This is a genomic window from Nonomuraea turkmeniaca (assembly GCF_005889735.1).
In the GTDB taxonomy this organism is placed as follows: domain Bacteria; phylum Actinomycetota; class Actinomycetes; order Streptosporangiales; family Streptosporangiaceae; genus Nonomuraea; species Nonomuraea turkmeniaca.
Genome location: NZ_VCKY01000059.1, coordinates 1 through 46,568, shown reverse-complemented (window position 1 = coordinate 46,568; position 46,568 = coordinate 1). Strand labels below are relative to the sequence as shown.

The following is a 46,568-nucleotide window of genomic DNA, read 5'->3' as shown; positions in this document are numbered from 1 at the left end:
GGGTTGGAGGCCCGTTCCCACAGGGGGCGCAGCGGGCGGGGGTCGCGCTTGACGAGGCGGCACAGCGCGATCACCGCGGGCCAGGGCGGCACCGTCTGGCCGCTGAGGTAGCGCGACAGCGACGACGAGCTGAGGCCCGCGTCCCGCGCGAGGGCCCGCACGCCGCGCCCGGACAACTCCTGGACCAGGCGCAGCCGGCCGGCCAGTTCGTGCTGCGGATCGACCTTCGCCGCCCGCTGCTGCCCAACCACCGTTTTACCGCCTCCCTGTCCCGCCCCGGCGGAAACTTCCCGGGACGGGTCGCCGCTGTTCAAGGCTGTTTCAGCTGTCCCACGGTGTCCCACCGCCGTCGTCATGGTAAGCCCGCCCGGCTGTCATGGAGCCACGCCCCCGAGGGAACGGGGCGCCGACCCGGAAGAGGAGAAACTCCGATGCAGTCTCGTATGCAGAACCCCGCCGTCGTCCTGTCCGGCGCGATGCAGCCCATCCAGGACATCTTCAAGGCCGTGCACTCCGGTGGGGTGGACGGGCAGACGCTGGAGCTGGTGCACCTGCGGGTCAGCCAGATCAACGGCTGCAGCGCCTGCGTCGACGCGGGCGCCAAGACGGCCCGCAAGGCCGGAATCAGTGACGAGCGGCTGGCCACGGTCGCCGCCTGGCGGGAGACCCCGTACTTCACCGATGAGGAGCGGGCGGCGCTCGCGCTGGCCGAGGCGGCCACCCGGCTGGCCGACCGCGCCGACGCGGTGAGCGACGAGGTCTGGGACAGCGCCGCCACCTACTTCGACGAGAAGCAACTGGCCGCGATCGTCCTGATGATCGGCGTCACCAACATGTTCAACCGGCTCAACGCCACCACCCGGCAGATCGCCGGCGCCTGGGGGTGAGCGGTGCGCCGCCCCGGGCAGCGGGCTCCAACCCGCGGCCCGGGACGACCGCTCGCCTCATCGCCGCGCGATCTCTCCGCGAAGCCGGAACCGCCGCGGCCACCTCTTGCACGACTGTCGTCCCCACCAAGATCTGCAGACCAGGAGATTCCATCATGACCGCAACGCTGAAGGCCACGAAGAGCACCACCGCAGCCGACAGGAAGCTCGACGGGTTCACCGACGAAGAACGGGCCGCGATGAAGGAGCACGCCCAGGAGTTGAAGAGGGCCGCGCGTCGCGGTCCGCGCGCGGCCAAAGCCGACGGGGAGCGCGACGTGCTCGCGAAGATCGCCGAGATGGCGGAGGCGGAGCGCGTCCTCCCGAGCGGGTCCATGCCATCGTCAAGGCCAGTGCGCCGGCCCTGTCGCCGAAGCTCTGGTATGGGATGCCCGCCTACGCCAAGGACGGCAAGATCGTCTGCTTCTTCCAAAGCGCGCAGAAGTTCAAGTCGAGGTGCGCGACCCTCGGCTTCAACGACCCGGCGAACCTCGACGACGGCACCATGTGGCCGACCGCTTTCGCGCTGACGGAGTTGACCGCCGACGACGAGGCGAGGATCGGCGCACTCGTGAAGCAAGCGGCAAGCTGAGGACTCCACTTGCTTGTTGCTCACGTGATGCTCCCAGCCCACGGGGTTTCAGCGCGTCAGCAGGTCGCGCAGGGCCTTGATGACGGTGGCGGGGTCCTGCTCGGCCATGAAGTGACCGCTGTTGACGGTGAGGTGGCGCAGGTCGGGCGCCCAGGCGCGCCACAGCCCGGCGGCGTCGTAGCCGAGGGCGGCGCCCCAGTCCTGCTGGAGCACGGTGACCGGCATGGCCAGCTGGTTGCCGGCCGCGCGGTCGGCCTGGTCGTGGACGAGGTCGATGCCGGCCGAGGCGCGGTAGTCGGCCACGATGGAGGGCACCGCGGCCCGGCAGGCTTCCAGGTAGGCGGCTCGGACGTCGGCCGGGACAGCCTGCGGGTCCGCACCCCACTGGTCGAGGAAGTAGCCGAAGAACGCGTCGGCGCTGGCGGCGATCATCTGCTCGGGCAGGCCGGGTGGCTGGGCCATCAGGTACAGGTGGAAGCCGACGGCGGCGCCGGCACCGTGCAGCACGTCCCACATGTCAAGGGTCGGCAGCACGTCCAGAATGGCCAGGTGAGTGATGGCGGCGGGGTGGTCCAGGCCGGCACGTACGGCGACCAGGGCACCGCGATCGTGCCCGGCCAGCGCGAACCGGTCGAAGCCCAGCATCCCGGCCAGGGCGACGACGTCGGCGGCCATGGTGCGCTTGGAGTAAACGTCGGGGCCGGTCTCTGCGGGCTTGTCGCTGGCACCGTACCCGCGCAGGTCGGGCACGATGACGGTGTGGTCAGCCGCCAGGTCGGCGGCCACGTGTCGCCACATCAGATGCGTCTGGGGGAAGCCGTGCAGCAGCACGATCGGGCTGCCCGAGCCGCCGACGGCCACGTTCAGCCGCACGCCATCGACCACGGGGACGCTCTGGTAGTCGAAGCCGGGGATGGCCAGTGTCATGGTGGCGCTCTCTCTCGTCGGTGATGGTGACGTCTTCACCCTGCCTGGCTCCGATGAGCATCCGATGAGCACGCGCCGGCGCGAGCTCGGCAACGAGCCACTGCGCCTACTCCTCAGCCGCCTTCTGGTTCACGGTGCGCGGCAGCTTCGGCTGATGCCGGCTGAGGATGCGCTGACAGAACTAGGTAGGGGCTACTCAGGCGCTTTCCGGCCCACCGGCGGACCATCTCAGAAGAGACCTCTTTCGGGAGATGGTGTGAGATGTCAGATTTCGAGGTGTTCCGTGCGACCACAAGCCTGGACAGGCTCAAGGCACTGGGCAGGGACGAGAGCCCGTACACCATCGAGGTGCGCTTCCTCGACGGGCTGAGCCTGACGCAGCAGGCCGCGTTCAAGGCCGCGGCGCGCCGGTGGACCAGGGTGATCGTCGGGGACCAGCCTGCGGCGGAGGTCCCCTCCGGCCCCGGACTCCCCGACGGCGTCACCCCCGGCGAGGTGATCGACGACATCGTCATCGTCGCGGAGGGCGGCAAGATGGACGGTCCGGGCCATGTCCTCGGCGGGGCCCTGCCGCTCCGGTTCCGGCCGAACGGGCTGCCGTTCGTGGGCTGGATGCGCTTCGACAGCGAGGACCTCGACAGGCTGGAGGCCGACGGCAGGCTCCACGACGTCATCGCGCACGAGATGGGCCACGTCCTCGGCATCGGCAAGACGGTCTGGCGCAGGCTCGGGCTGCTCAGCGGCGAAGGCACCGACGAGCCGCTGTTCATGGGACAGCGGGCCGGCCAGGAGTACGGCGCGCTCCTCGGCTCGCTCGAAGCCCACCCCGTCCCGGTCGAGAACGTCGGCGGCCAGGGCAGCGTCGGCAGCCATTGGCGGGAGTCGGTCTTCGGTGACGAGCTGATGACCAGCAGGGTCGGCAACGCGACGGCCTGCCCGCTGAGCAGGCTCACCGCCGCCGCGCTCGCCGACCTCGGCTACGAGGTGGACATGGCGGCCGTCGAGCCGTACGTGCTGCCCACACCCCTGCTGCTGGCCCAGAACCGCGAGCAGCCCAGCGAGCTGGTGCTCCACTGCGACATGGAACCGCCGCGCCAGCTGTGAAGGATCGCGGAGTGGCCGCCCTCATGTCACCTTGATCTTTCCTTGTGGGTATCAAGGTGACGACTTGGGTCAAACTCGTACACCACTCCCGTGGACGCTGACCCTGCTGAAGGGATGGCCGTTGTTCGGATGGCCGGGCGGCGGGTAGGGGGCGGCCTTCGGAGAGGAGGCGTGGTGTCGTTGTTCCGGCAGGACCACGTTGTGGATGATCTGACGATCGCCGGTCACCGCAAGCGAGGGCCGGGGTCGGCGGTCGTCTGTGTGCACGGTGCCGGGGTGTCCAGCAGGGAGTTGCTGCCGTTCGTCGATGCGCTGGGGGAGCGGCATGACGTCTGGGCGATCGACCTTCCCGGGTTCGGGGCGAGTGACAAGCCGGACCGGCCACTGACCCTGTCGGCACTTGCCGACGTCGTGGCCGCCTGGGTGGACCAGGCCGGTTTGGAGCGGCCGTGCCTGCTCGGGGCCTCCTTCGGCTGCCAGGTGGTGGTCGACGTGGCCGTCCGTCATCCAGAGGCGGCCGCCGCCCTGGTGCTGGCCGGTCCGACAGTGGATCCACGTGGGCGCTCGCCGTGGCGGCTGGTCGGGCAGTGGTTGCGTAACGCGCGAGGGGAAAGCCCACGCATGACGCCGCTGAACATCGCCGACTACCGTGACGCCGGCCTGCGAGGCGTGCTGGCGGCCTTCGGGGAGTCGATACGCGACCGGATCGAGGACAAGCTGACGCACGTCAGCGTGCCCACCCTGGTGCTACGCGGCGGCAGGGACCGGATGGTGCCCCAGCCGTGGGCCGAGGAGGTGACCCGGCTGCTGCCGTACGGGCGGCTGGTGGTCATGGAGGGGCTGCCGCACATGACGCCGTACCGGGATCCCGGAGGCGTTGCCCGCTGTGTCGAGGACTTTCTGTCGGAGGTGGCGGTATGAAGCCGGGCAGGGTCGTCGCGTCGTTCGATTCGGCGACCGGCATGCTGCGCGCGCTCTCGCGTTTCCTGCATGGACGGGACGTGCCGCTCATCGGGCAAGGCCCGGCGACGGCGGAGCCGGTGGCCTCGGCCCTGCTCGGGGCGGCCAACATGCTTCCGCGGCGGCTGCAGGAGAGGGCGTATGCGGCGAGCGGTTGGGCGGAGGCCGTGCCGCCGCACAAGGTGGGCAGCATCCGCTCGGACGAGCTGGCGCGATGGGTCACCGGGCATTATCCGCGTCGGCGCGGCCAGGTGGCCTTCGTCGGCTCGGCCAACGGCGCCCTGATCCACCTGTGCGCGGCGCTGGCCGCGCCCTGGCTGCCGCAGACCTTGCTGATCCCGGTACGGCGGCGCGGCGTGCGCCCGGACGAACCACGCGAAGACCTGCGCCACACCCGGGCGGCAGGCCAGGCCCTGCTCTCCGCCAACCCCGACCTCGTCCTGCACCACATGCACGACGCCAACCAGGACCGGCTGATGATCGCGGGCATGACCTACTTCCGGGTCAAGTGGCGCCGCCTGCCCGCGGCCTACCGGCGTTATCTGGAGGAGAACCTGGCCCCTGGCGGGACTCTGGTGGTCGCCGACTGCGGTCTGCGCTGGCCGGTGACGGAGGTGGATACCCGCTACGTCTTCCAGCACGGGGCGCTCGGCGGCGCGACCCGGGACGAGTACCAGAACGGGGGCCCGCGCGTGGCGGACTACCTGCGCCGATACGGCTCCCCGCACCGCCGGTGGGACTACCCGCCGGTAGACGGGCAGAGGCCGGAGGCGGAGTGGGGCTTCGAACCCGGCCTGCTGCCCGACCTTCAGGAGCTGGCCGCGCGCAACGGCTGGCGTCTGGCACGCATGAGCTTCGCCGAACCGGAGCACCTCAGCCCGGTGATCGCCGACCTGTACCGGGAGTGGTACCAGCATCGTGGCCTGCCGGCCGATCGGCTGCTCGCCGAATGCTTCCTGCTCCTCGAACCGTGGTGGACGCTGCGCAGCGGATCAGTGCCGTACTGGATGGTCTTCAACTCCGAGCCGTCGCGCGCGAGCCTGACCGGATACCTCGACAGGGCGGACCCCTTCGAGGAGATCAGGCTGCTGCTGTTCTCCCACGGGGTGGAGTCCGTCGGACTGGCCACGATCGAGCGATGGCGAGAGGTGCTGGCCCGCGCGAGCAAGATAGGCGTCTTCACCGGCATCGACACCCGCGCCTACCCCCGCGACTTCGCCAGCCTCGCCCGCGCACACCGGGAACTCGCCCAGATCCGGGCCACGGTCCCGATGCCGTTGCCGATGGACTGGCCGACGGCGGAGAAGTACCTCGCCGACCGCGACGAACTCCAATGGGACACCGAAGCCAACGGCAACACCAGCGCCCGATGACGTACCTGCGGACCTGGCGCATGTCCAGCGGCCACAGGTGTCGCGTTGCCGCGCTCGGTGTCTGCGTTCAGAGACGAGGGTCAGGGGTGATCGACTTGCCGAGGGCGCTGCCTGCCAGCCACTCCTCCCACGACTTGGCCCACGGCGTCGGCCCGTTGCCGAACTGGAGCTTGCGCGACGTCCCCGTGACCTCGATGATGTCGCCCCGCTGCGTGAACCTGTAGAACCAGCGGGCGTTGGCCAGGCTGGCGTTCACGCACCCGTGGCTGACGTTGCGATTGCCCTGCGCGCTGGTCGACCAGGGTGCGGCGTGGAAGAACATGCCGCTGTAGGTCATCCTGACGTTCCACTTGGTGTGAGCGGAGTACTCGCCCGGCCTGCCGATGGTGGCCGAGTCCATGAAGAAATCCGCGGCCTTCTCCTGGGCGATCATGATGCCGGAATAGCTCTCGTCGCCCGGCTTCCCCAAGCTGACCGGGATGGTCTTGACGATCTCGCCGTTCTTCCGCACGACCGCTCGGTGGGTCGAGTTGCGGATCTTGGTGATGTGCTCAGGACCGACGGTGAAGGTCACACGGCGGTCCTTGGCGCCCCACAAGCTCCGTCCGACCCGCAGGCCGGCCAGGTGGGCGACCACCGTGACCTTCTCGCCGGTCGGCCAGTACTCGCGCGGCCGGTACTGGATCTCCCGGTCGCTGATCCAGCTCCAGGCGCCCTCGACCGGCTTGGACATGTGAACCGTCAGAGATCGCTCGACCGCGGCCCGGTCCTCCTGCTCGGTCACCGGCTGCGACAACAGGAGCTGGATCGGCATCCCGACACCGACCTTCTCACCGTCCAGCGGCGACATGCCGCTCTCCAGCACCCGCTTCGGCTTCAGCGTGGTGAACTCGGCCTGCTTCGTCACCTGCCTGCCGTCCGTGCTGGTGGCCTGCACGCTCACCGTGTACGCCGTCGACGGCTTGAACGGCCACGTCGGCCGCCACGTCCCGTCGACGCCCGCGCTCCCGCTGACCTCGCGTCCCTTGGCGTCGGCGACGGTCAGCTTGGTGACCTTGCCGTCGGTGACCTTGACGCTGATCCCGGTGTCCGGAGGGACCTTCTTCGAGCCGTCGGCAGGCGTGATCGACAGCTTGGCCATCGGGCCCTGCTCGTGCTGCCTCTTGGGCGGCGTGTTGGAGCCGCCCGAGGTGCATCCGGTGGTCAGGACCAGCACCACCGTGAACGTGCTGACGAGTATGGTCCCGCCATTTCGCATCGCCGATGCCTCCAGTCCCCCGAGAAATAGGCATATTTCAGGCTAGGTAGCCTCCTGATGATACGGAGAGCGTTATGCCCATAACTGACAGTAGTCATACTGACATGCCGCGACCAGTGAGGACTTGATGTGAGATCCGCCCTGAACGAGCACGTTGCCATGCTCGCGCCAGTCTTCTACGCTATTTCGTAATTATGGATTACCGTAGGAGAGTGACGATGAGCGAGGACAGACTCGCCGAACTCGAGCGCCGGATCGCCCGCCTGGAGAGTCGGGTCGACACCGTTGGCCCATCGCGACGCCCTCCGGAGTCGCCGTCCCTCACCGCGGCCGCCTCCCGCATGCTCCATCAGGCGAAGAAGGAGGACAAGCTCGGGACGGTGGGCTACGCCGGAGCCGCACGGTTGGCCGGCGGTGAGCGCCTCTGGGACAGGCAGCACGCTCTCGCCGAGTTGTTGTCGGCCGATTGGGCGCCGGTGGCCGACATCCTGGAGTCCCTTGGCAGCCTGCCGCGGCTGGCGCTGCTCGCCGAGCTCGTACGACGGGGCCGGTGCACCAGCGCCGACCTCCAAGAGTCCCTGGGCGGAGACGGCGAGCAGACCACCAGCGGCCAGCTCTATCACCACCTGCGCGCGCTGCAGAGCGCCAGGCTGATCACACAACGGCGGCGCGGCGAGTACGAGTTGGCGCCTCAGGCCATGATCCAGGTCCTCACCATCCTCGCTGCCGCGTTCGACCTGGCCAACGACCCCCCGCTCGGCCCACCCGGCGATCTCCCCAACCCGGAATGACCAAGCGGGCAACAAGGTGAAGGCGAGATCCGGGCGAAGATGAGGAGCACTTGCCCATCGGGCCGTGTTCCCACGGGGCGGGCATTCCCGGTGACGAGCGGGACATCCGGCGGCGGCCTCCGGACGTATCACGCATGGGGCCTGGGGACCGCGTCAGAGATGGAGCTGCGTGATGACCGTGGACGACCGCTTCGGGCAAGGTGTGGGAGAGGCACGTAAGAACCGGTTGCTGGGCACAGCCAGCGAGGTCGTGACCGATCCGGTCTCGGACTGGGCGACCGACTTCTCCCATGTCGATCCCGTCTGGGCCGCCGATCCCTATCCGATCCAGGACGAGCTGCGGCGGCGTTGCCCGATCGCGCACACCGAGCGGTTCGGCGGCGCGTGGTTGCCGACGCGGTATGAGGACGTGGCGGCCGTCGCGTACGACACCGAGCGTTTCTCGTCCCGGGCGATCATCGTCAGCAACAACAAACCGCCACTCGACCTGGCTCCGGCAGGCGACGCCCCGCCCATCACCTCCGACCCGCCGTTCCATCGCGACGCCCGGCAGCTGCTGCTGCCGATGTTCACCAAGTCGGCGGTGGCCGGACAGGAGGCGGCGACGCGGGCGTACTGCCACGAACTGATCGACGCGATGCGGGGGCGGGAAGTCGTGGACGCCGCTCGTGACTACGCCCAGCACATCCCGGTGCGGGTGATCGCCGACATGCTCGGCTTCCCGCCCGAGGACGGCCCGCGGTTCCGCGAGTTCGTCGAGAACGTCCTGGAGAGCATCAACCAGTCACCCGAGGAACGTCTCGGACGCCAGGACGAATTGGTGGCCTACCTCGTCGCGCAGATCCATGAGCACGTCGCCCGTCCGCGCGACGATCTGACGACGTACCTCGTCAACGCCGAACTCCACGGGCAGAAGCTGGACCCCATGCACGTGGTGGGCACGATGATGTTGCTCCTCATCGCGGGCATCGACACGACGTGGAGCGCCATCGGGGCGTCGTTGTGGCACCTGGCCAGGACCCCGGTCGACCGCGAGCGCCTGGTGGCCGAGCCGGGGCTGCTGCCGGCCGCGATAGAGGAGTTCCTGCGCGCCTACGCTCCGGTGACCATGGCTCGCCTGGTCAAGCAGGACATGCGCTGGAACGGCGTGGACATGAAGGCCGACGACTGGGTCCTGCTGTCCTTCCCGGCCGCCAACCGCGATCCGGCCCAGTTCGAGCGAGCGGACGAGGTGCTCATCGACCGTAAGGTGAACCGGCACGCCGCCTTCGGCCTCGGCATCCACCGCTGCGTGGGCTCCCACCTGGCCCGTATGGAGCTCCGGATCGCCCTGGAGGTCTGGCTGGAGCGCATCCCCGCCTTCACCCTGGCCGACCCGGAGGCGGTGACCTGGGCTGCCGGCCAGGTACGCGGCCCCCGTGCCCTCCCTCTCCGCGTCTAGTCCTGCCGGCAGGTCGGGGTCGACCTCGAGCATGCCCGGCGGGGTGGTGGCGCTCGTCGGGCTCGGAGCGGCCGCACTCCACCGCGGTGGAGTGCGGCCGGCGCCGTTCGGAGGCGAAGCCGAACAGCGACGAGAGCGCCGCCGGCGTCACCGACTCGGCGTCACTCAGGGTGGGCTATATGATCTTTTCATCTGATATTTGCCCGATTGTCTGAAAGGTCTCCATGACCCACCCCCTCAGTCGGCGGTCCGCCCTGCTGGGCGCCGCGGCCGTGGCCGGCGTCGCCCTGTGGGACAGACCGGCCGAGGCGGTCGGCACCGCCGCGTTCGACGCCGCGCGTGAGCGGTGGGTGAGCCTGCTGGCCGGCGGGTCGTACAACTCCGCCTACACCGACAAGACGCAAGCGGTCGAAGGTTCGGCCAACGCGGTGCTGCGCAAGCTGAAGCCTGCCCCCGATCGCCCGAGCTTATGGCCCGACCTGCCGCTCGAGGACCCCCGGACGGGCAACTTCAACCGCGCCTACAACCGCATGCGCACACTGGCGCTGGGCTGGGCCACGCCGGGCACCGCCATGTACCGGGACAGGCAGGTCGCCGAGACGGCGGTCAGGGCGCTGGACTTCCTGTACGAGCACGCCTATCACGAGGGGCTCGACCGGCGAGGGAGCAACTGGTTCTGGTGGGAGATCGGCGTCCCCCGCTCGCTGACCGACACCTGCGCCCTGCTGTACGACGGCCTGCCCAAGGACCGCCTCGAGCGCTGGCTGCGCCCACTGCGCCGCTGGTGCCCCGACCCGGAACGCCGCGTCAGCCACCCCGGCGTCGTCGAGACCGGCGCCAACCGGGCGGGCAAGGCCATGTCGGTGGCGATGCGCGGATTGCTCACCCACGACGCCCGCCTGATCAAGCGGGCCAGGGAAGCGGTCTCCGACCTGCTGCGGCCGACCGGGGGCCCAGGCGACGGCTTCTACCGTGACGGGTCGTTCATCCAGCACGACGTGTACCCCTACACCGGCAGCTACGGCGTGGACTACCTGGAGAGCGTGGCCAAGCTGATCGCCATGCTCGCGGAGTCGCCGTGGGAGATCACTGGAATCGGGAACGTCTACGACATCGTGGATCGCTCGTTCGTGCCGTTCATCTTCGACGGGCTGATGATGGACTGCGTACGCGGCCGGCAGATCTCGGTGCAGGGCCACCGTGACTACCACTCGGGGCAGAAGGCGGTCGAGGCCATCCTGTCCTTGCTGGAGGCGGCGCCCGAGCGCCATGCCCGGTGCTGGCGACCGCTGGTGAAGGGCTGGCTCACCCGCAACCAGGCCATCCCCTACGAGACGCTCGCACCGCTGGCGAGCATCGCGAGGGCCAGGGCCCTGCTGGAGGACCCGTCGGTGCCGGTCGGCCCGCGCACGACGGGCACGTACGTCTTCGCCGACATGGACCGGGTGGTGCACCGCCGTCCCACCTGGGCGTACGCCATCGCGATGAGCTCGGAGCGCATCGGCGCGGCCGAGGCCATGAACCGGGAGAACCTGCGCGGCTGGTACACCGGCGACGGCATGACCTACCTCTACACCGGCGACCTCACCCACTGGAACGATGACCTGTGGCCCACGATCGACCCGTACCGGCTGCCGGGCACGACGGTCGACACCCGCAGGCGCGCCGATTTCCCGCACGGCAAGCGTCGCCTGCCACCCACCCCGTGGGCGGGCGGCGTGGCACTCGACGGCGAGTACGGCGTGGCGGCCATGAAGCTCATCGCCGACGGCTCCTCGCTGCGGGCCAAGAAGACGTGGTTCCTCCTCGATGACGCGGTGATCGCCCTCGGCGCCGGGATCACCGCCTCCGATGGCCGCCGCATCGAGACCATCGTGGAGAACCGCAACACCCACGACGGGCATCCGCCGCTGACCCGGGGCGACGGCTGGGTCCACCTGTCCGGTGCGGCCGGTTACGCGCTGCTCGACGGCGCCGACGCGAAGGTGATCCGCAAGAAGCGCACCGGCCGCTGGCGGGACATCGACAAGGGCGCCACCACCGGAGGCGACAAGACCCCCGTCACCAGGCACTACACCACGATCCTCATCGACCACGGCGTCGATCCGCGCAAGGCGCGCTACGCCTATGCCGTGCTGCCCGACGCCTCCATCGCGCAGACCGCGGCTTACGGCGGGCGGGTCGAGATCCTCGCCAACTCCGGAGCGGTGCAGGCCATATCCCGCGACAACGTGGTCGCCGCCGTCTTCTGGCGCGCGGGGACCGTCGAGACCGCGGATGGACCGCTGGCCGCCGACGGCCCATGCACGCTGCTGGTCCGCCGCGACCACAAGCGGGTACGGCTCGCGGTCTCCGACCCGTCGAGGACCGCCGACGAGGTGAAGATCACGCTGCCCTGGCCGGTGAAATCGGTCAAGGAAAACGACCGCAGCGTGCGCAAGGCCAAGAGCGCGGTCAAGGTGGAAGTCGGTGGCAGCCGCGGGCACGCCCACACCGCGGTGGTGTGCGTCTGAAACCTCCGACGAACCAAGTACTACTAGGCAGGCGCGTCCTCGCCCGCCGTGCTCTCCCGGACGATCAGCCGGTGGGGCACCGTGATCTCGGCGGGCGCGGCGGCGGTGCCGTTGATGGCTTCGAGGAGCGTGTTCACCGCCCGGCGCGCGATCTCGCCCTTGTCCGGGGCGACCGTGGTCAGGCTGGGCGTGCTGTACTGGCCCTCCTCGATGTCGTCGATGCCGACTACGGCCACGTCGTCGGGGATGCGCCGCCCCGCTCTGGTCAGCGCCCGCATCGCGCCGAGAGCCAGCAGGTCGTTGTAGCAGAACACGGCGTCGGGCGGCTCGGGCAGTGCCAGCAGCGACTCCATGGCCTCGGCGCCGAGCCGCCGGTGGAAGTGCGGGGTGGACACGATCAGGCGTTCGTCCGCCTCCAGGCCTGCCCGCGCCAGCGCCTGCCGGTAGCCGGCCGTGCGCAGTTGCGCCGTCTCGCCGGTCGCGTACGGCTGGTCGCCGATGGCGGCCACCCGGCGGCGGCCGAGGCCGAGCAGGTGGGCGGTGGCGTCCCGGGCCGCCGCCACGTTGTCCATGGCCACGTGGTGGAAGCTGCCGTTGAAGATGTGCTCGCCGAGCAGCACGATCGGGACCCGGTTGCCCCGGGCCCGCAGCTCCTCGGCGGACACGGTCAGCGGGCTCAGCAGGAGCCCGTCGAACATGGTGGCCCGCGAGTCGCGGCCGAGTAGCTCGCGCTCGCGTTCGCCGTCGCCGTCGGTCTGGTCGATCATCACCACGTAGCCGTGCGCGCGCGCTGCGGTGATCACCTCCCGGGCCAGCTCGGCGAAGTACGGGACGTCCAGCTCGGGCACCACCAGAGCGATCATCCCGGTGCGTCCCTGTTTGAGGTTGCGCGCGATCAGGTTGGGGCGGTAGTCGAGCTCATCCAGCGCCGCCTGGACCCGGGCACGCAGCTCGTCGGAGACCGGCGCGTAGCCATTGACCACGTTGGACACCGTGCGGATCGACACGTTCGCCCGCTTGGCGACGTCGCGCAGGGTTGCACCGGCCATGCGTCTCCTATACCTCCGACTCCCGTTCCTGGGAAGATCCTATACCTGCTCTTGCATCGTTGCAGACGAATATGCATGATGTCTGCATCGTTGCAGAGCCCTCACGTGAATCGATGCCGAGGAGTCAGAGATGCCCGAACCCCCCCATGGACCGCCGTGGATTTCTCAAGGGAGCCCTGGGCCTCGGCGCGCTCGCCGCGACCGGCGGCGCGCTGGCCGGCTGCGCCCCCGGCACCCCCGGCGGGCCAGGCGCCCAGCCGAGCAAGCTCGCCAAGCCCGGACATGATCCGCCTGCTGCGTGGGGAGGAGACGCCACAGGCCGGCCTCGAACCGGCCGCCACCCTCAAGGTCCGGGAAAGCACCGCTCCACCCGCAGACCGTTGACCCGGTCTCCGTACGGTCTCACCGCACGAAGACCGGATCCAGCGAATCAGCGGGCCGTGGCCGCTACGAAGGTGAACGAACCGGACGGGACGGTGTACACGGCATAGTTCCCCTCCATCCGGAGGAACGTCGCTCGGTGCGGCGCTGCGACGAGGTGTCGTTCCTTCGCCGGCACCCAGACCTCGGCGGCGGTGTTCGAAGGCGCCTCGACCGTCAGCTTGAACCAGCCGTCGCCCTTGGTCCATGCGGAACGGGCGGTGCCCTGCGGCGTTTCGTAGCTGCCCCGCACCGAGGTGAGGCCGCCGACCGGCTTGGGCTGAATGACGAGGCGCCGGTAGGCGGTGGAGCCGCCGGCCTCGCGGATGCCCGCCAGCCCGGTGTGGAACCACTCCTCTATCTGGGCGAGGATCATGTGGTCTTCGAGGCCCCGCGGTTCCACTGCTCGCCGATCGTGGTCATGCCGCCCGGATTGGCGGTGGTGGACTGCATGAAGAACCCGTAACTCGGCTGGTCGTCGCCTTGCAAAAGGTCCCACAGGACGTCGTCCCTGCCGCCGTCGGCAAGGGCCCGGACCGTCGGGGCCATGCCGATGGTGCCGCCGCTGAAGTGCGGGCCCTCGCCGTTGGGGTGGTAGGCGTACACGAGCTCGACGAGCGCGTCGAGGACCGCCTGGCGTTCGTTGTCGGGGACGAGCCCGGCGTCGAGCGCCAGCGCCTGTGCCGTCTGGGTCGCGCCGGCGGTCCCGGCGTTGCCCGTGCTGGTGTAGCGGCGCAGTTCCTGGTTGTAGAAGTGGGCGTTGAACGCGTTCTTGATGTCACCGGCGAGCGCCTGGTAGCGGGCGGCGTCGTCGGCGTGACCCGTCAGTTCGGCCATCTTGGCCAGCTTCTTGATCATGATGTAGTAGCCCCAGGTGCCGGTGATCCGGCCCGAGGTCTGGTCGGCCGTGACCCAGTCGGCGAGGGCGGCGCGCCGGCCGCCACCGACGGCGGTCGCAAAACCCCTGGCAGCGGTCCGGACCGACGTCACGTCCAGGGCCCGGCGGGCATGGGGGCCCTCGCCGCGTTCGACCTGCCGGCCGGATGACATGCCGTACGGGTGGTGGGGCAGGAGGACCCTTTCGGGATGGCAAGGAGCAGCGGGGGCCCGATGCGGGATACGGGTGCGCAGTGTGAACGGATGGCCAGGGAGGCTCTTGGCCTGACCGATCTGCGGCCGGGCCAGCTGGCCGCGATGACGGCGCTGGCCGAGGGCCGGGACACGCTGGTGGTGATGCCGACCGGGAGCGGCAAGTCGGCGATCTACCAGGTGCCCGCCTTGCTCCTGCGGGGGCCGACTCTGGTGGTGTCCCCCCTGATCGCCTTGCAGCGCGACCAGGTCGAGGCACTGCGCAGCCGCGACGAGGACGCGGTGAGTCTGGACGCCGGAACTCGCGTGGGTAAGCGGACGGCGGCCTTCGAGTCGCTGCGGGCGGGCGAGGCGGAGTTCTTCTTCTGCGCGCCGGAACAACTTGCCCGCCCCGATGTCATGCACGAGTTGGCGGCCGCGGCCCCTTCGCTCATGGTGGTCGATGAGGCCCATTGCATCTCGTCGTGGGGACACGACTTCCGCCCCGACTACCTGCGGCTCGGATCGGTGGCCCAGGCGCTGGGCCGCCCGGTGATCGCCGCCCTGACGGCCACCGCGGCGCCTCCGGTGCGGGCGGAGATCGCCGAGCGGCTGGGCATGCGCGAGCACGTGGAGATCGTTCAGGGCTTCGACCGGCCCAACATCTCGCTCGAGGTGCGCCGGATGCTCGACGATCCCGCCCCCGAGATCGTCACAGCGGTCATCGCGGAACCGATGCCCGGCATCGTCTACACGGCCTCCCGCAGTCAGACCGGCCGCCTGAGCGAGCTGCTGACCGAGGCCGGCACACGCGCGGCGGCCTACCACGCCGGCCTGCGGCGGGTCCAGCGTGACGATGTGCACGGCCGGTTCATGGCCGGCGAACTGGATGTCGTGGTCGCCACCAACGCCTTCGGCATGGGGATCGACAAGCCGGACGTGCGTTTCGTCTTCCACGCCGAGATCCCAGGGTCACTGGACTCGTACTACCAGGAGATCGGCCGGGCGGGCAGGGACGGCGAGGCGGCCAAGGCGGTGCTGTTCTACCGGCCTGAGGACCTGGCCCTGCAGCGCTACTTCACTGGAGGCGTGCCCGACCCCGAGACGCTGACACGGGTCGCCGATGCGGTCGCGGCGTCCGGCCCCGGCAGTGACCGCAAGGGACTGCGGGAACGTACCGGACTGTCATCGCGCCGCCTGACGGCGCTGCTCGACCTGCTGGAACGGGTCGGTGCGGTACGCCTCGGCACGCGCCGCGTCGACCCCGTGCCCGGAGCGCCCGACCCGCAGGAGGCAGCCGGCCTCGCCCGCGGGCTGGCCGAGCGCCGCAGGGACATCGAACGCACCCGGCTGGAGATGATGCGCCGCTACGCCGAGACCGGCGACTGCCGCCGGCGTTTCCTGCTCGGCTACTTCGGCGAGGAACTCGCCGCCGCCTGCGGCAACTGCGACACCTGCCGCGCGGGAACCACCGACCGGCCGCAGGAGGGCGGTCCGTTCCCCGTGCACGCCCGCGTGGAACACCGGACCTGGGGCCCCGGTCAGGTCATCCAGCGAGGCGAGGACCGGCTGACGGTGCTCTTCGAGGAGGCCGGCTACCGCGAGCTCCACCTCGACGCCGTACTCGAACAGCACCTTCTGAGGGAAACCCCTGCCCCCTCCTGACCTGCTCGGGAGAGGCGTCTCCTCTCTGGTGCGGCCATGTCGCTCGCATTACCCCGATGAAGGCCAATCCGTCCTGCCGGCACGACTGAGTCCATCCTCCTGGGTAGGAGAAAGGATGATCCATCTACGGAGGAGGGTCTCTCATGGACAGTCCTCGTACTGCCGCCGGTCGCAGCCCCGTCCAGCTGGCAGCATTCGTCGTGGGAGCCGTGTTCGTGCTCGTCGGTGTGCTCGGGTTCATCCCCGGCGTCACGACCAATTACGACGAGATGGGATTCGCCGGCCACCAGTCCGGCGCGCTGCTGCTGAACGTGTTCCAGGTGTCGATCTTGCACAACATCGTCCACCTGCTGTTCGGGATCGCCGGCATTCTCTTGTCCAGGACGTGGTCGGGAGCCCGTGCCTTCCTCATCGGTGGTGGTGTCGTCTACCTGCTGCTGTGGATCTACGGCATGCTCGTCGCGCACGACAGCCCGGCCAACTTCGTCCCGCTCAACGCCGCCGACAACTGGCTGCATCTGGTCCTGGCCGTCGGTATGATCGCCCTCGGCCTGCTGCTGAGCCGTCGCCGAGCGACCACCACTCGCTAGGGGACTCGGGGCAAGATCATCACCAAGTGGTGCGGTGGCCAGGATGATCATGGCCTGCTGCGCGATGAGACGCAGGATCCTCCTGGATGAGCCGCCTCATGGGTTCGATCCGGTGCCCGCACCGCTCGGGCTCCCGTAGGGACAGGACCATCGCCGCAGCGATGCGGCAGTCCTCCGCTTCGGTGATCTTGCGGCTGCGCGCGCGTCTCTACCGGCGCATCCACGCGGCCGAGAGCGCCGACTCCGACGCCGACGGCGTCCCCGACCTCTACCAATCCTCCTAACAGGAAAGCCGAAGACCAAGCAGTCCACCAACCCTTAGATCAAGCTCAGCGAGCGCGCAAAAGCCATTGATCATAACGGGGGCCGGCAGGTAGCGTCCTTGCTTGGTGACGATCGTGCGTTCGAATTGTTGCCAGAGACTGCATGCCGATCAGGAGATACGTATGGTCAATCGAACGTTAGGTATATTAGCTGTCAGCCTCCTCGCCTCCCTTTTCGTGGCCGCGCCGACCGCGGCCGTCAGCGCCGCCGTGACGACCGACCCGCTGGCCTCCTCGCAGGCGGCCGCCGCTGAGATCGCGACGTTCTGGCTGGGGGACGGCGGCGCCAACCTGGCCGCCGCAACCCCGTACAGCGTCCAGACCGCCGTCAGCAAGATCGTCACCGGCAGCGGCGGCATCTCACCCGACACCCAGCCTGGCTCCATCCCGCCGTCGCTTCCTGCCACCACCGGGACGGCGAAGGCCGGCGCGCCCACCACCGCGGGCAAGGTGTTCTTCGCCGTCTACTCCGCGGCCAGCACGCATTGGAGCGGAGCGGTCCTGCCCGGATGACCGGGCAGCCCTGAGCCGGATCAGCCACCGCCAGGCCGCCCGGCCGGGCGGTGGCTGATCCGGCGATGAGAGCTTCTTCGCCTCGCTGGAGTGCGAGCTGATCGAGCGGCGAACCTTCCGCACCACCTCGCCTATGCTGCCGCATCGTCGCAGGTTGGTGGAACGGCCGGGAGGTCACGGGCGAGGTGACCGGCGGTCTCGCCGCTCTTCGAGTTCTTCCGCGCTCACCGGGATGAGCATCGGCTGTCCGGCCACACCGAACATCGTGACGACGAATTCGGTTTCGGCGTCTGGGAGGTTGTTGGCGTCCTGGTAGTGGATGAGGTCGCCGCCCGGTTCCCAGAACGTCTCTCCGGCCTTGACGACCCGCTCTGGTTCACCTTCCAGCTCAAAGAGCATCTCGCCTCTGATCAGGTATCCGAATGTGGGACCGGTGTGGCGGTGCGGTGGGTTGCCCTCGCTGCCGGGCGGCAGGGTGACCCGGATCGTCATCGCCTCGGCGTTGTCGGGCATCGGCGGCGGCGATGGCACCGACGAGATGAGTTCGATCTTCGGCGGCGGCGTGGTCGCGTTGGGGTTCTCGAGGTGATGCGGATGATCGGTGCTCATGGGTTTCCTCCTGTCCTTTGTGGTCGTTTCTGTTGTCAGCCAAGACAAGGTGGTGCGGTGGTCTGTAACGGCCGGTTCAGCCGGCGGATCAGGTCTGCCGGCCGGCCTACCTGGGCGCATCATCGACCTTGATCTTGTCTCCCGTGTCGGAAATGAAGATGACCAGGAGTTTCGCCGGTTTTGTTCGGCTGGTGTTTTCCGTGAGCACATGGTGGGCGCCCGGCGGCTCCACCCAGTTCTCGCCCCGGCGGTACGTACGCACTGGCTCGCCACTGAGCTGGCTGCGCACCGTGCCCTCGAGCACGTAGGCGTACACGAAAGCCTTGCCGTGCCGATGCGGCACCGCACGCGCAGCGGGCGGGAAGTCTGCGATCGCCGAGGTGAACGTCTTGCCCTTGACATTCGGCAGCGCCTGTTCCAACAGAGGCGATAGCGTCTCGGACGGTGGCGGCGAAACCGTGGCGGCAACCGGCACCTCGCCGGCAACTGGCACCATGCCGGTCGCGCGCTCTGCCGCGGGGGCGCAAGCGGCGGCCGCGGCCACCATAGTGGCGGCCAGAAAACCACCGGCCCACCGTGCTCGGATCATGACGACTCTCCTATCCTGCTTGGACCTTTGCGCCGCACGGGCGCCGCAAGGCGTCCCGGCTTCCGCCCCAAGGGCGCTGCTCCGGCTCGCCACACCACCGGACACGGCGGGAAGTGGCTCGCCTCGGCGCGGCGTCTCGGTCAGGCGGAGTGGAGTTGCTCGAGTACGCTGCCCAGACAGGTGGAATGCCTACCGGAGGCGGATTCAAGCCTTGGTGATGGTCTGCTCAGGCACAGGTCGACCCCCGCCCAAGCACCGAACCGCGACGAAGTGCGCGGGCCGGCTGACCTGCGGAGGGGTCGGCAGTTCGCGTGCCTGGACTGAACTCCGTGACCGAGCAGAGCGCGCCTTCGACCGCGTGGCGATCGTGAGCCGCTGCACCGTCGCCGGCAGCGGAGCCGGCCTGCAAGGCGGTCATTCGCCTTCCGTGACCCGGATGATCGTCTTGCCGAGGGTGCGCTGGGCGAACGCGGAGGGCGCCTCGGCGAGCGTCCGCACGGCCCCGACGTTCACGCGGAGCCGTCCGTCCCGCAGCCGCCGGGCCAGATCCGCGAGCCGGGCGCGATCGGGTTCAACGACGAAGAAGATCGCTTGCCCGTCCCGGGGCCGGACCGCGGGCGGTGAGACCATAGTGACGAGCGTGCCGCCGGGGCGCACGAGCGCAGCCGAGCGGTCCAGGACGTCGCCGCCGATCACGTCGAACACCACGTCGACCTGGCCGGCATCGTCCAGGGAATCGGCCTGCAGGTCCAGGAAGGCGTCCACGCCGAGCCCGAGTGCCGCGTCCCTGGCGGCGGCCCGGCCGGTGCCGATCACCCGGGCTCCTGCCTCGCGGGCGAGCTGCACCGCGATGGAGCCGACACTGCCCACGGCGCCGTGGATCAGGACCGTCTGGCCGGCAGTGAGGCGGCCGTGGTCGAACAGGCCCTGCCATGCGGTCAGGCCGGAGATCGGCAGTGCGGCGGCCACGGTGTGTGCGATGTCGGCCGGCAGCGGCGCGAGGTTGCGGGCTTCCACCGCCACGTACTCGGCCAGCGAACCGTTGCGGGCCCAGTCGGTCAGCCCGAACACCCGCTGGCCGACGGTCAGGCCGGTGGTTCCGTACCCCAACTCGGCGACGACACCCGACATCTCGTGCCCGGGCACACTCGGCGTCCGGTCGCGGCCGGCGCGATCGGTCCACGTTGCCGGCCAGTCGAGCTCTCCGCGGGTGAAACCGGCTGCGTGCACCCGTACGATGACGTCGTTCTCGGCGGCATGGGGGTACGGCTCTTCCGTCAGGGAAAGCCCAGCCAGGCCGGCGGATCGGTGTCGGACGGTGATGGCTTGCATGACAGGGTCCTCGCCAGTGGTGCAGACATCGAGCAGGACGAACGTACCCGCGGGTGCAGGGATTTGATCCGTTCGAACTCGCTGCGGCGAGTCGCAGGGTCCCGCCACCATCCCGCCTCGAAGGCCGCGGGATCGTTGCCCGATCCGGCGATGAGCAGGACCTTGCCGTTGTGCAGCAGTACAGAGTGCACTGCCCGCACCGGGGCCGGACTTCCCGCGCAGGCCGATGCTACCGACTACCGGCCCATCAGCTGCCAGGCTGTCCGAAGGGAAAGGCCGACATGTCGCCCGTCCTCATCCGCTCGAACGCCTGCCGCATGGACTCGGCGTCGTTCAGATGCGGGAACGGCTCGCCGGCGGGGACGTCCACGCCGAGGAAGGCGCACAGCGGTTCCCACCCCTCGCGTACGTCGAACACCAGCAGCCGCTCCGCGGGAACGGTCTGCTCGACCGTCTCCACGTGCCGGTTGAAGGCCGCCACGACCAGCTCCTCGTCGGCCAGGTCGTCCCCGAAGGTCCAGTCGGGGCCGAAATGGGTGCGCCCTATCTGGTCCAGCGCCGGCCGCATTCGCTGCATGCTCGCGAACAGGAGGCGGACCTGCTCGGGCATCTCGTCCGACAGGTCCGGCCGGTTCTCGCCGGAGAGCAGCATCCGGATGCTCGGGTACCACGTGTGCGGGTCCCGTACGGTGAGCACGACCTTCCCCTCGGGATAGGCGTCGGCCAGCTCCCGCCAGTAGTGGCTGGCGGGCCAGTCCACCTCCGCCTCGTAGCCCTCGAACACCCGGTCCCAGTCCTCACGAGTCTGAACCTTCCCGGCGACCGCCTCCAGCCAGCGATCGACGTGGTCGGGATGGGTCATCACCTCGACCATGTGGTAGCAGGGGGCGAAGCCCAGCCGCTCCAACGCGGCCTTCATTGACGTGGTGCCGGTGCGCGGGAGGCCCGCGCCGATGACTTTCATCATGCCGAGATCCCCTCCGATGACGGTCGCCCTCAGGCTAGGAGGACGGGCAATAATGCTCAACATCGGTACATCTTTCTGGCGGCAGGGGATGAGGCCAAACGCCCCGTCGCTCCACCCGAGCCAGTTCCCAATGTCCTCATCGAGCTGCGGCAGGGTCACCCAGGCCCGCGCTCGGCCATAGAAGGCGAGGTCGTCGGGGTTTGCGCGCCAGCGGCACGGGCGGCATCGGCCGAGTGCGCGTCCAGTGCCGTGTCCAGGGATCGCCGTGTCCGCCACGAACACCGCGACCGCCCACCGGGACGGCTCCGAGTGGACGGTTCATCGGCGAAACCCACACCTGAAGATCTTCAGGAATTAACTCATCAGGTGCACGTGCACACTGTGAGTGACAAAGCCTGGCCGTAGCGCCAGAGCGCACGCGCCCCGGTTCGACCCCTCAGGGCCGGGGGCGCGTGCGCTTCACGGGGTCACGTGTAGAGGAAGTAGTAGCGGTACCGGCTCTCCCACTCGCATGAATAGTCCTCCCACCAGCCCTTGGTGACGCCCTGACTGCCGATCCGCTGGCACTCCGAGTAGTCCCTGAAGACGCCGACCAGCTTCGCGGCGTGCGCCGGGGTGGCGCCGATCGTTAACGACACTCCGAGGACCATGATGGCCGAGACGAGAACAGCGCGTACCTTTCGCATTCGTCCTCCTGGGACTGGGGGGATCATGACGGTGGACATTATCACTCACTACGCGCCAGAAAAGGTTGTCACGTTCGCGTCAGTCGCGGGGAGGGCATGAAACTTTCATCGGCGTTGCCGTGGAACGGCGGATGTTTCACGGATGTTTACCGCCGGTAACGTCGGTGTTACTTCCGGGGGCACCTGTTTTCGGGAGGTCCAGCTGCTGTCAATTCCAGACCGGGCGGCCTTAAAGACCTCGTGGGTACGTATCCGACCGCCTGTGCACGCCATGGATCATCTGAGACAGTCTTCGCGCTTCGTGTCTATAAAGGGCGATTTAGGCTACTTTTCCTGTTTGGTTGGAACGATACGAAGAAAACTTTGACCATCGTCACTTACGTGTCATATCGTCTCCCGGGCCCATATCGATGTGAGCCGCGACACTCGAGCAGGACGTTGTTCTCGCAGGCGCTACGGTCGGCGTGTTGATCGCGGCTGCCCTGGCACCGGAGGAGACACGGACGGCCACCGGGAAGCGGCGATCATCCGACCAACCGGAGTCGCACCATGCAAGCTCGAATCTGCACGGCCATGATCGTCGGCATGGCGATGACCGTGCTGGCCGCCGTCGGTGTGTCAGCAGCGTTCGCGCCGCCGGCTCACGCCACGCAGGTGGTTACTGATATCGCTTACGCGCCCGCACAGCCGGTCGGCAGCAGGGGGCATATGCTGGACCTTTACCTGCCGTCCACCGGCATCACGCCCCGGCCGCTGCTGATCTGGCACACTGGCTCGGCTTGGACGAGCGACGACGGCAAGGCCGGCGCGGACGCGATCGCGGACATCTTCAACCCTCTGGGCTTCGCCGTGGCCGGCGTCAGTGTCCGGTCCAGCGCTCAAGCGATCTTCCCTGCCCAGGTGCACGACATCAAGGCGGCCATCCGCTGGCTGCGCGCGAACGCCGCCACGTACCAGCTCGACCCCAATCGCTTCGCGATCATGGGTGACTCCTCGGGTGGCTGGCTGACGGAGATGGCCACCCTGTCCGGCGGCGTGGCGGCGCTGGAGGGCACCGTCGGCACGACCGGCGTCTCCAGCGCCGTGCAGGTGGGACTGGCCTTCTACAGCCCGACCGACTTCCTGCAGATGAACGCGCAGAACCTGCCGACCGGCGGGCTGGACCACGACTCTCCCGCCTCCCCGGAATCCCTCCTGGTCGGCTGCCCGATCCAGACCTGCCCGGCCACGGTGGCCCAGGCCAATCCGATGACCTACGTCGACAGCAACGACCCGCCGCTGTTGTTCCTGCACGGCCAGGCCGACTTCCTGGTGCCGCACGGGCAGAGCGTCCTGCTCTACAACAGGATCAAGGCCCAGTGCGGTGACGCCACGTTCGTCTCGGTGCCCGGCGCAGATCACATGATGCCCCAGATCATGGACCCCGCCCAGTACGGTATGCAGACCGTCCGCACCACCACCGACTGCACCGAGACGGTCAGTACCGGCACGTTGAACCCCACCTGGCCCAACTTCGCGACCTTCCTGCGCACCGGGCTCAAGATGGGCACGTCCTGCGAGGTCGCCTACGCCACCGCCGCCGGGAGCGGCACTTTCACCGGCAGCGTGACCATCAGGAACACCGGCACGACCCCCATCCAAGGCTGGACCGCGACGTGGACCTGGTCGGGCAACCAGCAGATCACGAGCGCCTGGAACACCACGGTCACCCAGACCGGCGTCCGGGTGAGCGCACGCGACGCCGGCCATAACTCCTTCATCGGCCCCGGCTCCAGCCAGAGCTTCGGCTTCTCGGCGACCGTCACCGGGACGAACGCCATTCCCGCCCAGTTCTCGGTCAACAACATCGTCTGCACGAGAGCAGCCTGAGACGACGTGCGCCGGGCCTGAGCCGAATGGCGACGGCCCGGCACCGTTCTCCCGTCGTCCGGATTCTGGGACCATTACATTCGGAGAAACCGCGACGCGGAGCGGAAAGACGCATTTCCAGAATTCAACACGTTCCGTCGAGTCCCGATCACGGAATGTCGCCGACCGGATTTCGGGCCATCATATTGCTTCACCCGAAGGTCGCCCCTATCCTTGCCTCTGACCGCTCGCCGGTTAATTTCACGTTGTTTTCATTGACCGGCCGGGGGTCACTTGATATCCCGGGACCCCGAAATAAATCGGATAAGCCGCCTTCCGCTGCTGAAGGACGTTGTCCGGGATCGTCGATGAGTTAGGGGACGTGTGCGTACATCCAACATGTTCGTCAGGAGCCTTGGCGTCTATGTGCCTGACAGCGTGAGCGTCGAGCAGGCGGTTCGTGAGGGCTGGTACCCGGCCGAGGAAGTGGAGACGTTCCAGCAGATCGGCGCGGCGGTGGCCGGCGACATGCCCGCGCCCGAGATGGCGCGGCTCGCGGTCCTGGACGCGTATGACCGCTGGGGTGAGTCCTCCCCGCGCGATCTCGACCTGCTGCTCTACCCGTCGGTCTGGCATCAGGGCCCGAACGGCTGGCAGCCCCAGCACTACCTGCAGACGCACCTCCTCGGCGGGAACGTGCCGGCGTTCGAGATCCGGAGCGGCTGCGTAGGGATGATCAGCTCGCTCGAGCTGGCGGCGAGCTACCTGCAGGCCGACGCGGACCGGGAGACGGCCATGGTCGTCTCCTCGGACAACCACGGCACCCCGCTGGTGGACCGCTGGCGGATGACCCCCGGGGCGCTGATCGGCGACGCCGCGGCCGCGCTCATCCTCGGCAAGGAGTACGGCATGGCCGAGCTCCTGTCGGTGAACGTGACGGTGATCCCGGAGGCCGACGCGGTCAACGACGGCGCCTACCCCCTGTTCCCCCCGGACGCCACCATCGGCAGGGGGCTGAGCTTCGGCGACCGGCACGAGGAATTCCGCCAGCGGCTGCTCAAGGCGCAGGGAACCGGGATCCACCTGACGATCCAGAAAACGATGATGCAGCAGGTCGAACAGACCCTGGACGAGGCCGGGATCGGGATTGCCGACATCACGCGGGTGGCGTTCCCGCACGGCCGCCGCGAGGACCTGGACGGGCAGATGTCCTGGCTGGGCATCGACGAAGATCAGACGACCTGGGACTACGGGCGGCGCGTCGGCCACTGCGGCGCGGTGGACCAGTTCATCGCCTTCGAGCATCTGATCGCGACCGGCGGGCTCGTAGCCGGCGATCACCTGCTCATGGTCGGGTTCGGCTCAGGAACGTCCGTCGCCGCGGCGGCGTTCAGGATCCTCTCTCCCTCTCCCGTCACGAGGGGAGCACGCGCATGACCGAGCTTGCCGAGATCACGCAAAAGCTGGTCGACTTCATCCAGGAGAACCTCGTCCTGGACGGCGACGACATCAAGGTCGACGAGACGACCCCGCTCCTCGTGTCGGGTCTCCTGGACTCCCTGCGGACGGCGCGGCTGCTGAACTTCCTCCGGAGGGACATCGGCGTCTCGATCCCCGCCGCGAAGCTCGACCCCGAGAACTTCAGGGACGTCCTGACCATCGTGACGATGGTCAGAGAACTCGAATCCGTTTAGCCGGAGCGAGGGCAGAGTCATGCAGTGGGCGAACACGTACATCAGCGGAGTGGGAGCCTTCCTCCCTCGGACCGTCGTCAGCGTCGAGAAGGCCGTCGCCAAAGGCTGGTACCCGGCCGAAGAGGTCGAGCTGCACAACCTGGCAGGGGCGGCGGTGGCCGGTGACCTACCGGCTCCGGAGATGGCCCTGCACGCGGCGCAGAGCGCGCTCAAGCGCAGCGGGCGGGCACCGGCCGACCTGGATCTCCTCCTGTACGCCTCGTCTTGGCACCAGGGACCGGACGGCTGGCCGCCACATTCCTACCTGCAGCGCCATCTCGTCGGCGGGAACGTCCTGGCCACCGAGATCCGGCAGGGCTGCAACGGGATGTTCATCGCCATGGAACTCGCGGCCAGCTACCTGGACGCCGCTCCCGGCCGGCAGGCCGCCCTGCTGGTCGCCTCCGACAATTACGGCACGCCGCTGATGGATCGGTGGCGGATGGGCCCCGGCTACATCGGCGGGGACGCCGCCAGCGCGCTCGTGCTGACCAAGGAGGGAGGGTTCGCGCGCCTGATGTCGGTCTGCACGACGACGGTGGCCGAGGCCGAGGAACTGCACCGGGGCAGCGAGCCCTTGTTCCCCCCGGGTGTCACGGTCGGGCGCCGGATGAGCTTCGCGGCCCGGAACGAGCAGTTCCGGCACCAGGTCATGCCCAAGGGCGAGGCCACCGCGGCGTTGTTCAACATCCAGCGGGCGCTCATGGAGGTCGTCGAGCGTGCGCTGGACGAGAGCGGCATCGAGGCCCGCGATCTCACCCGGGTGGCGTTCATGAACTACTCCGAAGAGATCGTCGAACAGCGGTGCATGGCCGTGCTCGACCTGCCCATGTCCCGCTCGACCTGGGACTACGGCCGCACCATCGGCCACTGCGGGGCCAGCGACCAGGTCCTTTCCCTCGACCACCTGCTCATGACCGGGCAGCTGGTCCCCGGCGACCACATGCTGATGCTCGGCACCGGGCCGGGAGTGACCGTCTCAAGCGCCGTGATCAAGATCATTGAAACTCCTCAATGGGCCTGAAATCGAAGGGAACAGAACCAGATGGTCGATAGTCCGCGCGGAGCCCGGGTGGAACCAGTGGCGGTGGTCGGGATCGGATGCCGTCTTCCCGGCGACGTCCATTCACCGGACGAGTTCTGGGACCTGGTGTGCACCGGCCGGAACACGACCCGGTCGCTGCCCGCCGAACGATGGCGCCGGTACGAGAACCGGAGCCCCGAATACGCCGCCGCGCTGCGCGACGCCGTGCGCCAGGGCAGCTTCCTGAGCGACATCGAGGGCTTCGACGCGGAGTTCTTCGGCCTGTCGCCCCGCGAGGCCGAGCTCATGGACCCGCAGCAACGGATCCTGATGGAGACCGCGTGGGAGGCCCTGGAGAACACCGGCCTGCCGCCGCACGAGCTGGCCGGCACCGACGCCGGGGTGTTCGTCGGGGTCTGCACGGCCGACTACGGCAGCCGTCTGCTGGAGGATCTGCCCCAGATCGAGGCGTGGACCGGGATCGGCGCCGCGACCTGCGCCGTCGCCAACCGCATCTCCTACTCCCTGGATCTGCGCGGGCCCAGCATGGCGATCGACACCGCCTGCTCGGCGTCGCTGGTCGCGCTGCACCTGGCCGCGCAGAGCCTGCGGCTCGGCGAGAGCGACGTGGCCCTCGCCGGTGGCGTCAACCTGCTGGTCACCCCGGGCCAGACCCTCACGCTCGGCACCGCCGGAGCCCTGGCCCCCGACGGGCGGTCCAAGTCGTTCGACGCGTCGGCCGACGGTTACGGACGCGGCGAGGGTTGCGGCGTGATCGTGCTCAAGCGGCTGTCCGACGCGCAGCGCGACGGTGACCGGATCCTCGCGCTCGTCATCGGCAGCGCCGTGAACCAGGACGGGCACACCAACGGCATCATGGCGCCGTGCGGGGAGGCCCAGGAACACGTGATGACCCGGGCCTGCCGGCAGGCGGGCATCGCGCCGTCCACCGTCGACTACATCGAGGCGCACGGCACCGGGACGCGGCTGGGCGACCCGCTCGAAGTGGGGGCGCTCTCCTCCGTGTACGGCACGCGGCGGTCCCCCGGCGACCCGTGCCTCATCGGCTCGGTCAAGTCCAACATCGGCCACCTCGAAGGCGCCGCCGGCATCGCCGGCGTCATCAAGGCGGTGCTCGCCCTCGACCGCGGTGAGATCCCCCCGAGCGTGCTGACCACCCTGAACCCGGCCATCCCGTGGGAGGCCTCGGGCCTGCGCGTGGTGACCGAACGATCGGCCTGGCCGGAGCGCGACCACCCCCGCCGGGCGGGCGTCTCCAGCTTCGGGTACGGCGGCACGGTCGCGCACATCGTGCTCGAGCAGGCTCCTCCCACCCAGGAGGCGCCCCAGGGCGAGGGGACGGGGGAGCGGCTGTTCCCGCTGTCGGCCGCGTCGGAGAAGGCTCTGCGGCAGTACGCGGGCAAGCTCGCCGATCATCTCGGGAAAGGGCTCGACCTGGCGTCGGCGGGGCACACGCTGGCGCTCCGGCGCACCCATCTGGCCCGTCGCGCCGTCGTGATCGGGGCGGACAGGGACGAGCTGGCGGCCAACCTGCGCAGGCTCGCGGAGGACGTGCCGGCCGAGGCCGTCCTCACCGGGGACGTGCTGCCCGAGCTCGGTCCCGGGCCGGTCTGGGTCTTCTCCGGGCAGGGCTGCCAGTGGCGCGGGATGGGCCGGGAGCTGCTCGCCGTGCCGGAGTTCGCGTCCCTGGTCGACGAGGTGGAGCCGATCTTCGCTGAGGAGATCGGCTTCTCTCCCCGGCAGGTCCTCGCCGAGGGCGATCTCGACACCATCGACCGCGTGCAAACCATGATCTTCGTGATGCAGCTGGGCCTCGCCAGGCTCTGGAACGCGTACGGGGTCGCCCCGAAGGCCGTCATCGGCCACTCCGTCGGCGAGATCGCGGCGGCGGTGACGGCCGGCGCGATGACCGTCGCCGACGGCGCCCGCCTGATCTGCCGCCGCTCCCGGCTGCTGCGCCAGGCCGAGGGCAAGGGGGCCATGGTGATGGTCGACCTGTCCTTCGAGGAGGCGGCCGAGAGGCTGGCCGGCCGTACCGACCTGGTGGCGGCGATCTCGTCGGCGCCCGGCTCCACCGTGTTGTCCGGCGACGTCGCCGCGGTCGAGGAGGTGGTGAACGAGTGGCCGGCCGAGGGCATCGTGGTGCGGCGGGTGGCGTCGGACGTCGCCTTCCACAGCCCGCACATGGAGCCTCTGGCCGTCGAACTGGCCGCCGCCACCGCCGATCTCTCGTTCGGCGCGCCCCGCATCCCCATGTACACGACCGCGCTGGCGGACCCCAGGTCGACGCCCGTCCTGGACAGCGCGTACTGGGCGGCGAACCTCCGGGACCCCGTGCGGCTGGCCGCGGCGACGACGGCCGCGGCGCAGGACGGCTACCGCGTGTTCCTGGAGATCTCCCCCCACCCCGTGGTCGCGCACTCCCTCACCGAGACGCTCTCGGAGAGCGGGTTCGAGGACGTGTTCGTCGGCACCTCACTGCGCCGGAACCAGCCGGAGCCGGCGACCTTCCTCATCGCGGTGGGCACGGCGCACTGTCACGGCGTCGATGTGGACTGGAGCCGGCTGCAGCCGTCCGGCGGCCTGGCCGATCTGCCGCCGTACGCCTGGCAGCACCGCCGCCACTGGCGCGAGTCCTACACAGAGGACGACAACCGGGGGCACGACGTGCACTCCCACACCCTGCTCGGAGCCGGGACCAGCCTCGCGGGCAGCCGGACCCGGGTGTGGCGGACCGGCTTGGAGGACGCCAACCGGCCCTACCCGGGCAGCCACGCCCTCAACGGGGTCGAGATCGTGCCCGCCGCCGTGCTGGTCAACACGTTCCTGCAGGCGGTCGAGGACGAGGACGTCACGCTCACCGACGTGGAGATGATGCATCCGCTGATGACCGCGGAACGCAGGCAGATCCAGGTCGTGCACGAGCCTCCAGCGGTACGGCTGGCGGCCCGTACGCCGGCCGACCCCGACGAGCCCGAACCCGCCTGGCTGGTGCACGTCACCGCGGACGTGGCTGCTCCGGGCCAGGTGAAGCCCGACATGCTGCCGGACGACGGCGCTCTCACCGCGATCGACCCCGGGTTCGTGCACAAGCGGCTGGCCACCGTCGGCGTGCCCTCGACGGGCTTCGACTGGACGATTGAGAGGCTGCTGAGCGGAGACGGCGTGCTGCGGGCCACGGTCCGCACCGAGGACCCGGGGAGCTGGGCTTCGGCGCTGGACGCGGCGATGTCCGTGGCGCCCTGCGTGTTCCCCGGCGATCCGGTGCTGCGCATGGTCGTGCACATCGACGAGGTGGTGCTGACCGGCACGCCGCCCGCAACGGTGATCATCGACGCGGCCGTGGACCCGACCGCCGACGACACCGTGCGGGCGCTCCTGGCCGACGTGGACGGCCGGGTGGTGGGACACCTCGCGGGACTCCGCTATCCGGTGATCGACGCGCCCGCCCCGGCCGAGGAGGATCTCCGGCAGCCCGCGGAGTGGTTCGCCGGCCTGGCGTCCGAGGACCTGCACGAGCGCGTCCTGCCCGAGGTCCGGGCGGAGATCGCGGCCGTGATGAGGCTGGCCCCTGAGGACCTGGCGATCCGGCGCCCCCTTGTCGAGCAGGGGCTGGACTCGGTGATGACCGTCATGGTCCGGCGGCGCCTGGAGAAGCGCTTCGGCTGCCGCCTCCCCGCGACCCTGCTGTGGCAGCAGCCCACCATCTCCGCGATCGCGGATCACCTGGTGGAGCTTCTCGCGACCTCGAGACCGGACGCGGCGGCGGAGACCGCTCCCGAGAGCATGCCCGCGATCGGGGGATGAGGCCACCGGCCGGGCAGCCCGAGGGGCGATCCCCTCGGGCCTGCCCGCCGGCGCAGGCCCGAGCTGGTCGCCCGCTCCGTCCCAGGGTCTTCACCTGGGACGTCAACCAAATGGCGACTTGAACGACTCCCTCCCGTGAGTTGAGCTCTCCAGGGCGCTCGTCACACTCTGTGCTTATATGTTTCCGGAATGGAGTTGTTCACCCCGACGCTCGACTGGGGCGCTGAGGTCTGGGCATCGCTGGTGTGGATCGCCAAAGCCTGGGCGATCGCCGCGGTGTGCACCTTGGCGGTCCTCGTGCTGATTGGCCTCTTCACCACGTGGGGCAGGCAATTCTGGCGCATCACCGGCGCGTACTTCACCGGTCCAGGGAGCCTCAGGGTCTGGCTCTGGCTCGGCACCATACTGTTGTCGGTGGTCACCGGCGTCCGGCTGGACGTGCTGTTCAGTTACCAGGGCAACGACATGCTGTCCAGCCTCCAGGTCGCGGTTCAGGGCATCGCCGTCAACGACACTCCGGTGAAAGTCTCCGGCGAACACGGCTTCTGGATGTCCCTGTGGGTCTTCTGCATCCTGGCGGCGATACACATCGCCCGGCTGCTGCTGGATCTGTTCCTGCTCCAGCGGTTCGTCCTGGCCTGGCGCGTGTGGCTCACCGACCGGCTGACCGGAGACTGGCTCGACGGTAAGGCCTACTACCGGTCGCGATTCATCGACGACACCATCGACAACCCGGACCAGCGCATTCAGTCCGACATCGACCTGGTCACCGCCGGATACGGACCCCTGCCCAACCTTCCGAGCAACGGGGGGACGTCCAGCACGCTGTTGTTCGGCGCGATCTCCGCGGTCACCTCGATCGTGTCGTTCACGGCGATCCTGTGGAATCTCTCGGGCACGCTTTCCATCTCCGGGGTCGAGATCCCCCGGGCGCTGTTCTGGATCGGGCTGGTCTACGTCCTCATCGCCTCCGTCATCGCCTTCTGGATCGGCAGGCCGATCATCTGGCTGGCCTTCCGGAACGAGAAGTTCAACGCGGCGTTCCGTTACGCCTTGGTGCGCCTGCGCGATGCGTCGGAGGCGGTTGCGTTCTACCGCGGCGAGCTCGCGGAGCGCTCAGGGCTGCGGCGCCTGTTCGCCCCCGTCGTCACCAACTACAAGCGGTATCTGAACAGGACCATCGGCTTCAATGCCTGGAACTCCGCGATCAGCCAGAGCATCGTGCCCCTGCCCTATCTCCTGCAGGCGCCGCGGCTGTTCGCCGCCGAGATCCGACTCGGCGATCTCACCCAGTCGGCATCGGCGTTCAACGAGATCCAGAGCGGCCTCTCGTTCTTCCGGAACGCCTACGACGCCTTCGCCGGGTACCGGGCGGCGATCATCCGACTTCACGGTCTGGTCGTCGCCAACGAAGAGGCCAGGGCGCTGCCGGAGGTGACGACGCTGCCCTGCGTCGACGGGACGGTTCAGCTCAAGGCCGTCGAGGTCCGCACCCCCGATGGACGGCAGTTGATCAAGACGCTCGACATGCGGCTCGACGTGGGTGACACGTTGGTCGTCACGGGGCCATCCGGCAGCGGAAAGACCACGCTGTTGCGGAGCCTCGCCGAGTTGTGGCCGTTCACCACCGGCACGCTGACCCGACCGTGCGGACCCAACGAGACGATGTTCCTGTCGCAGCTGCCCTACGTACCGCTGGGCGACCTGCGGGCTGTCGTCACATATCCCGGCGCTGAAGGCACCGTCGACGACGAGACCCTGCGCAGCACACTGCGAAAGGTTGCGCTGTCGCACCTCGTGGACCGGCTCGACGAAGTGCAGGACTGGGCCAAGGTGCTTTCCCCGGGCGAACAGCAGCGGATCGCGTTCGCACGGATTCTGCTGACGAAGCCGAAGGTGGTGTTCCTCGACGAGTCGACCTCGGCGTTGGACGAGAACCTGGAGTTCATCCTCTATCAACTGATGCGGACCGAGCTGCCCGACACCATCGTCGTCAGCGTCAGCCACCGCTCTACGGTCGAGCAGCACCACACCCACGAGCTCAAGCTGCTCGGCGAAGGCGAATGGCGCTTCAACCCGCTGGGAGACGACGAACCGGAACCCGCTCCGGCGTAACAAGGATGGAGTCGTACCCGATCACCGGCGGCCCTGAGGAGAAGGACGCCCTTCTCTCAAGGCCGCCGCCGAATTCCGCAGATGAGTGTTCGCTACTCCCGCGTCAGCAGGCGGGACAGCGTGATGAGGTGGGAGGAGTTGGTCCCGGTGAAGTTCGCGTACTTCGTACCGACCAGCGCCTTCACCTGGGGATCCCACTCGGTGAGCTCCAGCCACGAGTGCAGGTAGTAGTCGACCCCGTTGGCCGCGGTCCCGGTGCCGTCGACGTACAGGCTGAAGGCGGGAGCCGTTGTGGAGTCGTTCCACATCTTCGCCAGCAGCGTGTTCTTCAGCGCCGTCATGTCGGCCGCCGTGAAGACCTGGGAGCTCCGGTAGAACTCCAGGAACGCCGAGAGGTCCACGTTGCCGTGGGAGAGGTCCTCCTTCTTGGTCGAGTAGGTCGCGTAGTTCCAGACGTAGGCGCCGCTCGAACTGGTCAGGTCGTTGCGGGTCCAGCGGGCCACGCGGGTCGCGCGGTCCAGGTACGTGGCGTTGCCGTTGACCGCGTGCAGCACCATGAGCAGGTTGGCGAAGGCCAGGGCCTGGTTGTAGGGCAGGTCGTTGGAGACCCGGGTGTGGCTGAAGGCGTCGAAGTTGGGCGACTGCCGGTAGAGCCCTTCGGTGGTGCCGACGGGCGCCCAGGTGTTGCCGATGTAGCTGCTCGACTCCCAGCGCGGGACGATCTCGTTCTCCAGGAACGCCCGGTAGGCGGCCGCCTTGGCGGCGTAGGCCGACAGGGCCGGGGTCCGGGCGACGAGCCGGACGAACTCGGCGATGGGGATGCCGATCATCCCGTCGTGCACGATGTACGGGAGGATCGCGCTCAGCTTGACGTCGTCGAAGTACGCCGACCCGCTCACCGTGTACGACCGGTGCTCCAGCCAGACCTCGAACGTCCGCCCGGCCGGCATCGGGCAGGTGACCTCCTTGTAGGTCCACGTGCTGGTCGTGTACTCCAGCATGCAGATCGTCGTGGAGCCCTCGCGCAGGACGACGCGCCCCACGGTGGAGCCGGTGCGCTTGCCCCAGCCGCGCAGCACGTGCTGGGTGCCGCCCTCGTAGGTGCTCGCCACGGTCTGGCGGAGCTTCTTCCACTTGGTCAGGTCGGAGACGATGCGCACCGACTGGGTGCCGGTGCCGCTGGGGACGTCGGTGGTCCGGTAGATGTGGCTGCCGGAGTCCTGGAACCTCGTCCAGGACGCGGGCAGCGTGGTGTCGCTGGCCGCCGTCTCGAAGCTGGGGTTGGCCAGCTCGACCGGCGAGTAGCGGCTGGTACTCCAGCCCAGGTAGCCGTCACCGTCGATGTCGTCGGCGTTGGCCAGTACGGTGTCGGCGTGGGTGACCAGCTTGTCCAGCCACTGGGTGTCCTGGGTGGCGCCGTAGACGTCGAGGTAGCTCCGCATGATGTAGCTCTCGCCCCAGGCTAGGGTGGCGCTGCTCTTGTCGGTGTAGAGCGTGTCGCCGATCTGGCTCTCCAGCGCCGTGTACTTGGGCAGCCACTGGCTCTCGGCCGGGACCACGGTGGCGGCCAGGGCCAGGACGGCCGCCACCAGGCTGCGTAACATCAGGCGCCCCGGTTCGCGTACCAGTTGAGGTAGGCGACGCAGAGCAGGTAGGAGCCCTGCTGCGGCTGGGTCGCCCGGCCGTCGTAGATCGCCCGCGAGTGGGTGAAGACCGTCTCGTCCCAGGGGGCCACGGCCATCCAGCGCGGTGCCTGCATGTACTGCCCGGCGCTGTTGGTGGCGCCCGTGCCGTCGACGCGCACGTACGCCGTGGCGATCCCGTCGGCGCCGGTCGGCGCGACCAGGTTCTTGCTGTAGGTGCGCGCGAAGCGGGCCATGTCGTCGCCGATGAAGGAGAGCTTGTGGCGGAAGGCGGCCACGGCGAACTCCACGTCGATGGCGCCGTGACTGAGATCCTCGATCTGCCGGGCGCCGGCGGTGTAGGACGGCGTGAACTCCGAGACGTTGTCCGTCTTGGCGAAGCCCTGGTAGAGCTTGCCGAACTTCGGCCAGTACGGCCAGACGTAGGCGTCGTCGGCGTCGACGGTGAGGTCCAGGGAGAAGGTGTGGCCCATCCGGCGTACCCGGTCGCGGTAACGGTGGTCGCCGGTGGCGGCGGCGAGCTCGGCGAAGGTCTGGCCGAGTGAGACGCTCTGGTTGATGGGCTGCTCGGCGCCGTCATAGGCGAGCGGCGTCCCCTTGTTCCAGACGTAGTAGCCGCGGCCGTCCTCCGTCTGGCGCCACTCCTCGTCGTGCACGGCGGCGGCGTCCTTGGCCGCCTTGAGGAACTCCAGCGCCTTGCCCTTGTATCGCGACCAGAGCGAGGGGTTGGCCAGCACCGTCCTGGCGAACGTGGCCATCGGATAGGTGATCATGCCGGTGTGCACGCTGAAGATGACCGGCTGCGAGACGAAGGAGGTTGGTCCTTGGGCGGGCGTCGCGTTGACGGAGGGGGACTCCCGCAGGTCGCGCGCCGTCACCATGGTCGGGGTCGGGTAGGCGTCGTAGATGCGCTTGACGGCGTAATTCGCCGACGCCGGGTCCAGCGAGAGGTCGGGGAATCTCGCCACCGTGTTGTTCCAGTTGTTCTTGACCTCCAGCGAGAAGCTGCCCTCGGCGCTGCCGGTCGTGACCGTCGCGACCGCTTGGTCGGCGTAGGCCAGCGCGGTGCGTACCTGCAGCAGCGGCGTGCCGTCGGCGTCCTTGAGCGTGGCGAAGCCCACCGTGTAGGGGTGCATGGCGCGCCAGGCGGGCAGCGACCTGCCCCGGTGGTCGGTGACGCCGCGTGCCGAGTCGCGGTTGGCCAGCACCTGCTCGACGTTCTCGACCAGCCGGTCGAGGTAGTGGGTGTCCTTGTAGGCCTCCCACATGCGCATGAAGCCCATCAGGACGTACGACTGGCCCCAGGCCAGCGCGCCGTGCTCGTTGGTGTCGGTGGGCTTGCCGGTGCCGGTACCGCTGTGGAAGAGCCGGTCGAACAGGTCGAAGGTCTCCCTGGAGGTGTAGTCGTAGGGCGATGAGCTGGAGAAGCCGAGCGCGCCCACGGCGAGCGCGCCCAGGCCGAACTGCCGTCGGGACAGGTGCATGGTCAGGACCTCCGGGTGAACCAGTTGAGATAGGCCATGTTGGCGAGGTAAGAGGCGGGATAGGCGCCCTGGGCGGGTTGCACGGCCCGGGCGTCGTAGATCGAGCGGGAGTGCGTGAACACGCCGGCGTCCCAGGGGGCGACGGCCATCCAGCGCCCCGCCTGGAGCGAACCCTCGGCGTTCAGCGGCCCGCCGGTGCCGTCGAGCCGCGCGTTGGTGGTCGGCAGGCCGTCGGGGCCGGTCGTGGCCAGGTTCCTGGTGTACGTCCGGGCGATCCTGGCCAGGTCGATGCCCCGGTAGTAGATCTTGTGCCGGAAGGCCAGCGCGGCGAACTCCACGTCGATGCCGCCGTGGCTGAGGTCCTCGATCTGCCGCGCTCCGGCGATGGAGGGCGTGTACTCGGAGACGTTCTGGTCGGCCGTGTAGCCGTTGTAGGTCTTGCCGAAGGAGGGCCAGTAGGACCAGACATAGGCGTCACCGGCATCCGGCTTGAGCTCGCCTCCGAAGGAGCGCGCCATGCGGAGCGCCCGGTCCCGGTAGAAGGGGTCGCCCGTGGCCGCGGCCAGCTCCGCGTAGGTCAGCCCGAGCGCCAGCCACTGGTTGGTGGGCTGTTCCGTGCCGTCGTAGGGCAGCGGCATGCCCTTGACCCAGATCAGGTGCCCCTCAGGCCGCCATTCCCGTTCGTGGACGGCCACCGCCTCCTTGACCGCCTGGAGGTATTCCAGCGCCTTGCCCCGATATTTCGTCAGGTGGCCGTCGTGCAGCACGATCCTGGCGAAGGCCGCCATCGGGTAGGTGATCATGCCGGTGTGCACCGCGAAGATCATCGGCTTCACGCTGAGCCGCGTCTCGCCCAGGACGGGCACGATGCCGCCGACCGGCGCCGGACGCGGATCGCGCGCTGTCACCATGGTCGGGGTGGGGTAGGCGTCGTGGATGCGCTTGACGGCGTAGTCGGGCGAGGCCGGGTCCAGCGACAGGTCGGGGAAGGACGCCACCCGCCCGTACCTGGCGTTGCGCACCTCCAGGGTGAAGCGGCTGGTCGAGGTGCCCGCGCTGACTGTGGCGGTGGCCTCGTCGGCGTAGCTGAGCGCGCTGCGCACTTCGAGGAGGGGCTGCCCGCTCGCGTCCGTCAGCGTGGCGAAGCCCACCGTGTAGGCGCCGGCGGCCTGCCAGGCGGGCAGCGAGAGGCCGCGGTAGTCCTTGAAGCCGCGCTCGGAGTCGCGGCCGGCCAGCACCTGGTCGGCGTCGATGATGAAGCGGTCGAGGTAGGCGGTGTCCCTGTAGGCCTCGTACATCCGGGTGAACGCGAACATCACGTAGGAGGCACCCCACGCCAGCCTGCCGCGTTCGTTGGTCTCCGTCGGCTGGCCGGGCGCGCCGGCCTCCCGGAAGACCCGCTCGAAGTGGTCGAATGTCTGTCTCGATGCGTAGTCGTGTGCCGTCGAACTGCTGAAGCCGAGCGCGCCTACGGCGAGCGCGCCTAACCCTAACTGCCTGCGCGTCAACATGACCTAGCCCTTCACTGCGCCTCGCATGCCTTCGAGGACGTGGCGTTGCATGAGCATGAAAACGATGACGACCGGGATGATCGACATGATCGTTCCGGCGGCGAGCGTGCGGACGTCCGTGCCCGTGATCCCGGCGAGGTAGGAGATCCCGAGCGCGAGCGGGTACTTCGCGGAGTCCTTCAGCACGACCAGCGGCCAGATGAAGCTGTTCCAGACCGAGATGAAGCCGAAGATGCTCAGGATGGCCAGCGTCGGGCGGGCGGCCGGCAGCATGACGTGCCAGAAGATGCGCAGCTCGTGGCAGCCGTCGGTGCGCGCGGCGTCGACGACGTCGCGCGGCACGCCCGCGAAGGTCTGGCGGAGCAGGAAGATCCCGAAGGCGGACAGCAGGCCGGGCAGGATGACGCCGGCGAACGTGTCGGCCATGCCGAGCTGGGTGACCACCAGGAACCGCGGGATGAGCATGAGCTCGCCCGGCAGGAACATCGTCGACAGGATGGCGAAGAAGACGATGTTGCGCCCGCGGAAGTGCATCTGGGCCAGCGGGTAGGCGCACAGCGCCGAGACGATGACGTAGGCGGGCACCGTCAGGCCGACGTAGATGACGGAGTTGAGCAGGTAGGTGGGGTAGGGGATGGAGGTCCACGCCTCGATCACCCAGTTCAGCACCGGCGGCCGGGGGATGATGTCCGGCGGGAAGGAGTAGACGGCCTGGTCGGCGGGCTTGAGCCCGGCCGACAACAGGATGAGGAACGGCCCGACGAAGGCCAGCGCGATCGCCGTCAGCAGGATGTACATCCCCGCGCGCCGCAGGATCATGCGATGACCGTCCTTCCGCGGGTGATCCGGTAGTTGAGGATGGCCAGGCCGATCATCAGCACCCACAGGACCAGCCCCATGGCGCTCGCGTAGCCCATCTCGTAGCGCTCGAAGGCCGCCGACCAGATGTAGTAGCCCAGCGTGAGCGTCGCGTCCTGAGGCCCGCCCTTGGTCATCACGTAGATCGAGGTGAAGGCCTGCATCGCGTCGAGCATCTCCACGGTGATGGCGACCGCGATGTAGGGAAGGAGCAGCGGAACGGTGATGCTCCGCAGGCGGTGCCAGGCGTTGGCGCCGTCCACCCGCGCGGCCTCGTAGATGCTCGCCGGGATGGTCTGCAGGCCGGCGAGGTAGATCATCATGTAGAAGCCCATGTTCTTCCAGCCTTCGACCAGGATGACCGCGGGCAGCGCCCAGGCCGGGTCGAGGAGGTACTGGATCGGCTCGTCGAGCAGGCCGGCGCCGGTGAGCATCCAGTTGAGGACGCCCTGCTGGTGGAAGACGTACTCCCAGGCGATGCCGACCGCGACCATCGACGTCACGACCGGCAGGTAGTAGAGCATCCGGAAGGTCTTGATGCCCGGGAGCTTCTGGTTGACCAGTACGGCCAGCAGCAGCGGCACCACGACCAGCAGCGGGAACATCCCGACGAGGAACAGGACCGAGTTGAGCAGCGCGGTCCAGAACCGGCCGTCGCCGAGCATGCGGACGAAGTTGTCCACGCCCACGAAGACGGGTGGCGGGGAGATCATGTCGTACTTGAAGAACGACAGCTGGATCGCCGTCACCGCAGGCCAGGCGAAGAAGACGCCGAACAGGACGAGCGCCGGCGCGGCGAAGAGATACGGCGTGTACCAGCGCTGTCCGGGTATGCGCATGGCTTCACGCCCTTCCTTGATGATTGTGATGGCCGTAGATCAGATAACGGATGGCCAGAAGTTATCCAGACTTGATACGGACGGTCAATAGCTCGGCCTTGACCGGAAAAATCTGAGCTGACATTCTGCCGAAAGGAAATATTAAGGACGGCCAGAATCGAGGACCCCTGCGATGTCCCGTAGGTTTGCCTTAGTGACAGGCGCACTGGCCCTGTCGCTCCTCACGACCGGCTGCGTGGCCGGCACGTCCAGCAACGCCCCGGCTGCCGCCGACGACCAGCCTTTCGAGGGCGAGGTCGAGTTCTGGACGATCAACCTCAAGAAGAACTACAGCGACTACATCGACGGGCTCATCGCCGGCTACCAGAAGCAGCACCCGAAGGTCACGATCAAGTGGGTCGACGTGCCCGGCCAGGAGAGCGCGACCAAGCTGCTGGCCGCCGTGGCCAGCGGCGACGTGCCCGACGTCGTCAACGTCAACTCCGTGGAGCTCGGCCGCTTTGTCCCGTCGCTGACCCCGCTCGACGAGCTGCTCAAGACGGAAGACCTGGCCGATTTCCAGCCCAACCTGGTGGAGCCGCTGCGCACCGACGGCAAGCTCTACGCCGTGCCCTGGTACAACGGCGGCGCTCCGGTGGCGATGTACCGCAAGTCCGTGGTGAGCAAGGCCGGCTTCGACGAGGCCGCCCCGCCGAAGTCCTACGACGAGGCGCTGGAGTTGGGCGACAAGGTCTACAAGGAGACCAAGGTCTACGGATCCAACATCATCCCGGACCACAACGTGCTCCGCTACTACGGCATCAGCCTGCTGTCGGCGGACAGGAAGAAGGCCGAGTTCAACACGCCACAGGCCGTGGAGATCCTGGAGAAGTTCAAGAAGAGCTACAAGAGCGGCATCGCGCCGGGCGCGATCTCCAAGGACATCCGCAACCTGCCCCAGAGCCTGGAGAACGAGCAGATCGCCTTCAAGCCGACGGCCAACGCCGCCGAGCTGCTCAACATCCAGAAGAACTCGCCCGACGTCTACAAGGACCTGGTCATCACCGAGCCGGTCCAGATGAACACCGGCAACTACCTCCTCCTGGCCCAGCAGGCCTTCTCCATCCCCAAGGCCTCCAAGCACAAGAAGGCGGCCGCCGAGTTCCTCAAGTACGTCACCAACGGCGCCAACCAGCTGGCCTTCTGCAAGATCGTGCCGATCTACCCGTCCACGATCTCCTCCACCAAGGACACCTTCTTCACCCAGGCCGAGAGCGGCGACGCGATGGGCGCGGCCCGCCAGGTCATCGTGAAGGGGCTGGCCAAGCTCGAGTACAAGCCCATCGGCACCAGCAAGGACGCCGAGCTCGGGGAGTACCTCTCCGAGGAGGTCAGGGCATTCCTGTCGGGGACCAAGAGCGCCAAGGAGGCGCTCGACACAGCAGAGAAGCAATGGAATGACGCACTTGCCTCCTAAGCTCAGAATCGGGATCATCGGCACCGGCATCATGGGACGCGGCCACGCCGACGTGCTGGCCGCGCACCCCGACGCCGAGATCACCGCCGTCTGCCGCAAGCCGCTGGCCGATGCGCCGGTGTTCCCGACGTACCGGGAACTGATCGGGTCGGGGCTCGTCGACGCGGTGTCGATCACTACGCCGGACCACCTGCACGCGGACATGATGGTGGCCGCGGCCGAGGCCGGTCTGCACATCCTGGTCGAGAAGCCCTTCACGACCACGGTGGAGGACGCCGACCGGGCCGTGCGGGCCATCCGGCAGGCGGGCGTGGTCGCCATGTGCCTGTTCAACCACCGCTGGGTGCCCGCCTACGCGCAGGCCAAGGACCAGATGGGAGTGATCGGCGAGCCGGTGGTCGGCTACGCGCGCAAGGACGACACGATCTACGTGCCGACCGAGATGATCGGCTGGGCCGACCAGACGACGTGCGCGTGGTTCCTGTCCAGCCACGACATCGACCTGCTGACGTGGCTCTACGACGACCACGTCGCGGAGGTCTTCGCCACCGCCCGGTACGGCAAGCTGCGCGACCTCGGCATCGACACGCCCGACGCCGTGCAGATCCAGGCCCGCTTCAGCCGCGGCGCGGTGGCCACGTTCGAGTCGGCGTGGATCTACCCCAACACGTTCCCGACGATGGTCGACAGCTACGTCACCGTCGTCGGCGAGGACGGGGTGATCCAGCTGGACCGGCAGAGGGAGAACATCCAGCTGGCCACCGACAAGGCCTACACGTACCCGCGCAACATGCTGCAGCGGGTCGTGCACGGCGTGCCCGCGGGCGCGTACCGGGATGCGATCCACCACTTCGTGGCGTGCGCGCGCACCGGCACCGAGCCGCTGATCACGGTGGAGAGCTCGCGCCACGTCACTGCGGTGCTGGCGGCGGCGCACGAGTCCGTCCGGTCGGGTCTGCCGGTGAAGGTCTCATGAAATATGTGGAGAAGGCGCCGCATGTGGACCCGGTGCGCATGCGGCACATCACCGACGAGGCGCTCCTGGCCGAGCTGGGCGTTACGTCGATCGCCGAGGCCCGGCCGTGGCGCCGCCCCGACCCCGCCTGGGACGGCCCCGCGACGATCGAGGAAGCCGACGCGCTCATCGGCGCTGAGGTCGACTTCCTCGACAAGGGGCGCGGGCGCTCGCGGTTGTACGGCTTCCACTACCTGCGGTGGATGACGCCGCTGGTGCACGCCTACCGCGAGACCGGCGACGCGCGCTACGCCGCGGAGTGGGACCGGCTGTTCCGGCAGTGGTACGGCACGCGCGACCAGGTCGAAGGTGACTGGCCGGGCCTCGACGTCATCTGGTACTCGCTGGGCGTCTGGGCCAGGTCGATGCACGTCACCCGGGCCATGGCGGAGCTGGCGGACGAGCCCGCGCTCAGCGACGAGTGCTGGGCGATGATGATGAAGACCGTCCTCGGCGGCGCCCGCTGGTCGGCGGAGGAGCACGACGAGTTCCGGCACGGCAACTGGCAGTTCGTCTGCGCCGCCGAGCTCCTGCACGTCGCCACGCTCTTCCCGGAGCTCCCCGAGGCGCCGCGGTGGGCCGAGATCGGCCGGGCGCGCGTCCTGGAGCACCTGGAGCTCGACGTGCGCGCCGACGGCGGGCACCACGAGCGCTCGCCCGGCTACCACGGCATGGTCCTGGACGCCGTGCACCGCGTGCTGGCGCTGGACCCGAGCTTCGCCGAGCACCCCAGGGTGCGGGCCATGCACTCCTGGTTCGCCTCCCTGGTCACCTCCGGCGGCTGGATCCCGCACCTGCAGGACAGCGGCGTGGTCTGGCCCGCCGGCGCGCTCCGGCGCGGCGCGGAGCTGGGCGTGCGGCCCGAGCCTGGGTCGCACCTGCTGGACGCGAGCGGCTACGCGATCTTCCGCGCCGGACACCTGCACACCGTGATCAACTACGGGCCCTACGTGGGGCACGAGCTCGAGCCGCACAGCCACCACGCCGCGCTCGACTTCGTGCTGTCCGGCTGGGGCGTGCCGCTGGCCTGGGAGGCGGGCGGGCCGCCGTCCTACGACGACCCCGGTTACTACGACTGGTACCAGGCCACCCGGGGACACAACACGATCCTGGTCCCGGGGGAGGAGTACACCGAGGACCGCAAGGCCGGGCTCGACCTGTTCCACGCCGGCCAGCACGTGGACGTCTTCGCGGGGCACCACCACGGGTACTCGGCGCGGCATGACCGGCGGATCGTCTTCGTGCGGGACGAGCCGTCGTACTGGCTGGTCACCGACTCGATCGACGCCGACGCGGTGTGGCAGGTGCACGGGCTGGCTCCGTGGAAACCCCACGGATCCGGATATGTCACGAAGAACCTGCTGGTGGTGCCCCTGGAGGCGCCCGACGAGGTCTTGCACGGGAACGGTCCCGCCCGCATTCCCGACCCCGCCACCGGGACCGCGGAGTACGGCGAGATCCACTCACTGGGGCTGCGCCGCGCCGACGGCCGCTTCACCGTCGCGCTCGTCCCCTTCACCGACGATCCACCCGCCGTCCACCTCGCCACGGTCCCGCCCCTGGCCTCCCCTCAAGAGACGTCAGTCCCTGATCACCTCAGGGTGGCCATCGGCGGGATCGTGGACACCGTCAGCGCGTCCACTTGGGCCCGAGCCGACGTTCGTGAGGGATGGGCCGCCGATGGCTGAGGCGCGCCCGATCCTCATCGACGCGGACGCGATGCTCGGCCGTCACCCCCGCCGCGACGTGGGTGGCGGAACCGTGGATGAGCTGCTCGCGGCGCTGGACCGGGTGGGGATCGCCGAAGCCGTGGTGGGCAACATGACCGCGTGGCTGCACGATCCCCACCGCGGCAACGCCCAGCTGCTCGACCTCGTCAAGGACCAGCCTCGGCTGCACCCGTGCTGGGTCATGCTCCCGGACAGCTGCGGCGAGCTGGGCGCGGACTTCGCGGAGGAGGCCGTCGCCAAGGGTGTGCGCGCCGTCCGGGCCTTCCCGCGCGACCACGGCTACCACCTCGCCGGCGCCGACGCCGCCGTGGTCCTGCACGCCCTGGCCAGGGTACGGCTGCCGCTGCTGGTGGACGCCCCGCAGGTGGACTGGCCGACGATGGAGACGATCGCCCGGGCGCATCCGGCATTGCGCATCGTCGTCGGCGCCGCCGGATACCGGATGCTGCGCCAGATCGCCGGGGCCATGGAGCGCAACGTCAACGTGCACCTGGGGACGGCCGATCTGTCCTCGCACTGCGGGCTGGAGTGGCTGGTCGCGCGGTTCGGCGCGGGGCGGATCGTCTTCGGCACCGGCCAGCCGTACCGGGATCCGGCCGAGGCCGTGACCCGGCTGCTCTGGTCGGAGCTCGGCGACGCGGACGTGGCCACCATCGGGAGGGGGATCGTGTGAACGACCTGGCGCGAGCGGTGTGGGAGCGCCGTTCCCAGCAGGCGACCCGGATCGTCGACGCGCACGCGCACGCCGGGCCGTACAGCGTGTTCTTCATCCCCGAGCCGGACCCGGGCCCGATGATCAGGGTGATGGACCGGTGCGGCGTCTCGCACGCCGTCTTCTCCAGCCACCTGGCCATCCAGCTCGACGCGGCGGCGGGGAACGCGGCGACGGCGGCGATCGTGGCCGAGGCACCCGACCGGTTCACCGGGTACATCACGGTGAACCCGTGGCAGGATCCGCTCGCCGAGCTGGGCAAGTGGGGGGACGACCCGCGCTTCGGCGGCATCAAGCTCCACCCGGACCTGCACGAGTATCCGCTGAACGGGTCCAGGTACGCCCCGGTGTGGGAGTTGGCCGAGCTGACCGGGTGCCCGGTGCTCACGCACACGTTCGCGGGTTCTCCGTACAACGACATGCCCATGCTCGACGAGGTGGCCGAGCGGCACCCGGGTGCCACGATCCTGGCCGGGCACTCCGGTGTGACGCCGCTGGGCATCGACCAGGCGATCGAGGTGGCCGAGCGGCGGCCGGGGGTGATCCTCGAGGTCTGTGGATCGCACAACAGCGGCGCGGACATCGCCCGGATGGTACGGCGGGTCGGCGCGGACCGGGTGGTGTACGGTTCGGACTTCCCCTTCATCGACCTGCGGATGTCGCTGGGGCGCGTACTCTTCGCCGACTTGACGGACAATGAGAGGGCAGCGGTGCTCGGGGGAACGATCAGTGGGTTGCTCGAGTGGAGATGACCAAGGTGGAGCGGCTGAGGACCAAGATCGCGATCGGGGTGGTGGGCCCGCACGATCTGGTGGAGCACATCGTGCACATCGGCGCCGGTCTGCCCGATGCCGCTTCCTTCCGGCTGGTCGGGGCGCCGCACGCGGGCGAGAACGAGACGCACGACAAGCTGTCCAAGATCGCGGGCAGCATTGACGTGGTGCTGTTCACCGGCCCGCTCCAGTACGACCTGGCCCGGCGGTCGGGCGAGCTGCCGGTGCCGGCCACGTTCGTGCCGGTGAGCGGCGCCGGGCTCTACTCGAGCCTGCTGCGTGGCGTGCTCTCCCAGGGGATCGATCCGGCGCGGGTGAGCATCGACTCGATCCCGGCGGCCGACGTGGCGGAGGCGTACGAGGAGATCGGCGTCCCGATGGACGGGGTGCACGTCTCCGAATACCACCAGCCCGAGTCGGTCCGCGACTTCATCGGCTTCCACGAGAAGCTCTACCGCGCCGGCGCCACCACGGCGGCGCTGACCACGATCAGGACCGTCGCCAAGAAGCTCGAAGCCGTGCAGGTGCCGGTGCTGCGGATGATGCCGACGCCGCACACGCTGCGCCTGGCGCTGAACACGGCCGCGCTGCTCGGCACCGGCAACCGCCTGGAGGAGGTGCAGATCGCCATCGTTCTGGTGGAGCTCCCCGCCGCGGCGCGGCCCGCCCACTCGGGTCCGGGCAACTACTGGCAGCAGGAGCTCAAGCTCGCCCTCCACCAGTCGCTGCTGGCCGAGGCGCGACTGATGGGCGCGACCGTGGTGCCGCGCGGCGAGAACGGCTACGTGGTCACCGCCACCGTCGGCGCGCTCGGCCAGGCAACCGACGGGTTCCGGGTGGCGCCGTTCATGGACCGCGTCCGTGCCGACATGGGCGTGGCCGTGGAGGTCGGCATCGGGCTCGGGCACACCGCGCGCGACGCCGACTCCAACGCGCTGATCGCGGTCGAGCGGGCCAGGAACGCCGGCGCCACCGCCGCCTTCCTCATCGGCGACGACGGCACCACACTCTCCCTCCCGCTGCGGCAGCGCCGCCGGCCCGAGCAGCCCGCCGAGCCGTCCCGGGCCGACAAGATCCTCGACCGGCTCGTCGAGCGGCTGGGTGACGACCCCGAGTCGCTGGTGGTCGGCGCCGAGACCGTGGCGGAGATCCTCGGCGTGGCACCGCGCAGCGCCCGGCGGGTGCTGCAGGAGCTCGTGGAGGAAGGGCTGGCCTGGGCGCTCCCGCCGGTCAAGTCCGCTACCGCGGGCCGGCCGCGGCGGCCGTACCGGCTGGTGAACCGCTAGGGCACCTTGGCAACGAAGACTTCGAGAGCCAGGCGGCGTTGCAGGCTGAAGTGGAGAGGCGGGCCTGGGCCGTCCGCCGGTCCGGGTGCCGCTCGATGGAGGCGAGGGCGGCGGCGAGCTCGGGTGGGCTTGGGGTCGGTCCCGCCCGACCGCGGTTGAGCGTGCCGTCCTTGTGGAACGATCGACCGTGAACTCAATGGCCTCCTGGACGAAGATGACGTCATACTCGCCGGACATCGACGGCAAGCCCTGCGACGTCTAGCCGTTTCAGGCCAGGACGGTGACCGGGTCGCCGAGCCGTAGTTCGCCTCGGCCTCGGGGGACCAGGCGGATGCCGAACCAGGTCTTGCCGTCCCAGCGGCGGTGGCGGGCGAGGGTGCGCAGGGGTTCCTTGCCCTTCTGGAAGGTGACCGGGTCGTAGGTGGTGGCGGCGCAGCGGTCGCAGCGTTCCGAGACGCGGAAGGCGAGCGGGCCGATGCGGATCTCGCGCCAGTCGTCCTCGGCGTACGGGGGTGCGCCGTCGATCACGAGATTGGGGCGGAATCTGGCCATGTCCAGGGGAGCGGGCGGGTCGTCCTGGCGTTCCATGGCGCCTTCGAGGATCCAGTCGTCCAGACGGCGCAGTGAGGAGCGGGAGGTGAGCAGGATGGGGGCGTCCCCGGCGAGGCTGACGACGTCGCCGGGCAGGCCGCCGTGGGACGCCGGGACGGCGCAGCGGTTGGGGTCGTCGAGCCAGACCAGGCGGGCCGGTTTGCCGAGCAGCCGGGTGAACCAGGCGTGCGCGTCGGGGTCCGCGAGCACAACGGTGTCCACTTCGGCGAAACCCACGGGAACGTGTTCTCCGGTGGCCGGGGGCACCTTCAGCTGGGGCAGTCCCGGCGCGTCGAGCAGCAGCCCGTCCTCGTCCGTGACGCTGGCGACGACGGACAGCAGCCGGGGATTCTCCCCGAGCCAGTGAACATCCCCCTGCTCGTCCACGACGGCCCAGCGGCGGTCCCCCGCCAGCCCCCATGGCTC

40 protein-coding genes and 1 pseudogene are annotated in these 46,568 nt (G+C 69.1%); 24 read left to right on the top strand and 17 right to left on the bottom strand.

The features are described 5' to 3' along the window. Positions 1-251: helix-turn-helix domain-containing protein (locus tag ETD86_RS19220; RefSeq protein ID WP_170223156.1), on the bottom strand; the 251-nt coding region annotated here is incomplete at its 3' end. Between the two features lie 180 nt (positions 252-431). Here ETD86_RS19220 and ETD86_RS19215 point away from each other — a divergent pair. Next, positions 432-887: a carboxymuconolactone decarboxylase family protein gene (locus tag ETD86_RS19215; protein WP_138667532.1), complete on the top strand. Its 456-nt coding sequence runs from the start codon at positions 432-434 to the stop codon at positions 885-887. A 155-nt stretch (positions 888-1,042) separates the two neighbouring features. After that, positions 1,043-1,518: pseudogene (locus ETD86_RS19210) on the top strand (iron chaperone). Between the two features lie 48 nt (positions 1,519-1,566). On the opposite strand, the gene ETD86_RS19205 reads toward ETD86_RS19210, so the two are convergent. Further along, a complete protein-coding gene (locus ETD86_RS19205) occupies positions 1,567-2,445 on the bottom strand; it encodes an alpha/beta fold hydrolase (RefSeq protein ID WP_138667531.1) in 879 nt (292 codons plus the stop codon). A 261-nt stretch (positions 2,446-2,706) separates the two neighbouring features. Between ETD86_RS19205 and ETD86_RS19200 the strand changes: the two genes are divergently transcribed. The 3 genes from ETD86_RS19200 (at position 2,707) to ETD86_RS19190 (ending at position 5,882) form a co-directional block, all read left to right on the top strand. Beyond that, the gene (locus ETD86_RS19200; RefSeq protein WP_138667530.1) at positions 2,707-3,549 is read left to right on the top strand and encodes a leishmanolysin-related zinc metalloendopeptidase; all 843 of its coding nucleotides are present in this window, start codon (positions 2,707-2,709) and stop codon (positions 3,547-3,549) included. A gap of 174 nt (positions 3,550-3,723) precedes the next feature. Then, positions 3,724-4,470 carry an alpha/beta fold hydrolase gene (locus tag ETD86_RS19195; protein WP_170223155.1) on the top strand — a complete coding sequence of 249 codons (747 nt, stop codon included), beginning with the start codon at positions 3,724-3,726 and terminating at the stop codon, positions 4,468-4,470. After that, entirely contained in the window at positions 4,467-5,882 is a 1,416-nt protein-coding gene (locus ETD86_RS19190; protein WP_138667528.1) for a hypothetical protein, read from the top strand. The genes ETD86_RS19195 and ETD86_RS19190 overlap by 4 nt, the downstream gene beginning before the upstream one ends. Positions 5,883-5,949: 67 nt before the next feature. On the opposite strand, the gene ETD86_RS19185 is transcribed toward ETD86_RS19190, so the two are convergent. Further along, positions 5,950-7,140, bottom strand: coding sequence for a L,D-transpeptidase (locus tag ETD86_RS19185; protein ID WP_138667527.1), 1,191 nt, complete (start codon positions 7,138-7,140; stop codon positions 5,950-5,952). Between the two features lie 218 nt (positions 7,141-7,358). Here ETD86_RS19185 and ETD86_RS19180 point away from each other — a divergent pair, with 218 nt between their 5' ends. From ETD86_RS19180 to ETD86_RS19170, 3 genes are all read left to right on the top strand, one after another. After that, positions 7,359-7,931 carry an ArsR/SmtB family transcription factor gene (locus tag ETD86_RS19180; RefSeq protein ID WP_170223154.1) on the top strand — a complete coding sequence of 191 codons (573 nt, stop codon included), beginning with the start codon at positions 7,359-7,361 and terminating at the stop codon, positions 7,929-7,931. 172 nt (positions 7,932-8,103) lie between these two features. After that, positions 8,104-9,372, top strand: coding sequence for a cytochrome P450 (locus tag ETD86_RS19175; protein ID WP_138667525.1), 1,269 nt, complete (start codon positions 8,104-8,106; stop codon positions 9,370-9,372). Between the two features lie 224 nt (positions 9,373-9,596). Continuing rightward, on the top strand, positions 9,597-11,885 hold the full coding sequence (locus tag ETD86_RS19170) for a polysaccharide lyase 8 family protein (RefSeq protein WP_138667524.1): 2,289 nt from the start codon (positions 9,597-9,599) through the stop codon (positions 11,883-11,885). A gap of 23 nt (positions 11,886-11,908) precedes the next feature. Here the strand turns inward: ETD86_RS19170 and ETD86_RS19165 are convergent, their stop codons facing one another. The 3 genes from ETD86_RS19165 to ETD86_RS19155 all read right to left on the bottom strand — a co-directional run bounded on the left by ETD86_RS19165 (position 11,909) and on the right by ETD86_RS19155 (position 14,404). Next, the gene (locus ETD86_RS19165) at positions 11,909-12,934 is read right to left on the bottom strand and encodes a LacI family DNA-binding transcriptional regulator (RefSeq protein ID WP_138667523.1); all 1,026 of its coding nucleotides are present in this window, start codon (positions 12,932-12,934) and stop codon (positions 11,909-11,911) included. A 430-nt stretch (positions 12,935-13,364) separates the two neighbouring features. After that, positions 13,365-13,730, bottom strand: a complete 366-nt coding sequence (locus tag ETD86_RS57040; protein WP_211370155.1) for an alpha-L-rhamnosidase C-terminal domain-containing protein — start codon at positions 13,728-13,730, stop codon at positions 13,365-13,367. Then, positions 13,727-14,404, bottom strand: a complete 678-nt coding sequence (locus ETD86_RS19155; protein WP_211370154.1) for an alpha-L-rhamnosidase-related protein — start codon at positions 14,402-14,404, stop codon at positions 13,727-13,729. Before ETD86_RS19155 ends, ETD86_RS57040 begins: the two co-directional genes overlap by 4 nt. Positions 14,405-14,494: 90 nt before the next feature. Here ETD86_RS19155 and ETD86_RS19150 point away from each other — a divergent pair, with 90 nt between their 5' ends. From ETD86_RS19150 to ETD86_RS19135, 4 genes are all read left to right on the top strand, one after another. Next, positions 14,495-16,087 carry a RecQ family ATP-dependent DNA helicase gene (locus tag ETD86_RS19150; protein WP_246148003.1) on the top strand — a complete coding sequence of 531 codons (1,593 nt, stop codon included), beginning with the start codon at positions 14,495-14,497 and terminating at the stop codon, positions 16,085-16,087. Between the two features lie 143 nt (positions 16,088-16,230). Continuing rightward, positions 16,231-16,677 (top strand): DUF4383 domain-containing protein, encoded by a 447-nt coding sequence (locus ETD86_RS19145; protein WP_138667520.1) that lies wholly within the window; start codon positions 16,231-16,233, stop codon positions 16,675-16,677. 98 nt (positions 16,678-16,775) lie between these two features. Continuing rightward, the gene (locus tag ETD86_RS19140) at positions 16,776-16,961 is read left to right on the top strand and encodes a hypothetical protein (RefSeq protein ID WP_138667519.1); all 186 of its coding nucleotides are present in this window, start codon (positions 16,776-16,778) and stop codon (positions 16,959-16,961) included. A gap of 216 nt (positions 16,962-17,177) precedes the next feature. Next, complete coding sequence (locus ETD86_RS19135; RefSeq protein ID WP_138667518.1) at positions 17,178-17,513, top strand: hypothetical protein; 336 nt, start codon at positions 17,178-17,180, stop codon at positions 17,511-17,513. Between the two features lie 174 nt (positions 17,514-17,687). Here the strand turns inward: ETD86_RS19135 and ETD86_RS19130 are convergent, their stop codons facing one another. The 5 genes from ETD86_RS19130 to ETD86_RS19110 all read right to left on the bottom strand — a co-directional run bounded on the left by ETD86_RS19130 (position 17,688) and on the right by ETD86_RS19110 (position 21,696). Further along, positions 17,688-18,122: a cupin domain-containing protein gene (locus tag ETD86_RS19130; protein ID WP_138667517.1), complete on the bottom strand. Its 435-nt coding sequence runs from the start codon at positions 18,120-18,122 to the stop codon at positions 17,688-17,690. A gap of 106 nt (positions 18,123-18,228) precedes the next feature. After that, positions 18,229-18,711, bottom strand: a complete 483-nt coding sequence (locus ETD86_RS19125) for a cupin domain-containing protein (protein ID WP_138667516.1) — start codon at positions 18,709-18,711, stop codon at positions 18,229-18,231. Positions 18,712-19,125: 414 nt separating this feature from the next. Beyond that, complete coding sequence (locus ETD86_RS19120) at positions 19,126-20,043, bottom strand: NADP-dependent oxidoreductase (RefSeq protein WP_138667515.1); 918 nt, start codon at positions 20,041-20,043, stop codon at positions 19,126-19,128. A gap of 247 nt (positions 20,044-20,290) precedes the next feature. Next, the gene (locus ETD86_RS19115) at positions 20,291-21,010 is read right to left on the bottom strand and encodes a sulfotransferase family protein (RefSeq protein ID WP_246148002.1); all 720 of its coding nucleotides are present in this window, start codon (positions 21,008-21,010) and stop codon (positions 20,291-20,293) included. A gap of 467 nt (positions 21,011-21,477) precedes the next feature. Then, positions 21,478-21,696: a hypothetical protein gene (locus ETD86_RS19110; protein WP_138667514.1), complete on the bottom strand. Its 219-nt coding sequence runs from the start codon at positions 21,694-21,696 to the stop codon at positions 21,478-21,480. Between the two features lie 549 nt (positions 21,697-22,245). Between ETD86_RS19110 and ETD86_RS19105 the strand changes: the two genes are divergently transcribed. The 6 genes from ETD86_RS19105 to ETD86_RS19080 all read left to right on the top strand — a co-directional run bounded on the left by ETD86_RS19105 (position 22,246) and on the right by ETD86_RS19080 (position 32,244). After that, the gene (locus ETD86_RS19105; protein WP_138667513.1) at positions 22,246-23,565 is read left to right on the top strand and encodes a cellulose binding domain-containing protein; all 1,320 of its coding nucleotides are present in this window, start codon (positions 22,246-22,248) and stop codon (positions 23,563-23,565) included. A 405-nt stretch (positions 23,566-23,970) separates the two neighbouring features. Further along, the gene (locus tag ETD86_RS19100) at positions 23,971-24,981 is read left to right on the top strand and encodes a ketoacyl-ACP synthase III family protein (protein WP_246148001.1); all 1,011 of its coding nucleotides are present in this window, start codon (positions 23,971-23,973) and stop codon (positions 24,979-24,981) included. Further along, positions 24,978-25,238 (top strand): acyl carrier protein, encoded by a 261-nt coding sequence (locus ETD86_RS19095; protein WP_138667512.1) that lies wholly within the window; start codon positions 24,978-24,980, stop codon positions 25,236-25,238. The genes ETD86_RS19100 and ETD86_RS19095 overlap by 4 nt, the downstream gene beginning before the upstream one ends. Before the next feature lie 19 nt (positions 25,239-25,257). Then, complete coding sequence (locus ETD86_RS19090) at positions 25,258-26,301, top strand: ketoacyl-ACP synthase III family protein (RefSeq protein ID WP_138667511.1); 1,044 nt, start codon at positions 25,258-25,260, stop codon at positions 26,299-26,301. A gap of 48 nt (positions 26,302-26,349) precedes the next feature. Further along, the gene (locus ETD86_RS19085) at positions 26,350-30,129 is read left to right on the top strand and encodes a type I polyketide synthase (protein ID WP_246148000.1); all 3,780 of its coding nucleotides are present in this window, start codon (positions 26,350-26,352) and stop codon (positions 30,127-30,129) included. 189 nt (positions 30,130-30,318) lie between these two features. Beyond that, on the top strand, positions 30,319-32,244 hold the full coding sequence (locus ETD86_RS19080) for an ABC transporter ATP-binding protein/permease (RefSeq protein ID WP_138667509.1): 1,926 nt from the start codon (positions 30,319-30,321) through the stop codon (positions 32,242-32,244). Between the two features lie 92 nt (positions 32,245-32,336). Here ETD86_RS19080 and ETD86_RS19075 read toward each other — a convergent pair whose 3' ends face one another. Genes ETD86_RS19075 through ETD86_RS19055 form a run of 5 tightly spaced genes read right to left on the bottom strand, consistent with a single transcriptional unit; the run spans position 32,337 to position 38,579 of the window. Next, complete coding sequence (locus ETD86_RS19075) at positions 32,337-33,848, bottom strand: hypothetical protein (RefSeq protein WP_138667508.1); 1,512 nt, start codon at positions 33,846-33,848, stop codon at positions 32,337-32,339. Continuing rightward, positions 33,848-35,371, bottom strand: a complete 1,524-nt coding sequence (locus tag ETD86_RS19070) for a hypothetical protein (protein WP_138667507.1) — start codon at positions 35,369-35,371, stop codon at positions 33,848-33,850. Before ETD86_RS19070 ends, ETD86_RS19075 begins: the two co-directional genes overlap by 1 nt. 2 nt (positions 35,372-35,373) lie before the next feature. Further along, complete coding sequence (locus tag ETD86_RS19065) at positions 35,374-36,882, bottom strand: hypothetical protein (RefSeq protein ID WP_138667506.1); 1,509 nt, start codon at positions 36,880-36,882, stop codon at positions 35,374-35,376. 3 nt (positions 36,883-36,885) lie between these two features. Next, positions 36,886-37,701 carry a carbohydrate ABC transporter permease gene (locus ETD86_RS19060; protein WP_138667505.1) on the bottom strand — a complete coding sequence of 272 codons (816 nt, stop codon included), beginning with the start codon at positions 37,699-37,701 and terminating at the stop codon, positions 36,886-36,888. Then, positions 37,698-38,579 carry a carbohydrate ABC transporter permease gene (locus tag ETD86_RS19055; RefSeq protein ID WP_138667504.1) on the bottom strand — a complete coding sequence of 294 codons (882 nt, stop codon included), beginning with the start codon at positions 38,577-38,579 and terminating at the stop codon, positions 37,698-37,700. Before ETD86_RS19055 ends, ETD86_RS19060 begins: the two co-directional genes overlap by 4 nt. Positions 38,580-38,772: 193 nt before the next feature. Between ETD86_RS19055 and ETD86_RS19050 the strand changes: the two genes are divergently transcribed. From ETD86_RS19050 to ETD86_RS19025, 6 genes are read left to right on the top strand one after another with little or no spacing between them, the layout of a single operon-like run. Next, positions 38,773-40,035 carry an ABC transporter substrate-binding protein gene (locus tag ETD86_RS19050; RefSeq protein ID WP_170223153.1) on the top strand — a complete coding sequence of 421 codons (1,263 nt, stop codon included), beginning with the start codon at positions 38,773-38,775 and terminating at the stop codon, positions 40,033-40,035. Further along, complete coding sequence (locus tag ETD86_RS19045) at positions 40,025-41,011, top strand: Gfo/Idh/MocA family protein (RefSeq protein WP_425465645.1); 987 nt, start codon at positions 40,025-40,027, stop codon at positions 41,009-41,011. Before ETD86_RS19050 ends, ETD86_RS19045 begins: the two co-directional genes overlap by 11 nt. Further along, on the top strand, positions 41,008-42,738 hold the full coding sequence (locus ETD86_RS19040; RefSeq protein WP_138667501.1) for a heparinase II/III family protein: 1,731 nt from the start codon (positions 41,008-41,010) through the stop codon (positions 42,736-42,738). Before ETD86_RS19045 ends, ETD86_RS19040 begins: the two co-directional genes overlap by 4 nt. After that, positions 42,731-43,453 carry an amidohydrolase family protein gene (locus tag ETD86_RS19035; RefSeq protein ID WP_138667500.1) on the top strand — a complete coding sequence of 241 codons (723 nt, stop codon included), beginning with the start codon at positions 42,731-42,733 and terminating at the stop codon, positions 43,451-43,453. Before ETD86_RS19040 ends, ETD86_RS19035 begins: the two co-directional genes overlap by 8 nt. Then, positions 43,450-44,244, top strand: a complete 795-nt coding sequence (locus tag ETD86_RS19030; protein ID WP_138667499.1) for an amidohydrolase family protein — start codon at positions 43,450-43,452, stop codon at positions 44,242-44,244. Before ETD86_RS19035 ends, ETD86_RS19030 begins: the two co-directional genes overlap by 4 nt. Then, positions 44,241-45,551 (top strand): Fic family protein, encoded by a 1,311-nt coding sequence (locus ETD86_RS19025; protein ID WP_138667498.1) that lies wholly within the window; start codon positions 44,241-44,243, stop codon positions 45,549-45,551. Before ETD86_RS19030 ends, ETD86_RS19025 begins: the two co-directional genes overlap by 4 nt. A gap of 267 nt (positions 45,552-45,818) precedes the next feature. Here ETD86_RS19025 and ETD86_RS19020 read toward each other — a convergent pair. Beyond that, positions 45,819-46,568 (bottom strand): MOSC domain-containing protein (locus ETD86_RS19020; RefSeq protein ID WP_138667497.1); only part of this gene is annotated, 750 nt, incomplete at its 5' end.

Bases quoted from the DNA above. Each gene is read 5' to 3' on its own strand.
- ETD86_RS19090 (WP_138667511.1), top strand. From the start codon at position 25,258: ATGCAGTGGGCGAACACGTACATCAGCGGAGTGGGAGCCTTCCTCCCT.
- ETD86_RS19180 (WP_170223154.1), top strand. From the start codon at position 7,359: ATGAGCGAGGACAGACTCGCCGAACTCGAGCGCCGGATCGCCCGCCTG.
- ETD86_RS19095 (WP_138667512.1), top strand. From the start codon at position 24,978: ATGACCGAGCTTGCCGAGATCACGCAAAAGCTGGTCGACTTCATCCAG.
- ETD86_RS19125 (WP_138667516.1), bottom strand. From the start codon at position 18,711: ATGATCCGAGCACGGTGGGCCGGTGGTTTTCTGGCCGCCACTATGGTG.
- ETD86_RS19200 (WP_138667530.1), top strand. From the start codon at position 2,707: ATGTCAGATTTCGAGGTGTTCCGTGCGACCACAAGCCTGGACAGGCTC.
- ETD86_RS19185 (WP_138667527.1), bottom strand. From the start codon at position 7,140: ATGCGAAATGGCGGGACCATACTCGTCAGCACGTTCACGGTGGTGCTG.
- ETD86_RS19115 (WP_246148002.1), bottom strand. From the start codon at position 21,010: ATGATGAAAGTCATCGGCGCGGGCCTCCCGCGCACCGGCACCACGTCA.
- ETD86_RS19070 (WP_138667507.1), bottom strand. From the start codon at position 35,371: ATGCACCTGTCCCGACGGCAGTTCGGCCTGGGCGCGCTCGCCGTGGGC.
- ETD86_RS19130 (WP_138667517.1), bottom strand. From the start codon at position 18,122: ATGAGCACCGATCATCCGCATCACCTCGAGAACCCCAACGCGACCACG.
- ETD86_RS19105 (WP_138667513.1), top strand. From the start codon at position 22,246: ATGCAAGCTCGAATCTGCACGGCCATGATCGTCGGCATGGCGATGACC.
- ETD86_RS19205 (WP_138667531.1), bottom strand. From the start codon at position 2,445: ATGACACTGGCCATCCCCGGCTTCGACTACCAGAGCGTCCCCGTGGTC.
- ETD86_RS19170 (WP_138667524.1), top strand. From the start codon at position 9,597: ATGACCCACCCCCTCAGTCGGCGGTCCGCCCTGCTGGGCGCCGCGGCC.
- ETD86_RS57040 (WP_211370155.1), bottom strand. From the start codon at position 13,730: ATGATCCTCGCCCAGATAGAGGAGTGGTTCCACACCGGGCTGGCGGGC.
- ETD86_RS19025 (WP_138667498.1), top strand. From the start codon at position 44,241: ATGACCAAGGTGGAGCGGCTGAGGACCAAGATCGCGATCGGGGTGGTG.
- ETD86_RS19150 (WP_246148003.1), top strand. From the start codon at position 14,495: ATGGCCAGGGAGGCTCTTGGCCTGACCGATCTGCGGCCGGGCCAGCTG.
- ETD86_RS19035 (WP_138667500.1), top strand. From the start codon at position 42,731: ATGGCTGAGGCGCGCCCGATCCTCATCGACGCGGACGCGATGCTCGGC.
- ETD86_RS19075 (WP_138667508.1), bottom strand. From the start codon at position 33,848: ATGTTACGCAGCCTGGTGGCGGCCGTCCTGGCCCTGGCCGCCACCGTG.
- ETD86_RS19110 (WP_138667514.1), bottom strand. From the start codon at position 21,696: ATGCGAAAGGTACGCGCTGTTCTCGTCTCGGCCATCATGGTCCTCGGA.
- ETD86_RS19055 (WP_138667504.1), bottom strand. From the start codon at position 38,579: ATGCGCATACCCGGACAGCGCTGGTACACGCCGTATCTCTTCGCCGCG.
- ETD86_RS19060 (WP_138667505.1), bottom strand. From the start codon at position 37,701: ATGATCCTGCGGCGCGCGGGGATGTACATCCTGCTGACGGCGATCGCG.
- ETD86_RS19120 (WP_138667515.1), bottom strand. From the start codon at position 20,043: ATGCAAGCCATCACCGTCCGACACCGATCCGCCGGCCTGGCTGGGCTT.
- ETD86_RS19065 (WP_138667506.1), bottom strand. From the start codon at position 36,882: ATGTTGACGCGCAGGCAGTTAGGGTTAGGCGCGCTCGCCGTAGGCGCG.
- ETD86_RS19215 (WP_138667532.1), top strand. From the start codon at position 432: ATGCAGTCTCGTATGCAGAACCCCGCCGTCGTCCTGTCCGGCGCGATG.
- ETD86_RS19080 (WP_138667509.1), top strand. From the start codon at position 30,319: ATGGAGTTGTTCACCCCGACGCTCGACTGGGGCGCTGAGGTCTGGGCA.
- ETD86_RS19145 (WP_138667520.1), top strand. From the start codon at position 16,231: ATGGACAGTCCTCGTACTGCCGCCGGTCGCAGCCCCGTCCAGCTGGCA.
- ETD86_RS19155 (WP_211370154.1), bottom strand. From the start codon at position 14,404: ATGTCATCCGGCCGGCAGGTCGAACGCGGCGAGGGCCCCCATGCCCGC.
- ETD86_RS19140 (WP_138667519.1), top strand. From the start codon at position 16,776: ATGGGTTCGATCCGGTGCCCGCACCGCTCGGGCTCCCGTAGGGACAGG.
- ETD86_RS19175 (WP_138667525.1), top strand. From the start codon at position 8,104: ATGACCGTGGACGACCGCTTCGGGCAAGGTGTGGGAGAGGCACGTAAG.
- ETD86_RS19040 (WP_138667501.1), top strand. From the start codon at position 41,008: ATGAAATATGTGGAGAAGGCGCCGCATGTGGACCCGGTGCGCATGCGG.
- ETD86_RS19165 (WP_138667523.1), bottom strand. From the start codon at position 12,934: ATGGCCGGTGCAACCCTGCGCGACGTCGCCAAGCGGGCGAACGTGTCG.
- ETD86_RS19190 (WP_138667528.1), top strand. From the start codon at position 4,467: ATGAAGCCGGGCAGGGTCGTCGCGTCGTTCGATTCGGCGACCGGCATG.